Here is a 47853-nt window from a genome sequence, read left to right on the forward strand (position 1 = left end):
CGCCCGCGCCAAGGGTCGCCGCGACAACCGTCGCCTGCTTGAGCTCGACGAGCATATCCTGCGGGACATCGGCGTCACCCGCGACTCTCTCTACCGGTGAGGCGCGGACCCCAGCGACCGGGCGGCGGCGAGACCTGCCCGCCGGCCGGTCGCGAGGCAGGCGGTCAGCAGATAGCCGCCGGTCGGGGCGTCCCAGTCGAGCATCTCGCCCGCGCAGAAGACCCCCGGGACCGCGCGCAGCATCAGCCCCTCGTCAAGCGCCGCCCGCGCCACCCCGCCCGCGGTCGAGATCGCCTCATCGATCGGCGCCGGGCCGAGCAGCGGCAGCGGCAACGCCTTCAGCGCCCGCGCGAGGCCGTCCGCGGTCGCCACCTCCGGCGCGCATTCCCGGAGCAGGGCGATTTTGGCCGGTCCGAGATTCAGCACCTTGCGCAGATGGTTCGCCAGCGTCGCGCCCCCGCGCGGCCGCGCGAGGCGACGCGCGACCTCGGCCTCCGTCCGATCCGGCACGAGGTCTAGCGTCAGCGCGGCGCCCGCGCGCAAGCCGGGGCCGAGCGCGTAGACGCCGCCGCCTTCGACGCCGCGCGCGGTCAGCACGAACTCGCCCCGCGCCGTTCGTCCCCCCGCCGACAGGGCGACCGGCTTGATCGCCGCGCCGAAATGGCGGGCCATCGCCGGCGACCAGTCGACCAGAAACCCGCTGTTCGACGGTTCGAACGGCGTGAGCGGAACCCCGCGCGCGGCGAGGAGCGGCGCCCAGGCGCCGTCCGACCCCAATCGCGCCCAGGAGGCGCCGCCGAGCGCCAGAACCGTCGTCCGCGGCGCCAGCGTCCGCGGCCCGTCCGGCGTCTCGAACAGGACCGCCCCGCCGACCGTGTCGTCCGCCGCCCAGCCTCGCCAGCGCCAGCGCGTCCTGATCTCAACCCCCGCCCCGGTCAGTCGCGCGAGCCAGGCGCGCAACAGCGGCGAAGCCTTCATCGCCACCGGAAACACCCGGCCCGACGTGCCGGTGAAGACCTCCTGCCCAAGCCCGCGCGCCCAGTCCGCGACCTCCGCCGGGCCGAACTCCGCGATCAGCGGTTCGAGCCAGTCCGCGTCGCCATAGGCCGCTGCGAAGGCGCCGGCGGGCTGGTCCTTGGTCAGATTGAGGCCCGACTTGCCGGCCATCAGGAACTTGCGCCCGATCGAAGGCCTGGCCTCGGCCAACACAACCCGGACGCCGGCGGCGGCGAGCGTCTCGGAAGCCATCAGCCCGGCCGGACCGCCGCCGATCACCAGCGCCTCGATCGGCTCCGGCGGGGCATCCTCGGCGTTGAGAGCCGGGACGTTCAGTTCAGTCGAGCCCGATCCGGGCGCGGATCGCCGGATCGCGCAGCGACACCTCCTGGCCGGCGAGATCCGCCGGCGCCTCGGCGCAGAGCCAGACCAGCGCCCGGGCCGGCGTCGTCACCGGCGCGTGCTGCGAGAAATCCATCTGGCTGACCGGATTGATGCCCGATGCCTTGATCCGTCGCTGCATGTCGGTCGCCACGGTACCGGGCGACAGGCTGAAGACGCGGATGCCGTGGCCCTTGTTCTCGAGATGCGCGCAGCGCGTCAGCATGTGCGAGGCGGCCTTCGAGGCGCAATATGCGCTCCAGCCCTCCAGCGGATTGTGCGCCGCGCCGGAGCCGATGTTGACGATGACGCCGGCGCCCTGCGCCCGCATGATCGGCAGCGCGGCGCGCAGTCCGTGATAGACGCCCTTCAGGTCGATATCGATCGCCGCGCCCCAGACGTTCGGATCCGTCGCCGCCAGCGGGCCGATCGGGTCAATCACGGCGGCGTTGTTGACGAGGACGTCCACGCCGCCCAGCGTTTCGCGCGCATGGTTGAGCGCGGCCTGAACCTGCGAGAATTCCGCCACGTCGCAGGTCATCGCTTCGGCGCGGGCGCCCGCCCGCCGCAGCCGGGTCGCAAGCTCGGTGATGCCCTCGGCCCCGCGCGCGAGGAGCAGCAGGCTCGCGCCCTCGGCGGCCATGGCCTCGGCGGTGGCGGCGCCGATGCCGCGACCCGCGCCGGTGATGACGACGCTCTTGCCCACGAGAAGGCCCATGATCGCTTCCCCCAACCCGAGGCCCCCGGCGGGGGACGTTTTTACGCGCCGATGAAAGGCGGTCGCGGCATGAAAGGCAAGGGCCAAGGCCGCGCTCTCCGGTTGTTTCGCGCCGCTTTCCGACCTAAGTAGCTGCACCTATCGGCCGCATGGAGAAGCCCGGCATGACCTCCCTATCGACGCTGCCCATCGTCGCACTCTATGTCGGCCTCAACGGGCTGATCATGCTCTGGCTGTCGGTCGCGGTCAGCCGGGTCCGCATGCGAACCGGCGTCTGGGTCGGCGACGGCGGGGTGGCGGAGCTGACGCGGGTCATGCGCGGCCATGCGAACTTCACCGAGTACGCGCCGTTCGGTCTCCTGATGCTGCTGCTGATGGCGGCGATGGGCCTGCCCTGGTTTCTCGTCCACGGCTTCGGGGCGACGCTGACCGTGGGCCGGTTGCTGCATGCGGCGCATTTCACCGGCGCCTATGACGCGCTGATCGCGCGGCAGATCGGCGCGATGCTGACCTTCGCGGCGATCGGGCTTGGCAGCGTCGGGCTGATCTTCCACGCCCTGACGGCGATGGGCTGACCATGGCACGGGATCTCGAAGGCCTGGCGGGCGCGCTCCTCGACGCGGCGCGCAAGGCGGGGGCGGAGGCGGCGGACGCGCTGGCGGTCGAGGGCGACAGCCTCTCGATCGAGGTGCGGGCCGGCGCGCTGGAACAGGCGGAGCGGGCCGAGGGCGTCGAGGTCGGCCTGCGCGTCCTGCTCGGCAAGCGGCAGGCCTGCGTCTCGGCAAGCGACGTCCGGCCCGAGACGCTGACCGCGATGGCCGAGCGGGCGATCGCCATGGCGCGCGAGGCGCCGGAGGATCCCTGGTGCGGCCTCGCCGCGCCGGAGCAACTGGCGCGGCGCTGGAACATCGCCGCGCTCGACCTTGTCGATCCGTCGGAAATGCCTTCGGCGGCGGAATTGCGCGAGACCGCGCTGGTGGCCGAGGCGGCGGCGCTCGCCGTGCCGGGCATCACCCGCGCCGAGGGAGCGGGCGCCGGCTGGCAGGCGAGCCGTTTCCATCTCGCCGCCAGCAACGGCTTCTCCGGCGGCTACGGGCGCACCGGCCATTCGATCCACGCCGTTGCGATCCATGGCGAGGGGCTGGCGATGGAGCAGGACCATTGCGTCGAGGGGCGCGCGCATCGCGCCGACCTGCCCGACCCCGACGGCATCGGCCGTCTCGCGGGGGAGCGGGCCGTGGCGCGGGCCGGAGCCAGGAAACCACCGACCGGCGCCTTCCCCGTGCTCTTTGACGAACGGGTGGCCTCCTCGCTGATCGGGCATCTGACCCAGGCCATCAACGGCGCCGCGGTGGCCCGGGGGGCGAGCTGGCTCAAGGACGCCCTGGGTGAGGCGGTGCTGCCGGACGGCATGGATCTCGTCGAGGATCCGACGCGCCCGCGGACCAGCGGCTCGCGCCCGTTCGACGGCGAGGGGCTGCCGACGTCGCGCCGCGCGATCGTCGAGGGCGGCGTGCTGCGCGGCTGGACGCTCGATCTCGCGACCGGGCGGCAGCTCGGGCTGGCGAGCACCGGCAATGCGAGCCGCGGCACGGACGGCCCGCCGGGCCCGGCGGTCGGCAACCTGACGCTGACGTCGGGCGCCATGACGCGCGAGGCGCTGATCGCCGGGATGGGCACCGGACTGATCGTCACGTCGCTGATCGGCTCCTCGGTCAATCCGACCACCGGAGACTATTCGCGCGGCGCCAGCGGCTTCTGGGTCGAGCGCGGCGAGATCGTCGGGCCGGTCAACGAATGTACCATTGCCGGCAATCTGCGCGCCATGCTGCGGACCCTCGTCGCCGCGAACGACGCGCGGCCGCATCTCAGCCGCGTGGTGCCGAGTCTGCTGGTCGAAGGCCTGGTCGTTGCCGGCGGCTGACCCGGCGGCCGATCTCGCGCTGCTGACCGACGCGGCGCGGATCGCCGGCGAGATCGCGCTGCGCCATTTCCGCCGCGGGGTGACCGCCTGGGACAAGCCCGAAGGCCACGGACCGGTGACCGAGGCCGATCTTGAGATAGACCGCGCGCTGCGCGCGGGGCTGATGGCGGCGCGCCCCGACTATGGCTGGCTCTCCGAGGAGAGCGCGGACGAACCCGCGCGCCTTGGTGCGCGACGGGTCTTCATCATCGATCCGATCGATGGCACGCGCGCCTTCATCGCGGGGGACAAGGCCTGGGCCCATTCCCTCGCGGTCGTCGAGGGCGGGCGGCCGATCGCGGGCGTCGTGCATCTGCCAATGCTGGAGCGCACCTACGCCGCGGCGCTGCGCGGCGGCGCCTCGATGAACGGGGCCGCGATCGCGGCGAGCAGCCGGGCCGACCTTGCCGGGGCGAAGGTCCTGGCGACGGCCGCCCTGATGGAACCCTCCTGGTGGCCGGGCGGGGTGCCGAAGCTCGACCGGCATTTCCGCACCTCGCTCGCCTACCGGCTCTGCCTCGTCGCCGAAGGCAAGTTCGACGCGATGCTGACGTTTCGCGACACCTGGGAATGGGATGTCGCCGCGGGGGATCTCATCGCCCGCGAGGCCGGCGCCCGCGTCACGACGCGCGCCGGCGGAGCCACTTGCTACAACGCCGCGCGTCCGCTGCTGCCCGGGCTCGTCTCCTGCGCCCCGGCGCTGCACGCCGCGCTTGTGGCACGGCTCGACGGCGGGACGGCGCCCGACTGAGGGCGCCCCGCTGGCGCGGCGCTCCGTTTCGCGGAGCGGCTGGCACATGGTCCCCCTCGCGGCCGCGTCTTGCCGATCCGCGAGTGGCGGAACGGTAACCTCCACCTTCGCGCGCGCGGCATTGATTTCGCCAGCGCCGCGGCTAAGGTGCCCCGACCGCCTGGATCAGGAGACCCTATGTCCCAATTGCTGCACCTCGTCTTCGGTGGAGAGCTGACCGACCCTCAAGGCACCGAGTTCAAGAATGTGAACGAGATCGATATCGTCGGCATGTTCCCGAACTATGCGACGGCCTATTCCGCCTGGAAGGCCAAGGCACAGGGTAGCGTCGACAAGGCTCAGACGCGCTATTTCATCGTGCATCTGCATCGGCTGCACGACGAGCCGAAGCCGCCGGCCGAAGTCGGCGGCGAGGCCGCGCGCGAGGATTGAGGATCCGCTGACCAGAAGATGCCCGCCGCCGCGAATCGTTCGGCCCTGCTCGGGCTCTATCTCATGGTGTCGCGGCGCGCCGGCGGGATCGCGCAACGCTATCTGTCGCGGCGGATGGCGGCGGGCAAGGAGCATCCGACCCGCCTCGGTGAGCGCATGGGCGAGGCCGGCGTCCCCCGCCCCGAAGGCCCGGTCGTCTGGTTCCACGCCGCCTCCGTCGGCGAGGCGGCGTCGCTCCTGGAACTCTTGCGGCGCCTTCTGACCGAGCGGCCGGGGCTTACCTGCCTCGTCACCACGGTGACCGTCACCTCCGAACAATTCCTGCGCGAGCGGCTTCCGGAGCGGTGCCTGCACCAGTTCGTGCCCGTGGATGTCCTGCCCTGGGTCGAGCGGTTCCTCGCGCATTGGCGGCCGGATCTGGCGGTCTGGACCGAGAGCGAGCTCTGGCCCGCGGCGCTGACCGCCACCGACGCGACCGGCGCGCCGATGCTGCTCGTCAATGCGCGGATCTCGAACCGCAGCTATCGACGCTGGCGGCTGGCGCGCGGCATGGCGCGGGCGCTGCTGCGCCGGTTCGACGGCATCCTCGCGCAGGACAAACTGGCGGCGGTGCATCTGCGCGCGCTCGGCGCCAACTCTGCCACGCTGCGCGTCGTGGGCTCGCTCAAGGAGGGCGCCGCGCCCTTGCCGTATGACGAGGCCGAGCGGGTGCGGATCACCCGCGCCTTCGCCCGCCGTCCGGTCTGGCTCGCCGCCTCGACCCATTCCGGCGAGGAGGAGGCGGTGATCGACGCGCATTTCCGGGCCCGCCGCGCCCTGCCGATGCTGGCGCTGATCCTCGCGCCCCGGCATCCGGTGCGCGGCGACGGGCTGGCCGAGATGCTGCGCGGCCGCGGCCTGACGGTGGCGCAGCGCTCGAAGGACGAGGCGATCGGCGCCGATACGGATGTCTATCTCGCCGATACGCTGGGCGAGATGGGGCTCTGGTACCGCGTCGCCTCGGTCAGCTTCATCGGCGGCAGCCTGGCCGAGGTCGGTGGTCATAATCCCTTCGAGCCGGCGCTGCTCGGCAGCGCGATCCTGCACGGGCCGCATGTGCGCAACTTCCAGGACGCCTATGCCGGGCTGACCGCGGCGGGCGCGGCGGTGGAGGTGCTCGACGGGGAGGAGCTTGGCACGGTGCTCGGCGCGACGCTGGCGCCGGACCGCGCGGCCGAGATGGCCGCCGCCGCCTGGGCGGCCTGCAGCGAGGGCGCCGAGGTGACCGACACGGTGCTCGCGGCCATTGGCGAGCTGCTCGACCGGCCCCGCGACGCGCCGGCGACCTGATGCGGGCGCCGCGGTTCTGGGGCAATCCGCCGTCGCGGCCGGGCTGGATGGCGACGGCGCTGGCGCCGTTCGGCTGGCTCTGGGCGGTGGTTACCGCGTGGCGGCTGGCGCGCGGGCCGAGAGTCCGGCTCGGCGCGCCGGTGATCTGCGTCGGGAACCTCACCGCCGGTGGCGCCGGCAAGACCCCGACGGTGATCGCCCTCGTCGAGCGGCTGCGGGCGCGCGGCGTCGAGACGCATGTGATCTCGCGCGGGCATGGCGGGTCGCTGAAGGGCCCGGTTCGGGTGGATGAGCGCCGGCATCGCGCGGACGAGGTGGGCGACGAGCCGCTGCTCCTCGCCGCCTTCGCGCCGGTCTGGATCGGCCGCGACCGGGCGGCGGCGGGCCGCGCGGCGGTCGCGGCGGGCGCGCGGGCGCTGGTGATGGACGACGGCTTCCAGAACCCGAGCATCGCCAAGGATCTGTCGCTCGTCGTGGTGGACGCGGGCTTCGGCTTTGGCAATGGCCGGGTGATGCCGGCCGGGCCGCTGCGCGAGCCGGTCGCCGCCGGGATGGCGCGGGCGGACCTGCTGCTCTGCATCGGTGCCCCCGAGGCGCGGACGGCCTTCGCCCGGACCTGGCCCGAGGGCGCCGGGGCGCTGGCCGGGGAATTGCGGCCGCTGCGGACGGGGATGGACTGGGGCGGCCTGCGGGCGCTGGCCTTCGCCGGGATCGGACGGCCGGAGAAGTTCTTCGAGTCGCTGCGCGCCCTTGGCGCCGATCTGGTCGCCACCCGCGCCTTCGCCGATCATGAACCCTATGCCCCGCGCATCCTCGCGCGTCTGGAAGCGGAGGCGCGGCTGAAAGGCGCGCAGCTCGTCACCACCGAGAAGGACGCCGCCCGCCTGCCGCCCGCCTTCCTGCCGAAGGTGCTGGTTCTGCCTGTTCGGCTGGAGCTCCTCGACTGGGCCCCGCTCGACGCGGCGTTTGGACACCTCGGCCTCTAGGAACCTTCGCCCCGCCCGCGGGTTTCGCGTCAGGCAGGGGAAGGAGAAAGATCATGCCGGCGAAATCAAAGGCGCAACAGAAGGCGGCGGGCGCCGCGCTGGCCGCCAGGCGCGGCGAGGCGAAGAAATCCGAGCTCAAGGGCGCGTCGCGCGAGATGTACGATTCGATGACCGAGGCTCAGCTCAAGGACTTCGCCGCCACGACGCACAAGGGCAAGCCCGAGCACGTTCCGGAAAAGGACTGACCCGAGCGCGGCGAGAAACTCAGCGCGAGGGCGTCAGGCGCTGGTCGAGCCACTCTCGGGCCGCGTCGATCGCATCGCCGTAGGCATCCAGCGCCGGGGCGGCGGGAGGCGCGGTCGCGGCGAGGGGCGCGCGAAAGACATAGGCGGCGGTGGCCAGCGCCGCGAGAACCAGCGCGACGAGGAGGCCGCGGCCGAAGCGGCTGGCCGGCGGCGGCGAGGGCGGCTCGGGCGCGGCGGCCTCGATCCGCAGCCGGCCGGTATCGCGCGGCGGCGCCCGATCGGGCGCGGGCTCAGGGGAGCCGGGCGGGGAGGCGGCGGGCACCAGGGCGATGGGCGGTGGCTTGGGGCCGGGGCTCGCCTCGGGCGGGGGCGCCTCGACGGCGGTCTCGGTCGGGGTCGTCGTGGCCGGGATGGGCTCGGCCGCCGGCGCCTCCGCGTCGTCGGCTTCCGGGGCGTCGGTTTCCGGGACGGCGACGAGCGTCGGGCGTGGGCGGGCGCCGCGGGTTTCGAGCCGGGCGAGGATCTGATCCTCCGACAGCGCCGCCTGCGCCGCTCGGGCGAACCAGCGCGTGTGGCAGGCGGTGCATTGCACGTGCTTGCCACCCGCCGGGATCTGGCCCTCGGGGACTTCGTATTCCGCTCCGCAATTGGGGCAGGTCAGGCGCATCGCGATGTTTCCGACCGAATCAGGAGCCTCCTTCTAGCGGCGCGCTCCGGTCATTCCAAGCGGGCGCCGGGCGAGTGGCGATCCCCGGATGGTCGCGGGGGTCGCGTCCGCCCCGTCATTCGATCCCGGTTCCGCCATGGATTTCCCGCGGCCGCGTCTTGCCGACCCGCCGCCGGCGGGTCGCGGCGGTCGCGCGCCCCAAAGCAATCGCGCGGAGGTGCCCGGGGGGAATTTCTTCGGGCTGTTTCAATCAGGACTGGCATGCCCGGCCTGACGGTTGAAAGCGGCCATGCCCGCCACGCCGAGATCTCACCGACGGTCGAGATCCTGGCGGGAACGCCGTGTACGGGTAGGCCCTGGGGTTGATCCCGGCCCCCGTTGCGCCCGTTCCGCCGGTCTGTATAAGTCGCGGCGTGTTCCCGCGGGGAGGTCCCGGTGATCGAATTCGAGCAGGCGGGGTTCAGCTACGGCCAGACGGACGTGCTGCGCGACATGAGCCTGAAGCTGGCGCCAGGGTCGTTCCAGTTCCTGATCGGCCCGTCCGGCGCCGGCAAGACCACGCTCCTGCGCCTCTGCTACATGGACCTGGCGCCGACCCGCGGCGTCGCGCGCTTCTTCGGCCGAACCATCGCGCCGACCGATCGCGATGCGATCGCGAACCTGCGCCGGTCGGTCGGGGTCGTGCATCAGGACTGCCAGTTCCTCGACCACCTGCCGTTGATCGAGAATATCGCGCTGCCGCTCCTCGTGAACGGCATCGACACGCGCGAGCGTCGGGGCGATCTCGAGGCGCTGCTGGAATGGGTCGACCTGACCGGGCGGGTCAATGCCCTGCCGCCGGAACTGTCGGGCGGCGAACGCCAGCGGGCGGCGCTGGCCCGGGCGGTGATCCTGAGCCCCGAGGTGATCCTCGCCGACGAGCCGACCGGCAATGTCGACTGGGAGATGGCGGTGCGGCTGCTGACCCTGCTGATCGAGCTCAACCGCATGGGCAAGACCGTGCTGATCGCGACGCACGACCTCAACCTCATCCGCGCGGCCAAGACCCGGGTCTCCGCCCGGGTGCTGCGGCTGCGCGACGGCGAGCTTCGGCTCGCGGGGGCGGATCTGTGATCGCGGCGGCGCGACGGTTCCTCGCCGGCGACGGCGCCGATCGCGTGGTGCCGCGCGGCGCGCACGCGGCGGTCTCGGTCGGATTTCTCGCGGCGGTGATGGCGTTCTTCGCGGTGATGGCGTTGGCACTGGCGCTGGCCGCCGGGCGCCTCGCCGCCTCCTGGGAGGGCGAGCTGGCGCAGGACGCGACCTTGCGCATCTTCGCGCCGCAGGACGCGGTCGAGGCCCAGGCCCGCGCCGCGCTCAACGTGCTGCGCACCACGCCCGGCATCCTCTCGGTGCGGGTGGTGACGCTGGAGGAACAGAAGGCGTTGCTCGAACCCTGGCTCGGTTCCGACTTCGCGATCGAGAGCCTGCCGCTGCCGCTGATGATCGAAGTCACGACCGACCGCGAGCGGCTGAACCGCGAGAGCCTCGACCTGCGCCTCTCGGCCGAGGCGCCGGGCGCGACCTTCGACGACCACGCCGCCTGGCGCGCGCCGCTGATCCTGACGGCGGAGCGGCTGCGGCTCTTCGCCTTCGCCTGCCTCGCGCTGACGGCGGCGGCGCTGGCCGCGGTTCTCGGCCTCGCCGCCCACGCCGCCGTCGCCGCCAACGCGCCCGTCATCCAGACCCTGCGCCTGATCGGGGCGCGCGACGACTATATCGCCCGCGCCTTCGTCCGGCGCTTCACCTCGCGCGCGCTGCTTGGCGCGGCGGCGGGAACCGTCGCCGGCCTCGCCCTGCTCGCCTTCCTGCCGAGCGCGAGCGAGCAGGGCTTCTTTCTCGTCGGCATCGGCCCGCGCGGCTGGCACTGGCTCGCGCCCTTGCTCGTGCCGCCGGTGGCCGGGCTCGTCGCCTTCGTCGCCACGCGCTGGGCGACGCGGCGCAACCTCCGCCGCTGGAGCTGAGCGCCGATGCTTCTGCTGCGCTCGCTGGTGTTCGACATCGCCATGTACGGCCTGATGGTGATCGTGGGCATCCTCGGCGGGCCGCTCGCGCTCTGGTCGGTCGCTGGCGCGCACCGGACGATCAAGGCCTATTGCGCCGGGGTCTTCTGGCTGCTGCGGGTGATCTGCGGCCTGCGGGTCGAGGTGCGGGGCGAGGTGCCGGCGGGTGATGTCATCGTCGCCTCCAAGCACCAGTCCTTTCTCGATATCATAATCCTCGCCCATGCCCTCCCGCGGCCGAGCTTCATCATGAAAAAGCAGCTGCGCTGGGCGCCGATCCTCGGGCTCTATGCCTTGCGCATCGGCTCGACCCCGGTCGATCGCGGCAGACGCTCGCAGGCGATGAAGGAGATGGTCGCGCATGTCGAGACCGCGACCGAGCCGCGGCAGCTCGTCATCTATCCGCAGGGAACGCGCGTCCTGCCGGGCGCGAAACTGCCCTACAAGTCCGGCGCCGGCGTGCTCTACGATCGGCTGGGCAAGGTCTGCGTCCCGGCGGCCACCAATGTCGGCGTCTTCTGGTCGCGCCGCGGCCGCTATCGCCATCCCGGCGTCGCCGTGCTCGAGTTCCTGCCGCCGATCCCGCCGGGATTGCCGATCCAGGAGTTCATGCGCCGGGTCGAGGGGGTGGTGGAGGAGAATTCCGACCGGCTGATGCGCGAGGCGGGCTTCGATCTGGCAACGGCGGCGCCGGGCGGCTAGGTTCGGGGCGAAAGCAGGAGCGCGCCGACGTGACCCCTCACTCGCCAGACTTCGCCGCCGATCTCGCCGCGCTCGCATGGCTCGTGGAACTCGGCGCCGACGAGGCGATCGCCGAGGCGCCAACCAACCGTTTCGAGGCGCCGAAAGCCGGTCCCGCGGCCCCGCCGGCGTCGCCCGCGCTGGCGGCGCCCGTGCCCGCCGCGGTCGCGGACGGGGCGGCGGCGGACGGTGGCGCGGCGGCGCTGGCCGCGGCCTGCGACGGTCTGCCCGCGCTCCGCGCCGCGATGGCGGCGTTCGAAGGTTGTTCCCTGAAGCAGGGCGCGCGCAATCTCGTCTTCGCCGATGGGAACCCGCGGGCGCGGGTGATGATCGTCGGCGAGGCGCCGGGGCAGGACGAGGATCTCGCGGGCCTGCCCTTCGTTGGCCGCTCGGGCCAGCTCCTCGACCGGATGTTCGCCGCGATCGGCCTGTCGCGCACCGCCGAGGCGCCGGAGGACGCGATCTATATCACCAATCTGCTGCCCTGGCGTCCTCCGCGCAATCGTGACCCCGCCGGGAACGAGGCGGCGATGATGGCTCCCTTCCTCTTCCGCCATATCGAGCTCGTCCGTCCGGAGGTCCTGGTGCTGATGGGCAAGATCGCCGTCGGCGCGGTGCTCGATACCTCCGAGCGGATCACCCAATTGCGCGGGCGCTGGGCGGATTGGCGCGGGATACAGACCCTGCCGACCTTCCATCCGGCATATCTCCTGCGCGCGCCGATCCAGAAGCGCGAGGCCTGGGCCGATCTCTTGTCGCTGCGGGCGCGGCTCGATGGCTGAGCCGCCGCCCTTCGTCCCGGTGCGGATCGCGGTCCTGACCGTCTCGGACAGCCGGACGTTGGCCGAGGACCGTTCCGGTCGGACGCTGGTCGAGCGGCTGACGGCGGCGGGCCATGTCCTCGCCGCCCGCGCGCTCCTGCGCGATGAGCAAGCCGAGATCGCGGCCCAGCTTCGCGCCTGGATCGCCGATCCCGCGATCGACGCGGTGATCTCGACCGGCGGCACCGGCCTCACCGGGCGCGACGTGACGGTCGAGGCGCATGAGGAGGTCTACGAGAAGGCGATCCCGGCCTTCGGCACGCTGTTCACCATGCTGTCCTTCGGCAAGATCGGCACCTCGGCGATCCAGAGCCGGGCCTGCGCCGGCGTGGCGGGCGGCACCTATCTCTTCGCTTTGCCGGGCAGCCCCGGCGCCTGCCGCGACGCCTGGGACGAGATCCTGGTCCACCAGTTCGACCTGCGCCAGCGCCCCTGCAACTTCGTCGAGATCATGCCGAGGCTCGAGGAACATCGCCGCGGCGGCTGACGTCCGCCTCGACCGTCGCCCGATGATCTGCTAATCTCGGATGAATATTACCAAGTAATTCTCGATTTGGATTCGCCTGAACGCGGGGCCGCGAGCGAAAGCCGGGCAATGTTGGCCGGGCAAGACCCGCCTTTGGGATCCGGTCGTGGCGCGTTCCGGCGCGCCCGGGAAAGCGGAGGGGGACCATGGCGACTTTCACGGGCACCGACGCGTCGGAATTGTTCTCGCAAGGGGATCTGTCGGGAACGGTCATCGTCGATCCGCCCGGCTCGCTGCCGGGCGACGGTGGCGACACCTACGCGCCCGGTGGCGGCGACGATACGGTATTCGGCGGTCTCGGCGGCGACATGATCGACGAACGGGACGCCACCGCCGACGGCGCCGACCTGTTTCTCGGCGGCGGTGGGTCGGACACGCTCTATGGTGGCGCGGACGAGGATGTTCTGCAGGGCGAGGGCGATGACGATTACCTCTACGGCGGCGAGGCCGCGGACCTGCTGGAGGGCGGCGACGGCGACGACTATCTCGATGGCGGCACCGGGCGCGACAGGATGTTCGGCGGCGCCGGCGACGACACCTTCTTCTTCGATCTCAGCGCGCGGGCGGGCGACACGCTGACGGGACGGACCCTGGCCAATGGTGGATCGGGCCGCGACACGCTGCAACTTTCGGCGCCGTTCGACGCCGATATCCGCGTGGTGGTGGATCTGCGCAAGGGCCTCGTCACCACACTCGACGAGAAGTGGAAACTGGTCTCGATCGAGAACGTCGAGGGCTCGGACGGCGCGCGCATCTATGGAAGCGACAAGCACAACGAGATCTACTCCTCCGGCAGTTCCAAGGTCTGGGCGCTCGGCGGTGATGACCGGGTGGAATCGTACTACGGAACTCCGGAAATCGACCTCGGCGACGGCGACGACACCGGGCTCGGCGGCGGCGAGGAAGACGAGTTCCACGGCGGCCGCGGCGACGACCTCATCCTCGGGCGGGGTGGCGACGACCAGATCTTCGGCGAGGCGGGAAACGACAGGCTTTACGGGGATCACGAGGGGGACAGCGGCAATGGCGAGGATCTGCTCGTCGGTGGCGCGGGCAACGATATTCTGCAGGGCGGGTTCTACAGCGATACGCTCTATGGCGGCGCCGGCCGGGACCGCTTCGTCTTCGATAACCCCGCCGCCTCGAAATATGATCGGCTGGACGAGATCCGAGGCGGGGCGCCCGAGGGGTTTTCGCGTTCGGGCAGCGTGGACGAGGCGTTCGAAGGTCCGGGCAGCGCGCGCGGCGACCGGATCGACCTGCGCGGCATCGATGCGTTCCAGGGGCCCGAGGGCGAGGATTTCGAGAACAATGCCTTCACCTTCCGCAGCACCGAGCAGGGCGGCCTCTGGCTGCGCGATCGCGGCGATGTGACGATGGTCTATGGCAATGTCGACACCGACGCGAACGCCGAATTCGTGCTCGCCATCTACGACGGCGATGTGAAGGCCTCGGAATACACGCGCGCCGACTTCCTGCTCTGAGGGTTGAAGATGGCCACGTTCACCGGAACCGACGAGTCCGAACTGTTCTCGTCAGCCGGGCTGTCGCCGACGGTGACCCCCGACCCCGCCGACGCCGTACCAGGAGACGAAGGCGACATCTATCGGCCGGGTGGTGGCGATGACACGGTCCTTGGCGGCGCGGGCAACGACACGATAGGCGGCTGGTTCGCCTCGGAGGCAGGCGCCGACGACCTGCGCGGCGGTCCTGGCGACGACACGCTCTATGGCGGCGACGACGCCGACGATCTCGATGGAGGCGATGGCGACGACGAATTGAACGGGGGCGCCGGGGACGACTATCTCAACGGCGGTGAGGGCGACGACGATCTCGATGGCGGCGGCGGCCAGGACGAGTTGAGCGGCGGCGCCGGGGACGACCGCCTGAGCGGAGGCGGCGGCCGGGACGAGTTGAGCGGCGGCGACGGCGACGACTATCTGAGTAGCGGCGGCGGGGTCATGCTGGGCGGACGGGGCCGGGACAGGATAACGATCACGACCGGCGGCGACGGCGTCGCTGGACGCAACTACGTCGATGGAGGAAACGGCTCCGACACCCTGAGCTTCTGGGAATCCGGCGGCGCCGTCGACCTGCGCGCCGGTTCGGCGAGCCTGTCCGGTACGACGTGGCAGATCGTGTCCATCGAGGCCGTCGATGCGAGTGACGACAGCAAAGTCTACGGCGACGGGCGCGCCAACGTGATCTCGGTCGGCGCCGGGTCAATCGCCTGGGGCTTCGGCGGCGACGACCGCCTTTCGACCTTTGGCGGCAAGCTGCGCGGCGGAGCGGGCGACGACCGCCTGACCGGCGGATCCGTCGCCGAGCAGTTGTTCGGCGATGGTGGCCGGGACCGGATCGACGGCGGGGGCGGCGAAGACCTGCTGTTCGGTGGTGCGGACAATGACAAGCTGTTCGGAGATGTCGGGAATGCCGGCGAGTTTGACAGCGGTGGGGATGTGCTGTTCGGCGGTGCAGGCGACGACTTGCTGGCCGGGAACGGAAAGTCGGACGAACTCTATGGCGGCGCGGGCCGCGATCGGTTCGTCTTCCATGACGTGCGCGACTCGAGCACCGTGCGCCCGGACAAGATCCTCGGCGGCGCGCCGGAGGGCGGTTCGTCGGCGGGCTCGGTGGCCGAGGCGTTCGAAGGCGCGGGACGGGGGCGTGGCGATCTCATCGACCTGCGGGGTATAGACGCGCGCGAGAGCAGTGTGTTCAGCGACCAGGCCTTCCGCTTCGACGAGCGGACGGAAGGCGGTCTCTGGCTCCGGGACGACGGCGACGTGACCGTGGTGCGCGGCAATGTCGATGACGACAAGGGGGCCGAGTTCCTGTTGCGCATCGAGGACGGCGCGGCGACCTCGGCCGCGGACTACACGGCGGCGGACTTCCTGCTCTGACGCCTCGGATCGGGGGTCACGGCCAGCGGTAGCCGATCTTCTCCAGGTCGCGCCCGCCGATGCGATCGCGCGCGCGCGCCCATTCCGCGCCACCCATCGCCGCGTAGAAGCGTCGCGCGGCGGTGTTCTCGGCCAGCGCCCAGACGCGCAGTCCGGGCAGGCCGTGATCCGCGAGCCGCGCGCGGGCGTCGAGGAACAGCCGGCGCCCGAGGCCGATGCCCTGGTAGGCCGGCCGCAGGTAGAGCTCGTAGATCTCCCCGGTTCGCTCCGCCCGATCGCTTCCGCGCGCGCGGCCGAGCGTCGCATAGCCGGCCAGCGCGCCATCGAACTCGACGACCAAGGCCCGCGCGCCGGCGCCGTGCAGGCGCCGCCACCAGGAGGGGCCGCGCGCCGCGATCATCCGCTCGAGCGCGACGCCCGGGATGATCCCCGCGTAGGCATGCCGCCAGGCCGCGCCATGCAGGTCGGCCAGCGCGCCCGCGTCGTCGGCGCCCGACCAACGGGTTCTGGTCATGTCTTCGGGCACCGCGCGCGGCATGGGTCGAACTCCGCCACCCCTATCGTGGCCCACTATGGTAGCCGGTCATGGCGATCGCGTCATCCCGGCGCGGCGCAGCCCCGGATATCGACCGTTCCGGCGGAATCGACCAGGGTCAGCCGCAGCCCGCCGCGATCGAGCACCGCCGCGCCGCCGGCCGCGGGTTCCAGCGGCGCGCGCGAGGTGATGGTGCGTCCGACCGTCTCGCTGACCGGCGGGCCGATCCAGACGCCGGGCAGGCCGGATTCTATGACCACGATCTGGCCCGGCTCCGGCTCGGGCTGACGGCCGAAGGTCACTTTCGTGGTAAGTTCATAGCCCTTCTCAGCCGGCGCGAGCGCGCAAGTGACGGTGGTGACCCCCGCCTCCTTGGCGCTGCGCGGCCGTTCGGCGAGCGCGGCCTTGATCCGCTCGGCGGCCGCGGGGGCGGCATCGGGGGCGAGATGCCCGGTCAGCCGTGCCTCGGCCGGCACGCAGATGTCGCGGCAGACCCCGAAGAACAGGTCGAGCGAGAGATCAATCGGCTGGTCCGCCGCCGTCGGCGTCAACAGGATCGGCAAGACGAGTTGCCCGGCATAGCCGATCCCGGGCAACCCCGCGTTGTCGAAGATCACCGGCCGCGGCCATTCGTAGGTGACAGAGGCGAGGTTGCGCGACTGCGACCATTCGAACTCCGGCGGGATGCCGACCGCGCCGGGCACCCGCCAATAGGTGTGCCAGCCGGGCGCGAGCGTGATCTCGATCGCTGCCATCCGCGAGCCGTCGGGCTGGCGCCACCCGTCGAGCAGCGCGACGCGGGCGAGCCCCTGCGCCGCGATGACCGGCTCGTCGGCCAGGGCGGGCTGGGCCGCGATGACGGCGGCGAGAAAGCGGAGGAGACGGCGCATGACCCTCAGAGCAATTCCACGTCGTCCCCAACGGCGATAGGAGAAAAACCGCCCGCGTACGTCACAATGCGGCGAGCGTGGCGCGATTGTCGCCCGGCGCGGGCCAGTCGCCGCGCTGGCCCGTCCGGCGTCACGGGCGGCGCGCGCCAGCCGTCGGCTTGTAATCCGCGGCGAACCGGACCATCTTCCGCCGATGCGCGCGCCGGATCCCCACTTTCTCGTCGGCCAGCTTCTGATCGCGATGCCCGGCATGGGAGATCAGCGGTTTGAGCGGACGGTGATCTTTCTCTGCGCGCATTCCGTCGAGGGGGCGATGGGGCTGATCGTGAACAAGCCCGCGCCGGAGCTGCGGTTCGCCGACCTGCTGGAGCAGCTGAAGATCCCCGCCGGCGTCTCCGGCATGTCGGAGACACGGGTGCATTTCGGCGGGCCGGTCGAGCACGGCCGCGGCTTTGTCCTGCATTCGGCGGACTACGACATCGACGGCGCGAGCCTGAAGGTCAGCCCGGATTTCGCCATGACGGCGACGGTCGAGGTGCTGCGCGATATTGCCAAGGGCGCGGGGCCGGAGCGGGCGCTGCTGGCCCTCGGTTATTCCGGCTGGGGTCCGGGTCAGCTCGAATCGGAGATCCAGGCGAACGGCTGGCTGACCGCGGCCGCCGAGCCCGATCTCGTCTTCGGCCAGCGCGATGCCCGCAAATGGGAGGCCGCGCTCCGCTCGCTCTCGATCGATCCTCGCCTCCTCTCCGCCGAGGGCGGCCGGGCCTGAGGGCGGTCAGTCCGGCAGGGTCTCGGCTGGCCAGGGCTCGCCCGGGCGGGGGGCGGCGGCGCGGCGCAGGCGGTCGTTGATGGCGAGACCGAGGCCGGTCATCGGGACCGGCGCCACCGCGATCCGCGTGACGCCGGTGCGGGTCGCGATCGTGTCCGCCTCGCGCAGGAAGGCGAAGAGATTGGCCGCCGCCTCGACGAGATCGCCGCTTGGCGAGAGATTGAGCCCGGGGCGCAACGCCGCGATCGGGCCGAAGCCGAGCCATACCTCCGCCGGTCCCGGCCCCGTCGCCTCGAGGCGCAGGCCGGCGCGCGGCGCGTAGTGCGAGAGCAGCTGGCCCGGCGCGTTCACATGCCGCAAGGCCCGGGTGTCGAGCGGCGCGCCGAGCACCGTCTCGATCACGCCGAGATCGAGCCCGCCGGGGCGGAGCAGAATGCCGGTGTCGCCGTCGAATCCGATGATGGTGGATTCAAGACCCACCTGGCAGGCGCCGCCGTCGAGCACCGCCGAGATCCGTCCGCCGAGTCCGTCGAGCACATGGTCCGCCCGGGTCGGGCTGACCGCGCCCGACGGATTGGCCGAGGGCGCGGCAAGCGGCCCGCCGAATTCGCGCAGCAGCTGGCCCGCGAGATCATGCGCCGGTATCCGCAACGCCACGGTATCGAGGCCGGACGTGGCGAGGTCGGAGAGCCCGGCGTCGCGCCGCTTGCCGAGCACGAGGGTCAGCGGTCCGGGCCAGAGCGCCTCGGCGAGCCGGCGGGCCGGTGGGGGGAAGAACGCGATCTCCTCCGCCATGTCGAAATCCGCGACATGGACGATCAGCGGGTTGAAGGTCGGCCGCCCCTTGGCCGCGAAGACCCGCGCGACCGCCGTGTCGCTGCGCGCATCGGCGCCAAGCCCGTAGACGGTCTCGGTCGGGAAGGCGACGAGCACATCCGCGCGCAGGAACTCGACGGCCGAGCGAATGCCGCTCGGGCTGTCGGGCAGGGTCACGGTGGTTCGGTTGGTCAAGGCGCGCTACCCGTGTCCTGCTTGTCCCCCGGCGGACCCCACTCTAGACTGGGATGCCCAAGGCAAGGGTCTAGCCGCATCCCGCGCGGCCATAAAGCCGCAAATGCCGAGCGCCGCCATCTGGAGGAAACCCGATGTCCTATCGCGCCCCCGTCGCCGAGATGCGGTTCGTCATGGACCGGGTGCTGGGCGCCGGACGGCTCGCCACGACCGAGCGCTTCGCCGAGGCCTCGCCCGAGACCATCGACGCCATCCTGGGCGAGGCGGCGAAGCTGAGCGAGGATGTGCTGGCACCCTTGCGCCGGGCGGGCGACCTGGAGCCGGCGCGGCTCGAAAACGGGGTGGTGCGGGCGACGCCGGGTTTCGCGGCCGCCTATCGCGCCATCGCCGACGGTGGTTGGGTCGGGATGACGGCCGCGCCGGAGCATGGCGGAATGGGCCTGCCCGTGACCCTGCTCACCTGCGTCAACGAGATGATGGCGAGCGCCAACATGGCACTGTCGCTCTGCCCGCTGCTGTCGCTCGGCCAGATCGAGGCGCTGAGCGCGCATGGCGACGCGGCGCTGAAGGCGCTTTATCTGCCGCGGCTGGTGGCCGGGGACTGGACCGGCACCATGAACCTGACCGAGCCGCAGGCGGGCTCGGACGTCGGCGCGGTGCGCACCCGGGCCGAGCCGACGGGCGACGGCGCCTACGCGGTCAGCGGCACGAAGATCTTCATCTCCTGGGGCGACCACGACATCGCGGAGAACATCTGCCATCTGGTGCTCGCCCGCCTGCCCGGCGCGGCGGCGGGGACCAAGGGCATCTCGCTCTTCCTGGTGCCGAAGTTCCTGCCCGACGCCGAGGGGCGGCCGGGCGCCGCCAACGGCGCGCGGGCGGTGTCGATCGAGCACAAGATGGGGCTGCACGGCAGCCCGACCTGCGTGATGGAGTTCGAGGGCGCGCGGGGCTGGATGGTCGGCGCGCCGGGTGGCGGCATGGCGGCGATGTTCACCATGATGAACAACGCCCGGCTCGGGGTCGGCGTCGAGGGCCTCGCGCAGGCCGAGGCGGCGTATCAGGCCGCGCTCGCCTTCGCCGGCGAGCGCCGGCAGGGGCGGACGCCGCTGCCCGGGGTCGAGACGATCCTCGGCCACGCGGACGTGCGGCGGATGCTCGCCACCATGGCGGCGCTGACCGCGACGGCGCGGGCGATCTGCCTCGACTGCGCCCTGTCGCTCGATCTGGCCGCGGCGGGCGAGGGGGCGGACTGGTCGGCGCGGGCGGCGTTCCTGACGCCGATCGCCAAGGCCTTCGGCACCGACACCGGCTGCGAGGTCGCGGCGCTCGCCACCCAGGTCTTCGGCGGCATGGGCTATGTCGAGGAGACGGGCGTGGCGCAATACTACCGCGACGTGCGCGTGACCGCGATCTACGAAGGCACCAACGGCATCCAGGCGATGGACATGGTCGGGCGCAAGTTGACGGACGGCGGCGCGGCGGCGCGCGCGCTGCTGGCCGCGGTCGCCGAGACGGCGGCCGCCGCCGGTGCGAAGGGCACGGCGCTGGCGCGCGCGGCGGCGGAGGTCGGGCGGGCGACGGACTGGATGGCGGCGGCGGAGCCAAACGACCGTTTCGCCGGCGCGTCGCCCTATCTGCGGGCCTTCGCCCTGACCCTCGGCGGTCACTATCTGCTGAAAGCCGCGCTCGCCGATCCGACCCGCGAGCCGCTGGCGCTGTTCCACCTGCGCCAGCTTCTGCCGCAGGCCGGGGCCCTCTGCGCCGCCGCCACCGAAGGCGCGGCGCCGCTCTATGCGATCGCGATGGCTTGAGCGGGATCAGGTGACGGCGATGATTTCCTCGGTGGTCATCGCGCCGGGAACGATGGTGATCGGGACATGCATCTCGCTCATCCGCCGGCCGGTCAGGGCGGCGACCAGCGGATCCGGGCCCTTCTCGGCGCCGGCTCCGAGTACCAGCACGCCGATCTCCGGATCCGATTTCACATGGGCGATCACTTCCTCGATCTTGTCGCCCTCGCGGATGGCGAGGGTCGGCGTGACGCCCTCGCGCTTCTCCATCCGGCTCTTGAAGATCTGGAAATGCGCCTCGATCTTCTCGCGCGCCTCGGCGCGCATGACGTCGGCGACGCCCATGAAGACCTGGAATTCCTCCGGTGAGACAATCGCCAGCATCTCGACTCCGCCGCCGGTCTTGGACGCGCGGATCGCGGCGTAGCGCATCGCGTTCAGCATCTCGGGCGTGTCGTCGAGAATGATCAGGAACTTGCGCAAGATGGTCCCCCGGACGTGTTCGGGGGGATCATTGGGGATGGGGAGGGAATGTGCAACCGGGTTGGGGGAAGGACGGGAGTTGAGGCAAGACGAGTGCCTTGCGTCGCACAGGGACGACACGGACGCCACCCGCACGCGACCTGCGACTAGGTCGCGTTGGTATGCCTATGGGCCGGCAAATGATCGATTACCGTTTGCTGCACGTCCGGCTCCCGGAAGTAGTAAATACGCAAGCAGCGCATCGGATTATGACGGTTTCCACCGTTCTTCACGGGTTGATAGACTTCATGGCGTCGGCCTTGCCAAATCGTCTCGTATGTGTCTCCACCGCGATACGCGTTAAAAACTCCTTACGGGATGGGTTCATCTTTGGTGCTCCCTCCTCCCCAGAGAACGGGAAAGGGTCAGAGTGAATTTTTGGTATTGGGAACAAGTATATGGTGAAAAATGAACCCCGTTCCAGTCACGCTGTATGGGTCAACCGGAAAATGCCAGCGGCGGAAACGTGTTTTGGCGCGGGCGTGGGTTCGCGGACCCTCCGTGGTCCATGCAATGCCGGCCCCTACCGCCCCGCCAGCCCGACGATCTCATAGGTCCGCGCCACGATCGGCGTCGCGATCGCGTTCGCCCGCTCCGCGCCGGCGGCGAGCAGGCGGTCGATTTCCGCCGGGTCGGCCATCAACTCGCCCATCCGCGCGCTGATCGGCGACAGATGGGCGACGGCGAGATCGGCCAGCGCCGGCTTGAAGTCCGAGAAGGCGCGGCCGGCGAAGGCGGCGACCACCTGGTCCGGCGTCTCGCCGGCGAGCGCGGCGTAGATGCTGACGAGATTGCGCGCCTCCGGTCGCCCGGCGAGGCCGGCGTAGGTCTCGGGCAGGGGTTCGGCATCGGTGCGGGCCTTGCGGATCTTTGTCGCGATCGCGTCGGCGTCGTCGGTCAGGTTGATCCGGCTCATGTCCGACGGGTCGGACTTCGACATCTTCTTGGTGCCGTCGCGCAAGGACATGACGCGGGTGGCGACGCCCTCGATCACCGGCTCGGTGATCGGGAAGAAATCCGTGCCATAGTCGTGGTTGAACTTCATCGCGATGTCGCGGGTTAACTCGATATGCTGTTTCTGGTCCTCGCCGACGGGCACGTGGGTGGCGTGATAGAGCAGGATGTCGGCGGCCATCAGCGCCGGATAGGCGAGCAGGCCGAGCGAGGAGTTTTCCGCGTTCTTGCCCGCCTTGTCCTTGAACTGGCTCATCCGGTACATCCAGCCGATACGGGCGACGCAGTTGAAGATCCAGGCGAGCTGCGCATGGCCGGGCACGGCCGACTGGGCGAAGAGAATCGACTTTTCCGGGTCGATGCCGCTCGCGATATAGGCGGCGGCGAGTTCGCGCGTGGCGTTGCGCAGTTTGGCCGGATCCTGCCAGACCGTGATCGCGTGCAGATCGACGATGCAATAGAGCGTCTCGTGGCTCACCTGCATCTCGGCGAAGCGCCGCAGCGCGCCGAGATAGTTGCCGAGCGTGAGATTGCCCGACGGCTGGATGCCGGAAAAGACGCGGGGCTGGAACCTGGCCTCGGCCATGGCGGGATCTCCGGGAGGCGGATGAATGGGGCGCCTTATCGCCGCTCCGCCGGCGCGCGTCAACGTCACCCGCCGCGCCGCATCGCCGCGCGCGCGTCGGCGAGGCGCAGCGCCCCGGTGGCGAGCACGGCGAGGCCGTAGCTCGCCATCCCGGCGAGAACGAGCAGGACAAGCGCCGGATAGCGCAGCGTCGGGGTGACGAGCCAGTCGCCAAGCAGATGCTCGGCGCCGATCAGCGCGGCGGTCATCACGAGGCAGGAGATCAGCAGCCGCGGCATCGCCCGGGCGAGGCGGGCGTCGATCGCCGCCGCCCCGTCCATGCCGCGGGTGCCGAGCCAGAGCTGCGCGAGCATGGTCCAGCCGGCGATGGTGGTGCCGAGCGCCGCGGCCGAGAAGCCGATGAGGGGCGAGAGGCCGAGGGCGATGACCGCGTTCACGATCATCGCGTGGACGGCGAAGCGGAAGGGCGAGCGGGTATCCTCGCGCGCGTAATAGACCGGCGAGATCACCTTCTGCATGACGAAGGCGGGCAGGCCCGCGCCGTAGATCGCGACTGCGAGCGCCGTCGGCCAGGTGTCGGCCGGATCGAAGGCGCCGCGCTGAAAGAGCACGGCGACGATGGGAACCGGGATCACCATCAGCGCGAAGGCGGCGGGCAGGGTCAAGGCGAGGGTGAATTCGGTGGCGCGGTTGATTGCGTCGCGTCCACCCTGGACGTCGCCCGCCTTCAATCGTCGCGAGAGATCGGGCAGCAGCACGACGCCGATCGCGATGCCGACGACGCCGAGTGGCAGCTGGTAGAGTCGGTCGGCATAGGAGAGCCAGGCGACCGCGCCGTCGAAGAACGAACCGACCTGCCGGCCGACGAGCAGATTGATCTGCACCACGCCCCCGGCGAGCAGGGCCGGGGTCGCGACCACCGCGAGCCGGCGCATCTCGGGTGTAAGGCGCGGCCAGCGCGGCCGGACCGGGAAGCCGATCCGCGCGCAGCCCCACCAGACGAGCGCGAGCTGTGCGACGCCGGCGACCGGCACCGACCAGATCTGCCAGAGGCCGATATTTCCGTCCGTCCAGTCGCCGATCAGCAGGAAGGCGATCATCACGACGTTCATCAGGATCGGCGCCGCCGCCGCCAGAGCGAAGCGGCCGAACGAGTTCAGCACACCGGACAGGAGCGCGGTCAGGGAGATGAAGAGGATATAGGGGAAGGCGATCCGCCCGTGCTCCACCGAGAGCGTGAAACGCTCGTCCCCGGCGAAGCCGCTCGCCATCGCGAGCACCAGCCACGGCATCAGCAGCTGGCCGATCAGCACGAAGACGATGAGCACGCTTCCAAGCCCGGACAGCGCGTCGCGGGCGAATTCCTCGGCATCCTCGCCCGCTTCGAGCTTCTTGGCGAACATCGGCACGAAGGCGAGGTTGAACGCGCCCTCGGCGAAGAAGCGGCGGAACATGTTCGGCAGGGTGAAGGCGATGAGGAATGCCTGCGCCACCGGCCCGGTGCCGAGATAGGCGGCCATCATGATGTCGCGCGCGAGCCCGAGCACGCGGCTGATCAGTGTCCAGGAGCCGACCGCGAGGAACGCGGGCAGCAGCCGGATGCCGCGCCCCGGCGCCGGGGCGGCTGGTTTCGGGGCGAGCGTCATGGCGCGGGTGGTGGCAGATCAACGCGGAATTGGCAATGCCGCCCGCCGGCTCGACGCGCGGCTCCCGCCCGGTCGTAACTCCAACTTGACTCCGGCCTTGAAAAGTAGCGCCGTTGGCGCTATTTTCGAAGATGTCGAAGGGCAATGAAGCCCGCCAGCCACTGGAGGAGCGACATGACCCAGGCCGAGCAGAACATCGCCGACGACAAGATGCGTGCCGAGATCGCGAAGCTTCTTGCAGAGACGAAGCAGATAAGCCTCAACACCTTCCTTGCTCCGTTCCTCGCCGCTGCCGGCGTAATGGGTGCCACGGCGGCCTTGGTGAAGATCTTCCTCGGATGAGTCCGGAGGAGTTCAAGGACGCCCGGCACGAGCTGGGCCTTACCCAGTCGGAGCTCGGGGCTATCCTCGACACGGCACCCCAGACGATCCGCAAATGGGAAATGGCCGGCGAGCGCTCCACCGCGCGCAGCGTCAATCCGGTGGCGGCCCGCGCCATGAACTGGTTCCTCTCCGGCTTCAGGCCACCCGAGTGGCCGGATAGGCAGCCATGAAGGATGCTCGGCGCGAATATTAATGTTCGCGAGCAGTGTCGCGGCCGGCGATCTCAGCTATCGCTTTTGCGTTCAGATTTCAGGGTGTTGCGGGGTCCTGCGCCCGCGATGACTTCGCAGGTGTGTCCCACCACACGGAATGCGTCACCTTTGGCGGGGCCCTTCGTCCTGCCCGACAGGAATTCTGCCAATATGAAACTGGAAGGTGGCACAGGGGCGGCGTGATCTCACAGGGCTTCCGGCGCACTGGAGGGCTGAGCCCCGGGTCAGCGAAGGGGTGAGGAGGGCGCGCGCCGCGTGGCGGCGGGGGGCGGCGCGTCAGAGTCGGATGACGGAGATCAGGCGGCCGTAGTCGGGCTCGCCGGCGTGGGTGGCGCGGCGAAAGGAGAAATAGCGGACTTCGTCGGAATAGGTGCAATGGCCTATCCATTCCGCCTCGATGCCCGCGGCGCGCAGGCGGCCGAGTGCGAAGCCCGGAAGGTCGAAGAGCAGCCGGTCGCCGCGGCCGGGGACGAAGAAGCGCTCGTAGCCCGCCTCCTCGGCGCGGAAGCGGTCGAAGAACTCGGGCCCGACTTCATAGGCGCGCTGACTGATCGTCGGTCCGATGGCGGCGCGGATGTCCTCGCGCCGGGCGCCGAGGGCGATCATCTTCTCGACCGTCGCCTCGATCACCCCCTCGAGCGCGCCCCGCCAGCCGGCGTGCGCCGCGCCGATCACCCCCGCGGCGCCATCACGAAAGAGGATCGGCGCGCAATCCGCCGTCAGGATGCCGATCCCGAGGCCGGGTTCGCGGGTCACCGCCGCGTCGGCCTCGGGCCGCTCGCTCCACGCCTCGCCGTCCACCACCACCACCACTGTCGAATGTATCTGACGGAGGGACAGCAGGCGCTCCGGCGGCACACCCATGGCCGAGGCGACACGCGCCCGGTTCATTGTCACCACCTCGTTCTGGTCGGCGGAGCCGGGGCCGCAGTTCAGCCCGCGAAAGACACCGGAGGAGGCGCCGCCCTTGCGGGTGAAGAAGGCATGCCGCGAGCCCGCCAGCAGGTCGGAGGTGATGATTTCCAAGCTCATGACGCGAATCCCGGTGGCACGGGCGCCGCGCTCGGCGCGAGCGCGACGGCCTTGAAGACCTCTCCCATTTCCGCCGGGTGGGTCAAGCGGCGATGCGCCGCGACGATCTCGGCCGCCGCCGCCGGATGGCGGGTGGCCAGGAGCCGGGCGCGCGCGCCGATCCCCAGCCGCTCGAGCAGCGTGCCCTGCGGGACGGCGCCATGGGCGCGCGCCGGCGAGACCTCGGCCAGCGCGCGGAACCGCACATGCGCGGTCAGGTCCGCCGCGCCCGGTTCGGCCAGCGGATCGGCCGGGGCATGGCCCCTGACCGCCTGGAACGTGTCGCCGGTCCCGTCCCAGGCGCCATAATCGAGGATCAGCGCCGCGCCTCCCGCCTTGGCGATCCGCGCGCCGATGCGCGCCGCCACCGCCTCGCCCGCCGCCGAGACTTCGACGATCGCGCCGTCGGGAACCGCCGCGAACCGCGCGTCGAGCGCCGCGTCGCCGCGAGGCGCGTCCCAGAGGAAGTGGAGCGCGCCGTCTTCCCGGGCGCCGATCAGGCGTTCGCGCCAGAGCGCGTCGGTGCGCTGGAACTGGCGGATCGGCAGGGCGTCGAAGAATTCGTTGGCGACGAGAAACAGCGGACCATCCGGCAGCTCCTGATCGGAGTCGGTCCAGCGCGCGCCCGGCAGCAGGTCCGCCTGCCGGGCGCGGAGGGCGGGGCTGGTTTCCACCAGCCAGAGCTCGGCCGCCGCGAGAAACCCCGGCATCCCGCGCGCGGCGCGCAAGGCGTCGCGCATCAGCGTGCCCCGACCCGGCCCAAGCTCGGCCAGCACGAAGCGCTCCGGCCGCCCCTGATCATCCCAGACCTGGGCCAGCCACGCGCCGATCAACTCGCCGAACATCTGGCTGATCTCGGGCGCGGTCACGAAATCGCCGGCGGCGCCGAGGGGGTCGCGGGTCGCGTAGTAGCCGAGTTGGGGATGGCCGAGGCAGAGCGCCATGTAGGCGTCGAGGCCGATCGGACCCCGGGCGGCGATCCGCTCCGCGATCAGCCGCCCCAGCGGGGTCACGTCCGGCGCCCGGACCAGACGACGAGGGCGAGGCCGGCGACCAGCATTGGCAGCGAGAGGGCCTGACCCATGCTCAGCCCCCATTCGCCGCCGAGCCGGATCACATGGCCATGGGGATTCCCCGGTCCGACGAACTGGCCGTCGGCCTGGCGGAACTGCTCGACGATGATCCGCGCCGCGCCGTAGCCGACCAGGAAGAGGCCGATCATCCGCCCGGGCCGTGCCAACGCGCCTCGGCGGATCGCCCAATGGAGCAGGAGGAAGAGAAGAACGCCTTCGAGTCCGGCTTCGTAGAGCTGCGAGGGATGGCGGGCGCAGGCGCCGACCCAGCCTTCTGGACAGGTGCTCGCGGCGTCGCCTGGAAAGACCACCGCCCAGGGCACGGTGGAGGGCCGGCCCCAGAGCTCGGCGTTGATGAAATTCGCGAGCCGTCCGAAGAAGAGGCCGATCGGCGCCGCCGCCGCCACCGCGTCGCCGACCCGCGCCACCGGCAGGCCGTTGCGCAGAGAGAAACCGAGCACTCCGACGGCCACGCCGAGAAAGCCGCCGTGGAACGACATGCCGCCGCGCCAGACCGCGAGGATTTCGGCCGGGTTCGCGAGGTAATAGGCGGGCTGGTAGAACAGGGTATAGCCGAGCCGCCCGCCGAGGATCACGCCGAGCACCATCCAGGTGAGGAGGTCGTCGGTCTGTTCGGGCCGCATCGGCGCGGTTCCGCCCCAGAGCGCCGGCCGCGCGCAAAGCCCGGCGACATAGCGCCAGCCGATCAGCAGTCCGGCGATATAGGCGAGCGCGTACCAGCGGATCGCGAGCTCGACGCCGAAGAGGTTGAAGCCCACCAGCACCGGGTCGATGTCGGGGAACGGCAGGACGTAGGGCATCGCGGCTCCGGGACCTGGAACGGGGCGGGCCTTGGATGCGGGCGGGCGTCCGTGAAGTCAACCCGGGGCGCGCGAGCCTCCTTGAAACCGGGTGGTCGGCATGCTGCACTGCCGCCAACGCGGGGAGAAGCAAACGATGGAATACAGGACTCTCGGCCGGTCGGGGCTTCGCGTGTCGGCGATCACCATGGGCACCATGACCTTCGGCGGCGGCGCTTTCTTCGACAAGGTCGGCAGCAGCGGCGTCGCGGAGGCGCGGCGCCAGGTCGACCTCTGCCTCGACGCGGGGGTCAATCTCTTCGACACCGCGGACGTCTATTCCAAGGGCCTCGCGGAGGAGATCCTCGGCGAGGCGCTCGGTCCGAAGCGCGTCGATGTGCTGATCGCCTCGAAGGTGCGGTTCACCATGGGACCGGGGCAGAACGACGTCGGCCTGTCGCGGTATCACATCCAGCGCGCGGTCGAGGCTTCGCTGCGGCGGCTGCGGACCGATGTCATCGACATCCTCTATCTGCACGAGTGGGACGGGCTGACCCCGTTGGAGGAGACCCTGTCGGCGCTCGACAGCCTCGTCGCCCAGGGCAAGGTCCGCTATGTCGGGGCCTCGAACTATTCGGCCTGGCATCTGATGAAGGGGCTGGCGGTCGCCGAGGCGCGAAGCTATCCGCGGTTCGTCACGCAGCAGATCCACTATTCGCTCGAGGCGCGCGAGGCCGAGTACGAACTGGTGCCGATCGCGATCAGCGAGGGCGTCGGCATCCTGGTCTGGAGCCCGCTGGCCGGTGGTCTCCTGTCCGGAAAGTACGGACCGGACACGCCCTCGGCGCGGCAGGTCGCGGGCTGGACCGAGCCGCCGATCCGCGACGTGCCCCGGCTCTGGCGTATCGTCGAGGCCTTGCGGCGGATCGGGGCGGAGCGCGGCGTGTCGGCGGCGCGGATCGCGCTCGCCTGGCTGCTCGGCCGGCCCGGGGTCAGCTCGCTCGTTGTCGGCGGGCGCGACGAGGCGCAGTTCCGCGACAGCCTCGGCGCCGTCGAGATCACGCTGACGGCGGAGGAGCGCGGCGGTCTCGACGCGATCAGCGCGCCGCCGGTGATCTATCCCTACTGGCACCAGAACCAGTCGGCCGCGTCACGCTTCGGACCGGCCGACTTCCGCGGCGCTCCCTGAAACGGGTCCGGGGCGGCGGCCATCTTGGCAAGGCGGCGGCGCGGGGCCATATCGAGACGCATGTCCGGGGCAAGGCGCCCCGCAGGGAGACGCCAGATGCAGACGCGCAACAAGATCCTCGACGACCTGAGCCAGCTGATGACCAACGCCGTCGGCGTGGCGCACGGGGCGAAGGCCGAGGCCGAGACCGCGATGAAGAACATGATGGACCGCTGGCTCGCGGACCGGAATTTCGTGACCCGCGAGGAATTCGACGCGGTGCGCGCCATGGCCCAGAAGGCGCGCGAGGAGAACGAGACGCTGCGCGCGCGGCTGGACGCGCTGGAGGCGACGGGGAAGGGAAACGGCTGACGAGGGGCGCGGCTTGCGCGCGCGGCGGGCCGGTTTGCCGTAAACGAACGTTAACAAAATTTGACTTTACAGACCCCCCCGGTTGACCCACCATATCTTGTAGATCAGCGGTTTCGGCGGTTGATCTATTGTTAACCTCACAGCCCCCGCGCGGGGTCTTGCCCCGCCGGCGGCCAAACCAGAGGCACCGGGTATGGGCATTGTCGAGCGTGATTTTGACTGCGAGGAAATCCACCCCATCGATATCGTGGAAACCCTGGCCGAGGAGCGGTCGTGGGATTTCGATCGCGTCGCCGAAGACCAGATCGCCATGGCCGTCGAAGGGACCTGGAGGACCTATTCCGTGACGCTCGCCTGGTCCGCCCAGGACGAATCGCTCCGCCTGATCTGCGCCTTCGAGATGGCCTCGCCGACCAGGCGGCTGGGCGCGCTCTACAAGGTCATGGCGCTGGCCAACGACCGGTGCTGGTCCGGCGCCTTCACGCTCTGGACCGATCAGAAGATGATGGCCTATCGCTACAGCCTCAATCTCGCCGGGGGCGCGATCGCGAGCTCGGCGCAGATCAACGACATGGTGCGCGACTCGGTGCTGGCCGCCGAGCGATTCTATCCGGCCTTCCAGCTGGTCGCCGCGGGCGGCGAAACGCCGGAGAAGGCGCTTGGCATCGCCATGACCGAAGCCTACGGTCGGGCCTGACCACCGGCCCCCTTTCCGCGCCGCGGGGCCGGAAAGGGGGCGTTCCATGGATATCTCAGGGATTTCATCGCGCGGTCTCGTGCTGCTCGGCTGTGGCAAGATGGGCTCGGCGCTGCTCGAGGGCTGGCTGGCCAAGGGGGTGCCGCCGGCCGCCTTCACCGTGATCGAGCCGAAGCCCGCGGCGCGACTCGTCGCGCTCGAAGCCGAGGGGCTGCGGCTCAACACGGCGCCGCCAGTCTCGCCCGCCGTCGCCGTGCTGGCGGTCAAGCCGCAGATGATGGGCGACGCGCTGCCGGTGCTCGCCGCGCTCGGCGGCGGGGCGACGCTCTTTCTCTCGATCGCCGCCGGAACGCCTATCGCGGCCTTCGAGGCGGTGCTCGGGGCCGGTACGCCGATCGTGCGCGCGATGCCGAACACGCCGGCGGCGGTCGGGCGCGGCATCACGGCCCTGGTCGGCGGCGCCGCGGTCGACGCGGAGGGGATGGCGCTGGCCGAGAGCCTGATGAGCGCGGTCGGCCAGACGCTTCGGCTTGACGACGAGGAGCAGATGGACGCGGTGACGGCGGTGTCCGGCTCCGGTCCGGCCTATGTCTTCCTGCTGATCGAGGCTCTGGCGGCGGCCGGCGTGGCCGAGGGCCTGCCGGAGGAGATGGCGATGCGCCTCGCCCGTGCTACTGTGGGCGGCGCGGGACTGCTGGCCGAGACCTCGGCCGAGAGCCCTGCGCAATTGCGGATCAATGTCACCAGTCCGGCGGGCACGACCGCCGCTGGCCTGGCGGTGTTGATGCGCGAGGAAGACGGACTGCCCGCGCTGATGCGGGAGGCCGTCGCCGCCGCCGCCGCCCGTGGCCGCGCGCTTCGCGGCTAGTTTTGCTGCACTGCAACATAGCACCTTGACATCCATGTTGCGGTGCAGCATATGAGGACCATCACGACCCAAACCAAACCGAGGAGACACCCGATGTTCGATCCCAAGACTTTCGCTTTCGATCCCGAGAAGCTGACCGAATTCTTCAAGCAGAACGACTTCACCAAGCAGTTCGCCAACTTCAAGCTGCCCGGCTTCGACGCCGAGGCGCTGATGGGCACGCAGAAGAAGAACATGGACGCCCTGGTCGAGGCCAACAAGGCCGCCGCCGCCGGTTACCAGGATCTGTTCAAGAAGCAGGTCGCGATCTTCGAAGAGACCATGGCCGAGGCGCAGAAGCATCTGAAGTCCTTCGACACCACCAAGCTCGACGCCGAGACCGCCAGTGCGCAGGCCGAGTTGGCGAAGGCCGCCTTCGAGAAGGCGCTCGCCAACATGCAGGCGCTCGCCGAGTCGGCTCAGAAGGCCAATGCCGGCGCCTACGAGATCGTGGCGGCCCGCATCCAGGAAAGCGTCGCCGAACTGCGCGATCTGGCTGCCAAAGCGACCAAGTCGCTCAAGGGCTGAGTCAAGGTCCGGCGCGACCCGGACTTTTCGGCGGAATTTCTGGAAACCGCTTGCCCCTCGGGGGCGGGCGGTTTTTCTGTTGCGCGACCGGCATTCACGACCGGACGGGGACGCGCATGGACGAGATCGATTTCGAGACATTCCTCAAGGTCGACGTCCGCGTCGGCGCCGTGGTCCGGGCGGAGCCCTTCCCCGAGGCGCGGAAGCCGGCGATCAAGCTCTGGATCGATTTCGGACCCGAGATCGGCCAGCGCAAGTCCTCTGCCCAGATCACCCGACACTATGCGCCGGAGACCCTGGTCGGGCGGCGGGTGCTGGCCGTCGTCAACTTTCCACCGCGCCAGATCGGGCCGTTTCGCTCCGAGGTGCTGGTGCTCGGCCTGCCCGACGAAGACGGAGAAATCGTGCTGATCGCGCCTGAGCGGGACGTTCCGCTCGGCGGTCGGCTTCATTAGGAGGCGCCGATGACCGCGACCATCGTGGTGACCCGCAAGCTGCCCGACGCCGTCGAGGCGCGGCTGCGCGAGAATTTCTCCGTGATGCTCAATCCCGAGGATGCGCCCTTCACGCCCGCTCGGCTTGCCGGGGCGCTGCGCGAGGCCGACGGCGTGCTCTGCGCGGTCAATGATATCGTGACACCGGAGGTGCTGGGGGCCGAGGGGCGACGGGCGGCGATCCTCGCGAACTTCGGCGTCGGGGTGAACAATATCGACCTCGCAGCGGCGAAGGCGGCCGGGGTGATCGTCACCAACACGCCCGGCGTGCTGACCGATGCGACCGCCGACCTGGCGCTGGCACTGATCCTCGCATCGACGCGGCGAATGTCGGAGACCGAGGCGCTGCTGCGCCGGGGCGAGTGGGACGGATTCCGGCCGACCGCCTGGCTCGGGACGGGCCTCCAGGGAAAGACGCTCGGCATCGTCGGCATGGGTCGGATCGGGCAGGCGACGGCCCGGCGCGCCTGCCTCGGCTTCGGCATGAAGGTGATCTATTTCAACCGTTCGCCGGTCGGGCCTTTCGACTTTCCGGCCGAGGCGCGCGACGGCGTCGAGGCGGTGATGGCCGAGGCGGACGTGGTGTCGCTGCATATCCCCGGCGGCGTGGAAAACCGCGGGCGAATCTCGGCGGCGCTGATCGCGGCGATGAAACCGACGGCCTATCTCGTGAATACCGCCCGCGGCGACGTGATCGACGAGCCGGCTTTGGTCGCGGCGCTGGCGGCCGGCCGGATCGCCGGGGCCGGGCTCGACGTTTTCGCCGAGGAGCCGAAGGTGCCGCCGGCGCTGCTCGACATCCCGGGCGTGACCCTGCTGCCGCATATCGGCAGCGCGACGCTGGAGACCCGGACGGCGATGGGAATGCTGGCGGCGGACAATCTCATCGCCCATTTCTCCGGCCAACCCCTTCCGTCGCGGGTGGTGTAGGCCCAGGCGCCGCGTCCCGGACGGGGGGCTCCCGCGGGCTTCGCCCTTGGGCCCGGCTCCGGCTGACGCCGGAGCGTCGGAGCGGCCTGTTGGCCGCGAGTCGGTTTTCTCCCCGCCCTTTGGCGGGGCCCCTTGTCCTGCCCGATAGGAATTCTGCCAATATGAAACTGGAAGAAGCCGAGCGGCGCCGTGGTCCCGCGGGGCTTCCGACGCACTGGAGGGCTGAGCCCCGGGTCAGCGAGGGGCGCGATATGGACGGCGGAGGGTTGCCGGACCCGGGCACGCGACGAGGCCGGCCGACGACGGGACGGACTGGAATGGATTTGGCGTTGGATCATTTCGGCAGGCCGGCGGCGGCGAGGGCGGCGGTCTCGCCGTCGAGGATGGCCGGATCGCTGTAGAAGGACCCCTCGCGCCAGAGCGTCTGGGTGAAGTCGGGGTCGATGGCGAGCGCCTCGCGGACCCGCGCGCGGGCCTTCTCCAGGTTGCCCAGCTGGACCTGGGCGATCGCGGCGCTGAGGCGCATATACGGCCACAGGTCGTCCAGTTGCGCGAACTCCGCGATCGCCTCCTCCGACTTTCCCATCAGGCGGTGGAGGTTGGCGCGATTGGCCAGATTGTTGTCCCATCGCGATGGATCGCGCGCCAGCGCAAGATCGAGCCATTGGAGCGCCGTGTCATAGTCGCCGTCGGCGAGCAGGACGTCGGTCAGCGAATTGAGCACCCTGGCGTCGTAAGGCGCCATGGCGACCGTGTCATGCGCCGCCTGAACCGCGCCGGAGAAGTCGCCGCGCTGCATCCGGACATAGGCGCTCAGCCAGAGCGCGGAGCGCCGAGCCTCCGGGGAAAGATCGGGCCTGGCGAGGACTTCGCTCGCCGCGTCGCCGGCGGCGGCGAAGTCGGCGGCCATGTCGTCGCTCCAGAACTGCCAGGCGGATGTCCAGTGATACCAGCCGAGCTTGGCGCGGATCAGGGCGGAGTCCGGATATTTCCGGAGCCCCTCTTCCCAGATGCGCGCGGCGTGATCGAGCTGCTCCTTGTCCTCGGCGTCGATATAAATCGCGAGGCCGCGCAGCATGTAGTCGTATTCACCGAGGTCGAGCGTGTCCTTGCCCCAGGCCGCGCGGTATTGCGCGCGCTTCAGCTGGCCGCGCTCGCCGGTGAGGGAGGCGAGGATCTGGCCGGTGACCTCGTCCTGCAAAGCGGCGGGGTCGGTTCCGGCGCGATCGTAGCGCTCGGCCCAGACATGCTCGCCGGTCTTCGCGTCGTCCAGCTGGGCGATGATGCGCAGACGGTCGCCTTCGCGCCGGACGCTGCCCTCGAGCACATATCCGACGCCGAGCTCGGCGCCGATCCGGCGCACATCGACGGGCTGATCGGCGTAGGCGAAGGAGGAGTTGCGCGCGATGACCAGCACGTCGGGTGAACGGGCCAGCATGGCGATGATGTCCTCGGCGACGCCATCGCCGAGATAGGCGAGGTCGCCGCCGGCGCTCATGTCGTCGAAGGGGAGCACGGCGATCGATGCCGGTTGCGCCGGCGCGGGATTTCCGGGATTTCCCCGAGTCCAGATCGCCCCCGCCAGTGCGATCGCCAGCGCGGCGACGACCGCCACGATGCCCGGACGGACCAGTCCGCGGACGGCGGGGCGGGGCGATGGCGCCTCATTCTCCGGCGGCGGATCGAGGCGGTAGCCGCGCCGGGGCACGGTCTTGAGCAGGGTCTGGTTCTCGTCACGCAGCACGCGCCGAATGTCACGCACGCATTGCACCAGGCTGTCATCGGTGACCGCCGCGCCGTTCCAGACGGCGACCGAAAGCTCTTCCTTGCCCACCACCGCGCCGGGACGCTCGGCGAGGTAGCGCAGCACGGCGAAGGACTGGGCGCGAAGCGGGATTTCCAGGCCGACGCGATCGGTCAGCCGGCCGGCGACGAAATCAACCCGCACTCCGTTCGCGGTGAAATCATGCGCGATCATGGCCGGCCGGGGTGGCCGATGACTGGGTCGCTGGATTGGATCCGGCCGCCGTCCACCATGAGTGATCCCATCAGAATACCGGGACAGAGCGCGTTCTAATGGAAAAGACTACCGCGATTTTCGGGTCCGGAACAGCGGGATCGCGGTTTTCGTCCAAATTTCGTCGCCTGAAATCCGGGTTTCAGGACTTCGGATGGGCCTACGACTAAGGTCGGAAGGCTCACGGCCATTTGATCCCGAATCCAGAGCCCGAATCCAGAGCCCGAATCCAGAGAGCGAATCATGATGATCGAGCTTGTCATCGCCGCCTGTCTCGGCACGTCCGATTGCCGGGACTTTCGCCTGCTCTACAGCGTCTACGATGTGTCGCTGATGACCTGCATGGTCGCGGGCCAACCCGAGGTCGCGCGCTGGTCGGGCGAACATCCGGGCTGGGAAATCCGCCGCTGGCACTGCGGTCTGACAGATATTCGCGGGGATACTCGCGAGGCCGAACTCTGACGCGAAAGCCGTTCCGGCGGGACCGGGCCCTCCGCTCCAGCCTGTTGATTTGTCGCGCTATCCTGGCCACCAGACGATCCCGTCTGGTGGGATATTGCCCTGGCCGCGGCCCCGCGAGGCCGGTCAGTGCACGCTGACCGGCGAGTATTCGTTCTGCCGGGCGACGACGAAGGCCCGGTCGCGGTCGGCCACCAGCGCCAGCACTTCGCCGCTCGGCGCGTGGATCGCATAGAGATGATCCATGCCGGCCGCCTGGGCCTGGATGGCCTCGGGCAGGTCCGTGAGCTTTACCGAGCGGACATAGACGATCCGGTTCGGCGTCTCGTCGGCGGCAAGGGAAGGAAAATCGGTCATTTCTGCCTCCTGAATTCAGCGTTTCTTGCCATTGATGGCGATGGCGCGGACGGTTACCTCCGGCTCGGCCCGCGCCAGGTCGACATGCAGCAGCCCGTTCTCGAGCGCGGCGCCGGTCACCTCGACGCCATCGGCCAGCACGAATCCGCGCTGGAACTGGCGCGCGGCGATCCCGCGATGCAGGAATACCCGGTTCTCGCCGTCCTCGGTCTGCTGGCCGCGGATCACCAGCTGGTTGTTCTCGAGGGTGATCGCCAGCTCTGACTCGGCGAAACCCGCCACCGCGAGAGTGACGCGATAGGCGGCCGCGCCTCGCTGCTCGATATTGTAGGGCGGATAGCCGTCGTTGCCAGCCTTGGCGGTGCGCTCCACCAGCCGGTCAAGCTGCTCGAAGCCGAGCAGATACGGGTGGGAGGCGAATGTGACCTTTGTCATCCTGTGCAAGTCCTCGCGAAAAGCGACTTAGCGCGACGTCCCGTTCCGGCGGCGCCGCTCCCGGAATAGATTGGGGTCGAAAGCGCGAAAAACAAGGGATCCGGGCCGGTTCGGGGGGCTAGGCGGGGCTCGGGACGGGCGCTATACCCGTGCGATGACCAAGCCACCGACCATGTCGCGCGAGGAGATGCTCCGCGTTACGCTGGAGCTGCTTCTGCGCGAGCATCGCGATCTCGACGACGCCATCGCGGCGCTTGACCAGGCGGGCCGGGCGGATCCGCTGACCGTGCGTCGGCTGAAGAAGCGCAAGCTGATGCTGAAGGACCAGATCGCGCGGATCGCGGACGAGATCACGCCGGACATCATCGCATGAGCGCGCTGGTCGGGATCGTGATGGGCAGCCAGTCGGACTGGGAGACGATGCGCGGCGCGGCCGAATTGCTCGGGGCGCTGGGCGTGCCGCACGAGGCGCGGATTGTCTCGGCGCACCGGACACCGGACCGGCTGTTTTCCTATGCCGAAGCCGCGGCCGGGCGGGGGATCAGGGTGGTGATCGCCGGCGCGGGCGGCGCCGCGCATCTGCCGGGGATGCTGGCGGCCAAGACCTGGCTGCCGGTGCTCGGCGTGCCGGTGCGGTCGCAGGCATTGTCGGGGATGGATTCGCTGCTGTCGATCGTGCAGATGCCGAAAGGCGTGCCGGTCGGGACGCTCGCCATCGGCGCGGCGGGCGCGGTGAACGCCGGGCTGCTCGCCGCGGCGATCCTGGCGCTGACCGACGCGGATCTCGCCGCGCGGCTCGGGGCGTGGCGGGCGGCGCAGACCGAGGCGGTGGCCGAGGTGCCGGATGGCGCCTGAGGTCGGGGCACCCAAGCCGGGCGCGGTCATCGGCATTCTCGGCGGTGGACAGCTCGGGCGGATGCTGGCGCTCGCCGCGGCCCGGCTCGGGGCGCGCTGCCACGTGTTCGAGCCGGCCGCGGACCCTTGCGCCGGGCCGGTGGTCGAGGCGGTGGTACGCGCCGGTTATGACGATGTCGCGGCGCTGCGGACCTTCGCGGCCGGGGTCGATGTGGTGACCTACGAGTTCGAGAATGTGGCACTCGCGGCGGTGGATGTGATCGCGGATCTGGTACCGATCCGGCCCGGGCGGCGGGCGCTGGAGGTGGCGCGGGACCGGATCGCCGAGAAGGATTTCCTGAGCGGGATCGGGCTCGCGGTCGCGCCGTACGCGGCGGTGAACGGACTTGGCGATCTCGGGGCGGCGCTCACCCGGATCGGTGCGCCGGCGATCCTGAAGACGCGGCGCCTGGGGTATGACGGCAAGGGTCAGGCACGGATCGCCGACCCCGCGGACGCGGCGACGGCCTGGGAGGCGGTCGGCGCGGCGCCCTCGGTGCTGGAGGGTTTCGTCGCCTTCGAGCGCGAGATCTCGGTGATCGCGGCGCGGGGGATCGATGGCGCGGTCGTGGCCTTCGATCCGGGCGAGAATGTGCATCGGGCGGGGATTCTCCACACCACGACGGTACCGGCCCGGATCGGGGCCGGCACGGCGCAGGACGCGGTGCTGATCGCCGGGCGGATCCTGAACGCGCTCGACTATGTCGGGGTGATCGGGGTCGAGCTCTTCGTGACGGCGGGGGGCGGGCTCGTCGTCAACGAGATCGCGCCCCGGGTGCATAATTCCGGCCACTGGACACAGGACGGCTGTCTGATCGACCAGTTCGAGCAGCATGTCCGGGCGATCCTCGGCTGGCCGCTCGGTGACGGGGCGCGCCATTCGGACGCGGTGATGACGAACCTGCTGGGCGACGAGGTACTCGCGGCGCCGTCGCTCACCGGCGCGGCCCTGCATCTCTACGGCAAGGCCGAGGCGCGGCCGGGCCGCAAGATGGGGCATGTGACGCGGATCAGCGCGCGGACCTGACCGCGGGCGGGTGACCGGTCGCACCTAGAGCGGGGTCTGATCCGGCAGAGCCGGCTCGTCTGCTCTAGAGTCTTGATTTGGCGCAATATCTTAGCCACCAGACGATTCCGTCTGGTTGGATATTGCTCTAGGCGCAGGCGGATTCCTTGCCGAAATGGCGGGTCAGCGGATGGCAGACCACGGCACGGTGCTTGCTCCGGTTCGCGTGGCCGCGGGCGATCGCCACCTTGGTCAGCGGCGCCATGTCCGGCTCCACGCCGCGTTTTTCCCTGAGATCGGCGGCCTGGACCGCGATCAGGTCATCCTTCTTGCCCGTGTCGTTCCCTCCTGCGCGTGTTCGAAGCGCGGCGCGGGGCGAAACTGCTCCGCGGTGGCGGGGGGCGCCAGCGGCTTGCCAGGGGCGGCGTTCGCGGGCAATAGACCGGCCATGACGCCCGGCGCCCGCCTTTCCGCCGCCATCGAGCTGCTCGACGCCGTGATCGCCGGCGAGCCCGCCGAGCGGGCGCTGACCCGCTGGGCGCGGGCAAGCCGCTTCGCCGGATCGAAGGACCGGGCGGCGGTGCGCGATCTGGTGTTCGATGCCTTGCGCCGGCGCCGGTCGCTCGGCTGGCTCGGCGGCGGCGATACCGGGCGGGCGCTGGTCCTGGCGCTGGCGGCGCGGGACGGGACCGAGGATCTGTTCACCGGCGCGGGCTACGATCCGGCGCCGCCGACTCCGGTGGAACGGGAAAGCCTGGCGCGCGATCTCGCCGCGGCGCCGGAGGGCATCCGGCTCGACTTTCCCGATTTCCTCGGGCCGGATTTGCACGCGGCGCTGGGCGAGGATTTCGAAGTGGTGCTCGGCGCCATGCGGACGCGGGCGCCGGTCGATCTGCGGGTCAATACGCTGAAGACCAACGCCGACGCGGCGACCGTGGTGCTGGCGCGGGACGGGGTGCGGGTCGCGTCGCAGCCGCTCGCCGGACATGCCTTGCGGGTGCTGGAGAATCCGCGGCTGGTCGCGGCGAGCCGGGCCTACAGTCAGGGCATGGTCGAGTTGCAGGACGTCTCGAGCCAGTATGTCGCCGAGAGCGCCGGGGCGCGGCCGGGGATGACCGTGCTCGACTTCTGCGCGGGGGGCGGCGGCAAGACGCTGGCGCTCGCCGCCGCCATGCAGGGACGGGGGCGGCTGATGGCCTGGGACGCCAATCCCCGGCGCATGGCGGACTTGCCGGAGCGCGCCCGCCGCGCCGGGGCCGAGGCGCGGGTGCTGAGCGATGACGAGCGTGAGCGGCTGGGCGCGGTCTGCGATCTGGTGCTGGTCGACGCGCCCTGTTCCGGCACCGGCGCCTGGCGCCGCAAGCCGGAGGGCAAGTGGCGGCTGACGCCCGAGGAACTCGCCGGCTACCCGCCGCTGCAGGATGCGATCCTCGATACGGCGGCGGCGCATGTCCGGCCCGGCGGCCTGCTGGTCTATGCCACCTGCTCGCTGCTCAGGTCCGAGAACGAGGAGCGCGCGGCCGCCTTCGCCGCGCGGCATCCGGACTGGGCGCCGGACGGTGCGCGGCGGCTGAGCCCGATCGACGGCGGCGACGGCTTCTTCATGGCGCGGTTCCGCGCGCCGAAGCCGAGGAAGTAGCGCAGGGCAGGCCCCGGCGCCGACCGAAGTCGCGCCGGGCCCCGTGACTAGCGTATCGCGCGAATTCAGATCGCGTTAACAAAACCTGTGGTTGAAATGCCGGACTTGCGCTATGTTGCCGCGCGCAATGTTCCGAAAGGCGGAAGGTGCGGGACGAGATCGACACCGAAGTTGGCCCAGGACTCGCGCGCGGCGCCACCGTGCTCGGATTGAGCGGCGCGGTCCTGCTCGGCTCGACGCTGACCAGCTTCTGGACCGGATCGGTTGTGGCGCCGACGGCGCTCGCCGTCGCGCTGCTGGTGTTCGGCGGCTTTCTCCTGACCGTACGGATCGGCACGCCGCGCGCCGCGCGGCCGAGCGGGATCGAGCCTTTCGAGGGTCATACCGAGCCGGTCTATCTTACCGATCTCGGCGGCGGACCGATCGCGGCCAACCCGGCGGCCCGGGGCGCGCGCTTCCCCGGCGCCTGGCTGCCCGACGGCGCCGCGCTCTATCGCATGACGCGCGAGGCGCGCGCCAACGGTGTCGCGATCGCCGAGACGGACGGCCATCGGCTGATCGCGACGCGGCAGGGACCGCGCAGTCTGCTCTGGCGGGTCGAGCGGGTCGCGCCGCCACCGGCGGCGGCCTCCGAATTCGACGCGCTCGGCGTGCCCTGGCTGCGCGTCGACGGCGAGGGCAAGGTGGTCGCGGCCAACCCGGCGGCGGTGGCGCTGACCGGGAGCATGCCGGCGCGGCTCGCCGAGGTTCTGAGCGATCCACCGCCGCGCCCGGACGGGGTGCATATGCTGGCGGCCTCGGGCGGAGCGGTGCGGGCGGTGGTGCTGTCGAAGCATGATGGCGGCTGCGACCTTCTGCTCACCCCGCTCGGCGGCGCGGAGATCTCGGGGCTGGTGCCCGATCACTTCCTCGAGGATCTGCCGGTGGCGCTGGCGCGACTGGAGACGAGCGGCGTGCTCACCTATGCCAACAAGGCGGCGCGGCAGCTGCTCGGCGAGCGGGCGCGGCCGGGAACCAATATCGCCGACCTGCTGGAAGGCATGGGCCGCTCGATCGCCGAACGGCTGGCCGATACCACCCGCGGCCGGGCGCTCGGCCGGTCGGAAGTGGCGCGCGGCGCGCTCGACGGACAGGAGATCTATCTGCAGGTCGCCTTCACCCGCGCGGTGCTGGACGGCGCGCCGTCGGTGCTGGCCGTGCTGTCCGACGCGACCGAGCTGAAGACGCTGGAAGCGCAGTTCGTCCAGAGCCAGAAGATGCAGGCCGTGGGCCAGCTCGCCGGCGGCGTGGCGCATGATTTCAACAACCTGCTGACGGCGATCAACGGCCATTGCGACCTCCTGCTGATGCGGCACGACGTGGCGGACGTGGAGCATGGCGACCTGATGCAGATCCGCCAGAACGCCAATCGCGCGGCGGCGCTGGTGCGCCAGTTGCTGGCCTTCTCGCGGAAGCAGACGCTGCGCCCGACCGTCATCAACCTTCAGGACACGCTGTCGGAGCTGAGCCACCTCTTGAACCGGCTGCTGACCGACAAGGTGACGCTCCGCATCGAGAACGGGCCCGACCTCGCGCCGGTGCGGGTGGACGAGCGGCAGCTCGAGCAGGTGATCATGAACCTCGTGGTCAATGCGCGCGACGCCATGCCGCGTGGCGGCGAGGTGCGGGTGACGACGCGCAACGCGCATCTCGCCGAGGACCTTCACCGCGACCGGGCGGTGGTCCTGACCGGGGACTATGTCGTCGTCGAAGTGGCGGATTCGGGGCACGGCATCCCCGAGGGCAAGCTCAACAAGATCTTCGAGCCGTTCTACACGACAAAGCAGGTCGGCGAAGGCACGGGCCTCGGCCTCTCGACCGCCTATGGCATCATCAAGCAGACCGGCGGCTTCATCTTCGCCGACAGCCCCGCCGGCCAGGGCGCGATCTTCACCATCTACCTTCCGGCCTACGACAAGGTTGCGACCCCGGTGGCGCCAGAGCCGGAGGTGCGTCGATCCAAGGACCTGACGGGCCGCGGCCTCGTGCTGCTGGTCGAGGATGAGGATCCGGTGCGCAGCTTCGCGGCGCGCGCGCTGCGGCTGCGCGGCTATACCGTGGTCGAGGCCTCGTCCGGAGAGGAGGCGCTCGACATTCTGAAGGACGCCGATTTCCGGGTCGATATCATGCTGTCGGACGTGATCATGCCCGGCCTCGACGGCCCCGGCTGGGTGCGCGAGGCGCAGAAGACCCGACCGGACACCAAGGTGATCTTCATGTCGGGCTACACCGAGGACGCCTTCGTCGGCGGCGAGAGCGGCATCCCGAACTCGGCCTTCCTGCCCAAGCCCTTCACGCTCAACGAGCTTACCCAGAAGGTGAAGGACCATCTCGACGTGGCCCTCGTCTGAAGCCGCCTCTCGTCGCAACCAAAGGACATACGCGTTGAAGAAGCACCTGATCATGGGGTTCGGCACCAACCAGACCCGCGCCTCGCTGGAGGTGTTCCTGCGCTCGGCGCGCGCGATCTACGGGCCCGAGGAATGCGACGTCGCGATCGTGACCAATACCGTCGACGGGCTGGGCGATCTGTTCGAGGAGACCGCGAGCAGTGCCATCTTCACGCCGAGCACCTATTCGCCCCGCACCTCGCGCCTGTCGAAGGCGCTGAACCGCTGGTTCCTGCATACGCTGCGCCTGCTCGACCGGGCGGGCGTCGGGCGGCGGGCGCCCGAGATCCGCGAGGGCTACTACACGATGATCGAGACCTGGCACCATCCGCAGCTCTGCCGCTGGTTCGCTTATCGCCGGCTGCTCGGCTTCGCGCATCGCTACGACAAGGTGCTGCTCGCCGACATCAAGGACGTGGTGTTCCAGGCGCGGTTCTTCGACGCGGTGGACGAAGGCGGGGTGCAGCTCTTCGAGGATGGCGAGGATTTCCGCGCCGAAGGCTGGAACGGCCGCTGGTATGTCGAGGCCTATGGCACGGCGGAGCATGCGAAGGTCGCCCGGCTCTCGCCGATCTGCATCGGAACCGTGGCGGGAGGCGTCGGGCCGATGGCGTCGATGGTCGCCACCTTCTGCGACGAGATCGCCCGCGCGCCCTTCGGCAAGATCGAGCAGGCGATCTTCAATCGCATGTATCGCACCGGCGCCTTCGCCGAGCGGATAGACCTCGTGCCGAACTACGAGGGCATCGTCGCGACGCTGGCGAGTGGTTCGGTCGCGACCGAGACCGTGGTGCGCGACGGCCGGATCCGGGCGGCGGCGACCGGGCGGATCTTCCCCGTGGTGCACATGTACGACCGGTTCGACGCGACCAACACGGCCGTCCGCGCCGTCTATGCCGAGCCGACGCACGAGGCGGATCCAGTCGGGTTGCGCATGGCGGCGAACTAGGCGCGGGAAATGGCACGCCGGGGAAACGCGGCGCGCAGAGAATTAATCCTGTGGAGGATTTATCTTGCATTGTTCACGTTTCGTGCTCATGTTCAGGCGATGAGAACAAGGCGCGAACACGGGTCTCGTGATTGTCGCCTTCCCGCGAGTGTGAAATAAGAGGCGCCAATGGCTACCCCCATCCTGGACTTCAACGAAAGACGTGGCATGGACAAGCAGAAGGCGCTGGAATCCGCCCTGGCGCAGATCGAGCGCAGCTTCGGCAAGGGTTCGATCATGAAGCTCGGTTCGACGCCCGCGCTGGATATCGAGGCGATCTCGACCGGGTCGATCGGGCTCGATATCGCGCTCGGCATCGGCGGGCTGCCCAAGGGGCGGATCATCGAGATCTATGGGCCGGAAAGCTCGGGCAAGACGACGCTCGCCCTGCATGTGATCGCCGAGGAACAGCGGCTGGGCGGGGTCTGCGCCTTCGTCGATGCCGAGCACGCGCTCGATCCGGTCTATGCCAAGAAGGTCGGCGTCAATATCGACGAGATGCTGATCAGCCAGCCCGACACCGGCGAGCAGGCGCTCGAGATTACCGAGACTTTGGTGCGCTCCGGCGCGGTCTCGGTGGTGGTGGTCGATTCGGTCGCCGCGCTGACCCCGAAGTCGGAACTCGAGGGCGACATGGGCGACGCGCAGGTCGGCGCCCAGGCCCGGCTGATGTCCCAGGCGATGCGCAAGCTGACCAGCGCGATCAGCCGCTCGAACTGCATGGTGATCTTCATCAACCAGATCCGCATGAAGATCGGCGTGATGTTCGGCAGCCCCGAGACCACCTCGGGCGGCAACGCGCTGAAATTCTATGCCAGCGTCCGGCTCGACATCCGCCGCATCGGCGCGATCAAGGACCGCGACGAGGTGGTCGGCAATTCCACCCGGGTCAAGGTGGTGAAGAACAAGGTGGCGCCGCCGTTCAAGCAGGTGGAATTCGACATCATGTATGGCGAAGGCATCTCCAAGCGCGGCGAACTGGTCGATCTCGGGGTCAAGGCCGGCGTGGTCGAGAAATCCGGCGCATGGTACTCCTTCGCCGATCAGCGCATCGGCCAGGGCCGCGAGAATGCGAAGACCTTCCTGAAGGAAAATCCCGACATCGCCCTGCGGATCGAGGACAAGCTCCGCGCCGCCCACGGGCTCGATTTCGCCATGTCGGGCGAGGACACGTCCGAAGTACTGGACGACTGAGTCGCGGCGAAAGGCCAGCTTCCAGAGATGAAGCCCGGCGAAGCGTCGGCCTGACGCGCCTTCGCGGCGGCCGGTGCGCCCTGGCCGCCGCGCGTCGGCCCTGACCTGGCCGACGCGCGGCGGAAGCGCCGCGTCGATGGCGCGCCAGCGGTCCCGTTCCGCCCGCGGCGCGCTTCTCCGTCGCGCCGGCTTCATCCGGTGCTCCGACCGGGCGATTTCGAAGTGGATCGGCCGCCGAGGCGTCGTGCCGGGCGCCGCTGGCGTGGACAGCGGCCCCGGGGAAGGCTAACACCGCTGCTTGATCGAGGCGTGGCGAAATCCGCCGGGCGCGCGACCCCTGGGAACCGACATATGGCGAGCCTGAACGATATCCGCTCCACCTTCCTCGACTATTTCCGGCGCAACGACCATCGGGTGGTCGCTTCCTCGCCGCTCGTGCCGCGCAACGACCCGACGCTCATGTTCACCAATTCCGGGATGGTGCAGTTCAAGAACCTGTTCACCGGGGTGGAGCATCGCGACTATGCCCGCGCCACCACCAGCCAGAAGTGCGTGCGGGCGGGCGGCAAGCACAACGACCTCGACAATGTCGGCTATACCGCCCGGCACCACACCTTCTTCGAGATGCTCGGCAATTTCTCCTTCGGCGACTATTTCAAGGAGGCGGCGATCCCGCATGCCTGGGAACTGCTGACCCGCGAATTCGGCCTGCCGAAGGACAAGCTGCTCGTCACCGTCTATCACGACGACGATCAGGCGGCCGATCTCTGGAAGAAGGTGGCGGGCCTGCCGGAGGAGCGGATCATCCGCATCGCCACCTCGGACAATTTCTGGATGATGGGTCCGACCGGGCCTTGCGGTCCCTGCTCGGAAATCTTCTACGACCACGGGCCGGCGATCTTCGGCGGGCCGCCGGGCAGCGCGGACGAAGACGGCGACCGGTTCATCGAGATCTGGAATCTGGTCTTCATGCAGTTCGAACAGCATGAGGATGGCGTGCGCGCGCCGCTGCCCCGGCCGTCGATCGACACCGGCATGGGGCTGGAGCGGATCGGCGCGGTCCTGCAGGGCAAGCACGACAATTACGACACCGACCTGATGCGCGCGCTGATCGAAGCCTCGGCGCAGGCGACCTCCAGCGATCCGGACGGGCCTGGCAAGACCCACCACCGGGTGATCGCCGACCATCTGCGTTCGACCTCCTTTCTGATCGCCGACGGGGTGATGCCGTCGAACGAGGGTCGCGGCTATGTGCTGCGCCGGATCATGCGGCGCGCGATGCGGCACGCGCACCTGCTCGGCGCGCAGGATCCGGTGATGTATCGCCTCGTCCCCGCGCTCGTCGCGCAGATGGGTGGCGCCTTCCCCGAGCTCGGCCGGGCGCGGCCGCTGATCGAGGAGACGCTGCTGCTCGAGGAGACGCGGTTCAAGACGACGCTCGACCGCGGGCTGCGGCTGCTGGAAGACGAGTTGCAGCGGTTGCCCGACGGCGGTGCGTTGCCCGGCGAGGCGGCGTTCCGGCTCTATGACACCTTCGGTTTCCCGCTCGACCTGACCCAGGACGCGCTGCGCGAGCAGGGGCGCGCGGTCGATGTCGCGGGTTTCGAGGCGGCGATGGCCGAGCAAAAGCGCAAGGCGCGCGCTGCCTGGGCGGGCTCCGGCGAGGCGGCGGACGAGACGATCTGGTTCGACCTGGCCGAGAAGCACGGAACGACCGAATTTCTCGGCTATGACACGGAGACCGCCGAGGGGCAGGTGCTGGCGCTGGTCCGCGACGGCGCGGAGGCGCGGGCGGCCAAGGCTGGCGACAGCGTGCAGATCGTGCTGAACCAGACGCCGTTCTATGCCGAATCCGGCGGTCAGGTCGGGGATACCGGCGTGATGCGCACCGATGGCGCGCGGGTGACGATCAGCGACGTGCGCAAGAAGGCCGGCGTTTTCGTGCATCATGGCCATGTCGAGGAGGGATCCTTCACGGTCGGCGCGGCGGCGGCCCTGACGGTGGACCATGCGCGGCGGGCGGCGATCCGCGCGAACCATTCGGCGACGCACCTGCTGCACGAAGCCCTGCGCCGGGCCCTGGGCGATCATGTCGCGCAGCGCGGCAGCCTCGTCGCGCCGGACCGGCTGCGCTTCGACTTCGCCCATGCCAAGGCGATGACCCCGGAGGAACTGGGCCGGGTCGAGACGGAGGTCAACGACTTCGTGCGCCAGAATGGCGCGGTCGAGACCCGAATCATGACGCCGGACGCGGCCGAGGCGCTGGGGGCGCGCGCGCTCTTCGGCGAGAAATACGGCGACGAGGTGCGGGTGGTCTCGATGGGAACGGCGCCGGGCAGCGGTCTCGGCGCGGGCAAGGATACCTATTCGCTGGAACTCTGCGGCGGCACCCATGTCGCGCGTACCGGCGACATCGGCGCCTTCAAGCTGTTGGGCGAGGCGGCCTCGGCCAGCGGTGTGCGGCGGATCGAGGCGCTGACCGGCGCCGGCGCGCTCGCCCATGTCGCGGCGCAGGAGCGGGCGCTGGCCGAGGCGGCGGGCCTGCTCCGCGCCCGGCCGGAGGAGGTGGCGGAGCGGATCCGCGCGCTGCTCGACGAGCGCAAGTCGCGCGAGCAGGAGCTGGCGGATCTGCGGCGAAAGCTCGCGCTGGCGGGTGACGGCGGCGCGGCGGCTCCGGCGGGGCCGGAGACCGTGGGAGGGCTGCCCTTCTTCGCCCAGACCCTGCGCGGCGTTTCCGGCAAGGATCTGCGCGGGCTGATCGACGAACACAAGGCCCGGCTCGGCTCGGGCGTCGTCCTGCTGGTCGCCGATACGGGGGACCGGGCGGCGGTGGCCGCCGGGGTCACCGCCGACCTGACCGACCGGGTCTCGGCGGTCGATCTGGTGCGGGTGGCGGCCGAGGCGCTGGGGGGCAAGGGCGGAGGCGGGCGGCCCGACATGGCCCAGGCCGGCGGGACCGATGCGACGCGCGCGCCCGAGGCGATCGCCGCGGCGCGCGCGCTTCTTGAAGCCTGAGGGGTACACGGAATGCCGGCCTACTGGATCGCCCATGTGTCCGTTTCGGACGAAGCCACCTATGGCGAATATGCCAGGCGCGCCACCGCCGCGATCACCGCGCATGGTGGCGAGTTCCTGGCGCGGGGCGGCCGTCACAGGCAGATGGAGGGCCGCGACCGGCCGCGCAACGTGGTGGTCCTGTTTCCGAGCCTCGAGGCGGCCGAGGCCTGCTACAATTCCACCGCCTACCAGGAGGCGCTGAGCTTCGCCCGGGGCGCGTCGGAACGCGATCTGGTGCTGGTCGAGGCGCTCTGAATCGGCCCTTCGCCGGGGCCGGAGGGCACATGCCGATATAGCGGTCGCGGCGGTGGTTGATGGCGACTACGAGGTTCAGCGTCACCGCGTCGACCAGCGAACAGGTCACGGCGCGCGGGGGCAGGGTACGACGGCGAGCAGGAACAGCACACCATCGAACAGCATCTGCGTCCAGCCGGCGCGGAAACCGAACCGGTCCTGCGGATAGAACAATATCCAACCAGGCGGAATCGTCTGGTGGCTAATACCAACGGCCCATCTCGTTGACTTTCCGACCAAG

The 47853-nt window shown here is 70.3% G+C and carries 51 protein-coding genes; 35 read left to right on the forward strand and 16 right to left on the reverse strand.

What is annotated here, in order from left to right:
• Positions 1-90: 90 nt before the first annotated feature.
• A complete protein-coding gene (locus tag Q0480_RS03255) occupies positions 91-1287 on the reverse strand; it encodes a TIGR03862 family flavoprotein (RefSeq protein WP_299130763.1) in 1197 nt (398 codons plus the stop codon).
• 46 nt (positions 1288-1333) lie between these two features.
• Positions 1334-2095 (reverse strand): SDR family oxidoreductase, encoded by a 762-nt coding sequence (locus Q0480_RS03260; protein WP_299130641.1) that lies wholly within the window; start codon positions 2093-2095, stop codon positions 1334-1336.
• 164 nt (positions 2096-2259) lie between these two features.
• On the opposite strand from Q0480_RS03260, the gene Q0480_RS03265 reads away from it, so the two are divergent.
• From Q0480_RS03265 to Q0480_RS03295, 7 genes are all read left to right on the forward strand, one after another.
• Positions 2260-2670 carry an MAPEG family protein gene (locus Q0480_RS03265; protein ID WP_299130643.1) on the forward strand — a complete coding sequence of 137 codons (411 nt, stop codon included), beginning with the start codon at positions 2260-2262 and terminating at the stop codon, positions 2668-2670.
• 2 nt (positions 2671-2672) lie between these two features.
• Positions 2673-4019: a metallopeptidase TldD-related protein gene (locus tag Q0480_RS03270; protein ID WP_299130645.1), complete on the forward strand. Its 1347-nt coding sequence runs from the start codon at positions 2673-2675 to the stop codon at positions 4017-4019.
• Entirely contained in the window at positions 4006-4809 is an 804-nt protein-coding gene (locus Q0480_RS03275; protein WP_299130647.1) for a 3'(2'),5'-bisphosphate nucleotidase CysQ, read from the forward strand. Before Q0480_RS03270 ends, Q0480_RS03275 begins: the two co-directional genes overlap by 14 nt.
• A gap of 177 nt (positions 4810-4986) precedes the next feature.
• Positions 4987-5241, forward strand: coding sequence for a DUF4170 domain-containing protein (locus Q0480_RS03280; RefSeq protein WP_299130649.1), 255 nt, complete (start codon positions 4987-4989; stop codon positions 5239-5241).
• A gap of 18 nt (positions 5242-5259) precedes the next feature.
• Entirely contained in the window at positions 5260-6570 is a 1311-nt protein-coding gene (locus Q0480_RS03285; RefSeq protein ID WP_299130651.1) for a glycosyltransferase N-terminal domain-containing protein, read from the forward strand.
• Positions 6570-7556, forward strand: a complete 987-nt coding sequence (gene lpxK / locus Q0480_RS03290; protein WP_299130653.1) for a tetraacyldisaccharide 4'-kinase — start codon at positions 6570-6572, stop codon at positions 7554-7556. Before Q0480_RS03285 ends, lpxK begins: the two co-directional genes overlap by 1 nt.
• Before the next feature lie 53 nt (positions 7557-7609).
• Complete coding sequence (locus tag Q0480_RS03295) at positions 7610-7801, forward strand: DUF3008 family protein (protein WP_299130655.1); 192 nt, start codon at positions 7610-7612, stop codon at positions 7799-7801.
• Between the two features lie 19 nt (positions 7802-7820).
• On the opposite strand, the gene Q0480_RS03300 is transcribed toward Q0480_RS03295, so the two are convergent.
• Complete coding sequence (locus Q0480_RS03300; protein ID WP_299130657.1) at positions 7821-8468, reverse strand: zinc-ribbon domain-containing protein; 648 nt, start codon at positions 8466-8468, stop codon at positions 7821-7823.
• A gap of 435 nt (positions 8469-8903) precedes the next feature.
• Here Q0480_RS03300 and Q0480_RS03305 point away from each other — a divergent pair, with 435 nt between their 5' ends.
• The 7 genes from Q0480_RS03305 (at position 8904) to Q0480_RS03335 (ending at position 15501) form a co-directional block, all read left to right on the forward strand.
• Positions 8904-9581 carry an ATP-binding cassette domain-containing protein gene (locus Q0480_RS03305; RefSeq protein ID WP_299130659.1) on the forward strand — a complete coding sequence of 226 codons (678 nt, stop codon included), beginning with the start codon at positions 8904-8906 and terminating at the stop codon, positions 9579-9581.
• Complete coding sequence (locus Q0480_RS03310) at positions 9578-10471, forward strand: FtsX-like permease family protein (RefSeq protein WP_299130661.1); 894 nt, start codon at positions 9578-9580, stop codon at positions 10469-10471. The genes Q0480_RS03305 and Q0480_RS03310 overlap by 4 nt, the downstream gene beginning before the upstream one ends.
• Positions 10472-10477: 6 nt before the next feature.
• Positions 10478-11212, forward strand: a complete 735-nt coding sequence (locus tag Q0480_RS03315; protein ID WP_299130664.1) for a 1-acyl-sn-glycerol-3-phosphate acyltransferase — start codon at positions 10478-10480, stop codon at positions 11210-11212.
• 29 nt (positions 11213-11241) lie between these two features.
• The gene (locus Q0480_RS03320) at positions 11242-12033 is read left to right on the forward strand and encodes a uracil-DNA glycosylase (protein WP_299130667.1); all 792 of its coding nucleotides are present in this window, start codon (positions 11242-11244) and stop codon (positions 12031-12033) included.
• A complete protein-coding gene (gene moaB, locus Q0480_RS03325) occupies positions 12026-12559 on the forward strand; it encodes a molybdenum cofactor biosynthesis protein B (RefSeq protein ID WP_299130670.1) in 534 nt (177 codons plus the stop codon). The genes Q0480_RS03320 and moaB overlap by 8 nt, the downstream gene beginning before the upstream one ends.
• Before the next feature lie 185 nt (positions 12560-12744).
• Complete coding sequence (locus Q0480_RS03330) at positions 12745-14082, forward strand: hypothetical protein (protein ID WP_299130673.1); 1338 nt, start codon at positions 12745-12747, stop codon at positions 14080-14082.
• A gap of 9 nt (positions 14083-14091) precedes the next feature.
• Positions 14092-15501, forward strand: a complete 1410-nt coding sequence (locus Q0480_RS03335) for a calcium-binding protein (RefSeq protein WP_299130676.1) — start codon at positions 14092-14094, stop codon at positions 15499-15501.
• 16 nt (positions 15502-15517) lie between these two features.
• On the opposite strand, the gene Q0480_RS03340 is transcribed toward Q0480_RS03335, so the two are convergent.
• Positions 15518-16015 carry a GNAT family N-acetyltransferase gene (locus Q0480_RS03340; protein ID WP_299130679.1) on the reverse strand — a complete coding sequence of 166 codons (498 nt, stop codon included), beginning with the start codon at positions 16013-16015 and terminating at the stop codon, positions 15518-15520.
• A gap of 83 nt (positions 16016-16098) precedes the next feature.
• The gene (locus Q0480_RS03345; protein ID WP_299130682.1) at positions 16099-16926 is read right to left on the reverse strand and encodes a protein-disulfide reductase DsbD domain-containing protein; all 828 of its coding nucleotides are present in this window, start codon (positions 16924-16926) and stop codon (positions 16099-16101) included.
• Between the two features lie 193 nt (positions 16927-17119).
• Between Q0480_RS03345 and Q0480_RS03350 the strand changes: the two genes are divergently transcribed.
• Positions 17120-17695: a YqgE/AlgH family protein gene (locus Q0480_RS03350; protein ID WP_299130685.1), complete on the forward strand. Its 576-nt coding sequence runs from the start codon at positions 17120-17122 to the stop codon at positions 17693-17695.
• Between the two features lie 6 nt (positions 17696-17701).
• Here Q0480_RS03350 and Q0480_RS03355 read toward each other — a convergent pair whose 3' ends face one another.
• Positions 17702-18682: an L-threonylcarbamoyladenylate synthase gene (locus Q0480_RS03355; RefSeq protein ID WP_299130766.1), complete on the reverse strand. Its 981-nt coding sequence runs from the start codon at positions 18680-18682 to the stop codon at positions 17702-17704.
• A gap of 158 nt (positions 18683-18840) precedes the next feature.
• On the opposite strand from Q0480_RS03355, the gene Q0480_RS03360 reads away from it, so the two are divergent.
• Positions 18841-20520 carry an acyl-CoA dehydrogenase gene (locus Q0480_RS03360; protein ID WP_299130688.1) on the forward strand — a complete coding sequence of 560 codons (1680 nt, stop codon included), beginning with the start codon at positions 18841-18843 and terminating at the stop codon, positions 20518-20520.
• A gap of 6 nt (positions 20521-20526) precedes the next feature.
• On the opposite strand, the gene Q0480_RS03365 is transcribed toward Q0480_RS03360, so the two are convergent.
• The 3 genes from Q0480_RS03365 to murJ form a co-directional block, all read right to left on the reverse strand.
• Positions 20527-20982, reverse strand: coding sequence for a universal stress protein (locus Q0480_RS03365; RefSeq protein WP_299130691.1), 456 nt, complete (start codon positions 20980-20982; stop codon positions 20527-20529).
• A gap of 562 nt (positions 20983-21544) precedes the next feature.
• A complete protein-coding gene (gene trpS, locus Q0480_RS03370) occupies positions 21545-22561 on the reverse strand; it encodes a tryptophan--tRNA ligase (protein ID WP_299130693.1) in 1017 nt (338 codons plus the stop codon).
• Positions 22562-22626: 65 nt separating this feature from the next.
• Entirely contained in the window at positions 22627-24207 is a 1581-nt protein-coding gene (murJ, locus tag Q0480_RS03375; protein WP_299130696.1) for a murein biosynthesis integral membrane protein MurJ, read from the reverse strand.
• Between the two features lie 174 nt (positions 24208-24381).
• Between murJ and Q0480_RS03380 the strand changes: the two genes are divergently transcribed.
• The gene (locus tag Q0480_RS03380) at positions 24382-24549 is read left to right on the forward strand and encodes a hypothetical protein (RefSeq protein WP_299130698.1); all 168 of its coding nucleotides are present in this window, start codon (positions 24382-24384) and stop codon (positions 24547-24549) included.
• Positions 24546-24761 carry a helix-turn-helix domain-containing protein gene (locus Q0480_RS03385; protein WP_299130701.1) on the forward strand — a complete coding sequence of 72 codons (216 nt, stop codon included), beginning with the start codon at positions 24546-24548 and terminating at the stop codon, positions 24759-24761. Before Q0480_RS03380 ends, Q0480_RS03385 begins: the two co-directional genes overlap by 4 nt.
• A gap of 318 nt (positions 24762-25079) precedes the next feature.
• On the opposite strand, the gene pgeF is transcribed toward Q0480_RS03385, so the two are convergent.
• Genes pgeF through lgt form a run of 3 tightly spaced genes read right to left on the reverse strand, consistent with a single transcriptional unit; the run spans position 25080 to position 27768 of the window.
• Positions 25080-25835: a peptidoglycan editing factor PgeF gene (gene pgeF, locus Q0480_RS03390; RefSeq protein ID WP_299130704.1), complete on the reverse strand. Its 756-nt coding sequence runs from the start codon at positions 25833-25835 to the stop codon at positions 25080-25082.
• Complete coding sequence (locus Q0480_RS03395; RefSeq protein ID WP_299130707.1) at positions 25832-26887, reverse strand: SAM-dependent methyltransferase; 1056 nt, start codon at positions 26885-26887, stop codon at positions 25832-25834. Before Q0480_RS03395 ends, pgeF begins: the two co-directional genes overlap by 4 nt.
• Entirely contained in the window at positions 26884-27768 is an 885-nt protein-coding gene (gene lgt, locus Q0480_RS03400; RefSeq protein ID WP_299130710.1) for a prolipoprotein diacylglyceryl transferase, read from the reverse strand. Before lgt ends, Q0480_RS03395 begins: the two co-directional genes overlap by 4 nt.
• A 136-nt stretch (positions 27769-27904) precedes the next feature.
• On the opposite strand from lgt, the gene Q0480_RS03405 reads away from it, so the two are divergent.
• From Q0480_RS03405 to Q0480_RS03435, 7 genes are all read left to right on the forward strand, one after another.
• A complete protein-coding gene (locus Q0480_RS03405) occupies positions 27905-28936 on the forward strand; it encodes an aldo/keto reductase (RefSeq protein WP_299130712.1) in 1032 nt (343 codons plus the stop codon).
• Between the two features lie 96 nt (positions 28937-29032).
• On the forward strand, positions 29033-29287 hold the full coding sequence (locus tag Q0480_RS03410) for an accessory factor UbiK family protein (protein ID WP_299130714.1): 255 nt from the start codon (positions 29033-29035) through the stop codon (positions 29285-29287).
• A 193-nt stretch (positions 29288-29480) separates the two neighbouring features.
• Complete coding sequence (locus Q0480_RS03415) at positions 29481-29984, forward strand: YbjN domain-containing protein (RefSeq protein ID WP_299130716.1); 504 nt, start codon at positions 29481-29483, stop codon at positions 29982-29984.
• Between the two features lie 46 nt (positions 29985-30030).
• Positions 30031-30852 (forward strand): pyrroline-5-carboxylate reductase, encoded by an 822-nt coding sequence (proC, locus tag Q0480_RS03420; protein WP_299130718.1) that lies wholly within the window; start codon positions 30031-30033, stop codon positions 30850-30852.
• Positions 30853-30945: 93 nt separating this feature from the next.
• Positions 30946-31419: a phasin family protein gene (locus Q0480_RS03425; RefSeq protein WP_299130720.1), complete on the forward strand. Its 474-nt coding sequence runs from the start codon at positions 30946-30948 to the stop codon at positions 31417-31419.
• A 116-nt stretch (positions 31420-31535) separates the two neighbouring features.
• Positions 31536-31874: a tRNA-binding protein gene (locus Q0480_RS03430; protein ID WP_299130722.1), complete on the forward strand. Its 339-nt coding sequence runs from the start codon at positions 31536-31538 to the stop codon at positions 31872-31874.
• Positions 31875-31883: 9 nt separating this feature from the next.
• Positions 31884-32843 (forward strand): D-glycerate dehydrogenase, encoded by a 960-nt coding sequence (locus Q0480_RS03435; protein ID WP_299130724.1) that lies wholly within the window; start codon positions 31884-31886, stop codon positions 32841-32843.
• A gap of 334 nt (positions 32844-33177) precedes the next feature.
• Here Q0480_RS03435 and Q0480_RS03440 read toward each other — a convergent pair whose 3' ends face one another.
• Positions 33178-34791 carry a winged helix-turn-helix domain-containing protein gene (locus tag Q0480_RS03440; protein ID WP_299130727.1) on the reverse strand — a complete coding sequence of 538 codons (1614 nt, stop codon included), beginning with the start codon at positions 34789-34791 and terminating at the stop codon, positions 33178-33180.
• Positions 34792-35103: 312 nt separating this feature from the next.
• Between Q0480_RS03440 and Q0480_RS03445 the strand changes: the two genes are divergently transcribed.
• Entirely contained in the window at positions 35104-35322 is a 219-nt protein-coding gene (locus tag Q0480_RS03445) for a hypothetical protein (RefSeq protein WP_299130730.1), read from the forward strand.
• 123 nt (positions 35323-35445) lie between these two features.
• Here the strand turns inward: Q0480_RS03445 and Q0480_RS03450 are convergent, their stop codons facing one another.
• Together Q0480_RS03450 and Q0480_RS03455 are read right to left on the reverse strand one after the other, a co-directional pair.
• Positions 35446-35676, reverse strand: a complete 231-nt coding sequence (locus Q0480_RS03450) for a DUF1150 family protein (RefSeq protein ID WP_299130733.1) — start codon at positions 35674-35676, stop codon at positions 35446-35448.
• 15 nt (positions 35677-35691) lie between these two features.
• Entirely contained in the window at positions 35692-36111 is a 420-nt protein-coding gene (locus Q0480_RS03455; RefSeq protein WP_299130736.1) for an Hsp20 family protein, read from the reverse strand.
• Between the two features lie 154 nt (positions 36112-36265).
• Between Q0480_RS03455 and Q0480_RS03460 the strand changes: the two genes are divergently transcribed.
• Genes Q0480_RS03460 through Q0480_RS03470 form a run of 3 tightly spaced genes read left to right on the forward strand, consistent with a single transcriptional unit; the run spans position 36266 to position 38032 of the window.
• Complete coding sequence (locus Q0480_RS03460) at positions 36266-36484, forward strand: DUF465 domain-containing protein (RefSeq protein ID WP_299130739.1); 219 nt, start codon at positions 36266-36268, stop codon at positions 36482-36484.
• Entirely contained in the window at positions 36481-36966 is a 486-nt protein-coding gene (purE, locus tag Q0480_RS03465; protein WP_299130742.1) for a 5-(carboxyamino)imidazole ribonucleotide mutase, read from the forward strand. The genes Q0480_RS03460 and purE overlap by 4 nt, the downstream gene beginning before the upstream one ends.
• A complete protein-coding gene (locus Q0480_RS03470; protein ID WP_299130745.1) occupies positions 36956-38032 on the forward strand; it encodes a 5-(carboxyamino)imidazole ribonucleotide synthase in 1077 nt (358 codons plus the stop codon). The genes purE and Q0480_RS03470 overlap by 11 nt, the downstream gene beginning before the upstream one ends.
• Positions 38033-38159: 127 nt before the next feature.
• On the opposite strand, the gene Q0480_RS03475 is transcribed toward Q0480_RS03470, so the two are convergent.
• Positions 38160-38288, reverse strand: coding sequence for a hypothetical protein (locus tag Q0480_RS03475; protein WP_299130769.1), 129 nt, complete (start codon positions 38286-38288; stop codon positions 38160-38162).
• A 171-nt stretch (positions 38289-38459) separates the two neighbouring features.
• On the opposite strand from Q0480_RS03475, the gene Q0480_RS03480 reads away from it, so the two are divergent.
• The 6 genes from Q0480_RS03480 (at position 38460) to Q0480_RS03505 (ending at position 47573) form a co-directional block, all read left to right on the forward strand.
• Positions 38460-39650 (forward strand): RsmB/NOP family class I SAM-dependent RNA methyltransferase, encoded by a 1191-nt coding sequence (locus Q0480_RS03480; RefSeq protein ID WP_299130747.1) that lies wholly within the window; start codon positions 38460-38462, stop codon positions 39648-39650.
• 146 nt (positions 39651-39796) lie between these two features.
• Positions 39797-42040, forward strand: coding sequence for an ATP-binding protein (locus Q0480_RS03485; RefSeq protein WP_299130750.1), 2244 nt, complete (start codon positions 39797-39799; stop codon positions 42038-42040).
• 34 nt (positions 42041-42074) lie between these two features.
• Positions 42075-43028 (forward strand): hypothetical protein, encoded by a 954-nt coding sequence (locus Q0480_RS03490; protein ID WP_299130753.1) that lies wholly within the window; start codon positions 42075-42077, stop codon positions 43026-43028.
• Positions 43029-43196: 168 nt separating this feature from the next.
• On the forward strand, positions 43197-44261 hold the full coding sequence (recA, locus tag Q0480_RS03495) for a recombinase RecA (RefSeq protein WP_299130755.1): 1065 nt from the start codon (positions 43197-43199) through the stop codon (positions 44259-44261).
• Between the two features lie 351 nt (positions 44262-44612).
• Positions 44613-47276, forward strand: coding sequence for an alanine--tRNA ligase (alaS, locus tag Q0480_RS03500; RefSeq protein ID WP_299130757.1), 2664 nt, complete (start codon positions 44613-44615; stop codon positions 47274-47276).
• 12 nt (positions 47277-47288) lie between these two features.
• Positions 47289-47573 carry a DUF1330 domain-containing protein gene (locus Q0480_RS03505; RefSeq protein ID WP_299130760.1) on the forward strand — a complete coding sequence of 95 codons (285 nt, stop codon included), beginning with the start codon at positions 47289-47291 and terminating at the stop codon, positions 47571-47573.
• Positions 47574-47853: the final 280 nt, after the last annotated feature.

The sequence above is a fragment of the uncultured Amaricoccus sp. genome, assembly GCF_937891315.1.
Lineage (GTDB): Bacteria > Pseudomonadota > Alphaproteobacteria > Rhodobacterales > Rhodobacteraceae > Amaricoccus.

Bases quoted from the DNA above. Each gene is read 5' to 3' on its own strand.
- Q0480_RS03260 (WP_299130641.1), bottom strand. From the start codon at position 2,095: ATGGGCCTTCTCGTGGGCAAGAGCGTCGTCATCACCGGCGCGGGTCGC.
- Q0480_RS03265 (WP_299130643.1), top strand. From the start codon at position 2,260: ATGACCTCCCTATCGACGCTGCCCATCGTCGCACTCTATGTCGGCCTC.
- Q0480_RS03270 (WP_299130645.1), top strand. From the start codon at position 2,673: ATGGCACGGGATCTCGAAGGCCTGGCGGGCGCGCTCCTCGACGCGGCG.
- Q0480_RS03280 (WP_299130649.1), top strand. From the start codon at position 4,987: ATGTCCCAATTGCTGCACCTCGTCTTCGGTGGAGAGCTGACCGACCCT.
- Q0480_RS03285 (WP_299130651.1), top strand. From the start codon at position 5,260: ATGCCCGCCGCCGCGAATCGTTCGGCCCTGCTCGGGCTCTATCTCATG.
- lpxK (WP_299130653.1), top strand. From the start codon at position 6,570: ATGCGGGCGCCGCGGTTCTGGGGCAATCCGCCGTCGCGGCCGGGCTGG.
- Q0480_RS03295 (WP_299130655.1), top strand. From the start codon at position 7,610: ATGCCGGCGAAATCAAAGGCGCAACAGAAGGCGGCGGGCGCCGCGCTG.
- Q0480_RS03300 (WP_299130657.1), bottom strand. From the start codon at position 8,468: ATGCGCCTGACCTGCCCCAATTGCGGAGCGGAATACGAAGTCCCCGAG.
- Q0480_RS03315 (WP_299130664.1), top strand. From the start codon at position 10,478: ATGCTTCTGCTGCGCTCGCTGGTGTTCGACATCGCCATGTACGGCCTG.
- moaB (WP_299130670.1), top strand. From the start codon at position 12,026: ATGGCTGAGCCGCCGCCCTTCGTCCCGGTGCGGATCGCGGTCCTGACC.
- Q0480_RS03330 (WP_299130673.1), top strand. From the start codon at position 12,745: ATGGCGACTTTCACGGGCACCGACGCGTCGGAATTGTTCTCGCAAGGG.
- Q0480_RS03335 (WP_299130676.1), top strand. From the start codon at position 14,092: ATGGCCACGTTCACCGGAACCGACGAGTCCGAACTGTTCTCGTCAGCC.
- Q0480_RS03340 (WP_299130679.1), bottom strand. From the start codon at position 16,015: ATGACCAGAACCCGTTGGTCGGGCGCCGACGACGCGGGCGCGCTGGCC.
- Q0480_RS03345 (WP_299130682.1), bottom strand. From the start codon at position 16,926: ATGCGCCGTCTCCTCCGCTTTCTCGCCGCCGTCATCGCGGCCCAGCCC.
- Q0480_RS03350 (WP_299130685.1), top strand. From the start codon at position 17,120: ATGCGCGCGCCGGATCCCCACTTTCTCGTCGGCCAGCTTCTGATCGCG.
- Q0480_RS03360 (WP_299130688.1), top strand. From the start codon at position 18,841: ATGTCCTATCGCGCCCCCGTCGCCGAGATGCGGTTCGTCATGGACCGG.
- trpS (WP_299130693.1), bottom strand. From the start codon at position 22,561: ATGGCCGAGGCCAGGTTCCAGCCCCGCGTCTTTTCCGGCATCCAGCCG.
- murJ (WP_299130696.1), bottom strand. From the start codon at position 24,207: ATGACGCTCGCCCCGAAACCAGCCGCCCCGGCGCCGGGGCGCGGCATC.
- Q0480_RS03380 (WP_299130698.1), top strand. From the start codon at position 24,382: ATGACCCAGGCCGAGCAGAACATCGCCGACGACAAGATGCGTGCCGAG.
- Q0480_RS03385 (WP_299130701.1), top strand. From the start codon at position 24,546: ATGAGTCCGGAGGAGTTCAAGGACGCCCGGCACGAGCTGGGCCTTACC.
- pgeF (WP_299130704.1), bottom strand. From the start codon at position 25,835: ATGAGCTTGGAAATCATCACCTCCGACCTGCTGGCGGGCTCGCGGCAT.
- lgt (WP_299130710.1), bottom strand. From the start codon at position 27,768: ATGCCCTACGTCCTGCCGTTCCCCGACATCGACCCGGTGCTGGTGGGC.
- Q0480_RS03405 (WP_299130712.1), top strand. From the start codon at position 27,905: ATGGAATACAGGACTCTCGGCCGGTCGGGGCTTCGCGTGTCGGCGATC.
- Q0480_RS03410 (WP_299130714.1), top strand. From the start codon at position 29,033: ATGCAGACGCGCAACAAGATCCTCGACGACCTGAGCCAGCTGATGACC.
- Q0480_RS03415 (WP_299130716.1), top strand. From the start codon at position 29,481: ATGGGCATTGTCGAGCGTGATTTTGACTGCGAGGAAATCCACCCCATC.
- proC (WP_299130718.1), top strand. From the start codon at position 30,031: ATGGATATCTCAGGGATTTCATCGCGCGGTCTCGTGCTGCTCGGCTGT.
- Q0480_RS03425 (WP_299130720.1), top strand. From the start codon at position 30,946: ATGTTCGATCCCAAGACTTTCGCTTTCGATCCCGAGAAGCTGACCGAA.
- Q0480_RS03430 (WP_299130722.1), top strand. From the start codon at position 31,536: ATGGACGAGATCGATTTCGAGACATTCCTCAAGGTCGACGTCCGCGTC.
- Q0480_RS03435 (WP_299130724.1), top strand. From the start codon at position 31,884: ATGACCGCGACCATCGTGGTGACCCGCAAGCTGCCCGACGCCGTCGAG.
- Q0480_RS03445 (WP_299130730.1), top strand. From the start codon at position 35,104: ATGATGATCGAGCTTGTCATCGCCGCCTGTCTCGGCACGTCCGATTGC.
- Q0480_RS03450 (WP_299130733.1), bottom strand. From the start codon at position 35,676: ATGACCGATTTTCCTTCCCTTGCCGCCGACGAGACGCCGAACCGGATC.
- Q0480_RS03455 (WP_299130736.1), bottom strand. From the start codon at position 36,111: ATGACAAAGGTCACATTCGCCTCCCACCCGTATCTGCTCGGCTTCGAG.
- Q0480_RS03460 (WP_299130739.1), top strand. From the start codon at position 36,266: ATGACCAAGCCACCGACCATGTCGCGCGAGGAGATGCTCCGCGTTACG.
- purE (WP_299130742.1), top strand. From the start codon at position 36,481: ATGAGCGCGCTGGTCGGGATCGTGATGGGCAGCCAGTCGGACTGGGAG.
- Q0480_RS03470 (WP_299130745.1), top strand. From the start codon at position 36,956: ATGGCGCCTGAGGTCGGGGCACCCAAGCCGGGCGCGGTCATCGGCATT.
- Q0480_RS03480 (WP_299130747.1), top strand. From the start codon at position 38,460: ATGACGCCCGGCGCCCGCCTTTCCGCCGCCATCGAGCTGCTCGACGCC.
- recA (WP_299130755.1), top strand. From the start codon at position 43,197: ATGGCTACCCCCATCCTGGACTTCAACGAAAGACGTGGCATGGACAAG.
- alaS (WP_299130757.1), top strand. From the start codon at position 44,613: ATGGCGAGCCTGAACGATATCCGCTCCACCTTCCTCGACTATTTCCGG.
- Q0480_RS03505 (WP_299130760.1), top strand. From the start codon at position 47,289: ATGCCGGCCTACTGGATCGCCCATGTGTCCGTTTCGGACGAAGCCACC.